The sequence below is a fragment of the Streptomyces sp. NBC_01334 genome, from assembly GCF_035983595.1.
GTDB classification, from domain to species: domain Bacteria; phylum Actinomycetota; class Actinomycetes; order Streptomycetales; family Streptomycetaceae; genus Streptomyces; species Streptomyces coriariae.
Map to the genome: position 1 here is coordinate 4,351,841 of NZ_CP130718.1, position 55,460 is coordinate 4,407,300.

Consider the following 55,460-nt stretch of genomic DNA (forward strand, 5'->3'; position numbering starts at 1 on the left):
GTCGGGTACGTCTTCTCGGCCGGGCGGAGTTGTCCAGTCTCAGGGTCTCGATAGCGGACCTGCCAACGGCCGGACGGGAGTTGACGAACCGACCCGAAGCTTCGGCGCTGCTTCTTCTGGTTGGCCATCAGGCGACCCTCCGCAGTGAGCCACGCCGGTGGCCGATCGGCTGCACCGTGTTGGCGGCGACGAAGGCGCTCAGGGCGCTCTCCGGGATGCGGACGTGCCTACCGACCTTGACGAACGTGATGCGTCGCTCGGCGATGAGGCGGCGCGGGAAACGCTCCGAGGTGCCAAGGAATTCGGCCACCTGCGCCACGGTGAGGTAGCGGTCAGCCACGGGTGGGTTCTCCTTCCGTTCCGGGGTTGGCGGGGGCTGGCGGCGAGTGGACCTTGTAGCGGCTGATGCCGAGACGCTCGGCGACCTGGTCCACGGTGAGCACGGCCGTCGTCATGCAGGCAGCAGCCCTTCTTGTTTGGCGCGTTGGGAGTGGGCGATGTCGTGGCGGACCTGGGCGGCCAGGAGCTCTTCGCCTGGGCGGTAGCCGCTGCTGAGGTAGGTCCACGAGGAGGCGGTGACGAGGGTGGTGTTCTCGTCGTCCACGGGCAGGCCGGCGCGGATGCGGGCGGCTTCGGCCTGGGCGGTGCGCCAGGCGCGGCGTACGTGGCGGAGTGCGCCGAGGGTGGTCGAGTAAGCGCGCGATTTGCTGGAGAAGTGGCCGCGGAAGCCGAGCATGTGGGCCCACTTCCAGAGCTTGAGTTCGGCGAACTCGGGGAGATGGCCGAGCGCCCAGGCGGTACGGATCATCTGGCGGGCGTGCTGCTGCACGGGGAGGTCCGTGAGGGGTTCGGCCTGGCCGGTGCCGTCGCAGTCGGCGCACAGGTCGCGGAAGTCGCCGGGGCCACGTACGTAGCCGCGTCCGGCGCAGGGGCGGCAGACCAGGGTGCGGTCCACGGTGCCCGCGCCCTCGGCATTCTTGGTGGCGTACTTGGCGACGTATCCGGCGACCTTGGCGTCCGTGAGCTCGCCGTCCCCCAAGGCGAAGATCTGATCCACCTTGAAGCGGTCGCCCCACCGGATGACGCGTTCGCCGACCGCGTCCGACTCGACAGTGAGCCGTGCGCGCTCGACTGCCAGGCCGACGGCGACACGGAGAGCGTCGAAGGTGGCCCAGACCGGGGGCGAGGTGGTGTGGCCGTCGGGACCGTCGAAGCGGACCACCGCATGAAAGTGGACCAGGCCGCGTTGCTGGTACTCGGCCACTTTGGCGAAGGAGACGCGGAGGGCCGCGTTGAGTGCCTTCTGTGTCATGCCGAGGTGCTCGGCGAGGGCACGGCGCAGGTAGGTGGTGAAGCGTGCCCAGAGGGCCCCGGCGTGGGCGTTCCACAGAACGGCGCCGGTGTAGTCGTAGCCTGCCGGGCGGAGGGGGGTGCCCAGTTCGGGAGCGTCCTGGGGGTGGCTCTCGCCGCACACGCAAGGGCGGGGCTTGCCCGCGTCGGTCGTGGGGCGGTTGTGGACGGGGCCGAAGGACGGGGCGGTGAGGGTGACGAAGGCGCGGGGGTGGTCGCGGACGGCTTCGGCGACGTTCTTGCCGCCGGACAGTCCGGCCTTGATCAGGTGGTAGGTGTCGGCGGCGTAGAGGCGGGAGCAGGCCGGGCAGCGGGAGGCGCGGCGGTTGCCGCAAGTGGTGAGAAGGCGGCCGGTGGGCTCGTCTTCGGAGCGGTAGGAGCGGACCACCTGCTTGGTGGTCTGGTCGGTGGTGACGGTCCAGCCGTGCAGGTTGACTGGGCTGGTGCAGCCTCGAAGGTCGCGAACCTGCTCCGTCACGCGGTCGAAGTTGTCGGTGTTGGCCAGTTCGACCAGGTCCCGCAGGCCGGGACTGATGACGTGGCGCAGGTCGAGGGGGCGGCGCATGTGTGGCGGGGTGTCCCTTCTGGCGCGAGGGTGGGGAGCCTGCGGGCAGCAGCGATTCAGTGCGCTCGGGCTGCTGCCCGCAGGCATGGCAGGTCGGCCCCAGGGGTGGGCAGTGGTGGGAAGTGCCGGAGAGGCCGGCGGAAGGTGTGGCCCTACAGAGCGGCGTGCAGCGCGGTGGCCATGGGCAGGCCGATTCCGAGTCGCGTCTTGAGCTGGGCCGCCGTGATTGGTTCGCCGTGCTCGGTGTGGTGGGACGTCGCGATGGAGCGTGCTTCGGTCAGCAGGGGCTCAGGCACCTTGACCGCAGGCGAAGCGGGAGCCGGGGCAGCCGGGGCGATGTGAGGAGCGACGGGTGCCGGGGCCGGAAGGGTGAGCGGCGCCGCAGGGCGGATGGCGTCGGAAGCCGTCTCAGGCACCGACTCGATCTCGTCCGGCACGGAAGCCGGTACGGCGGGGCGCGCAACGGTGTGGAAGGCGCGCAGGAGCTGCGGGCCGACGGAGCCCCAGCCGAGGAGGAGCAGTGGGGCCACCGCGTCAACGGCGGCGCGGCCGTAGTGTCCGGCGACGATCGGTTCGGCGACGTTGAGGGCGAGGGTCAGCAGCCCGGAGAAGTGCATGAGGCGCGTGGCAGCCGTCATCTGGTCGGCGGGCAGGCCGCGCAGGGAGAGGTAGCGCAGGGCGACCAGGAGGCCGACCACGGACAGGTCCACCATCGGGGCGATGAGCGGTGCGATCGGGCCGGGGACGCCCAGGCGCAGGGCGAGCGACCAGACGTTGCCGAAGGAGAAGACGAACGCCAGCGCGGCAATGACGATCATGACGGCGGTGATGGTGCGCTGAGTGATCCGGTCCTCTGTCATGGGTGTTCACCTCCTCTCCTGGGGTGTCGGGAACGTGCGAGCGCGGTGGGTCAGGCTGCTCAGGCGTCGAGCTTGGTGAGGTCCACGTCCGTCAGGCGAAGGCCGAGGAAGGCTTCCAGGAGGACGTTCGGGTCAGCGGTGAGACTTGCCGTCTCTTCGGCGACGCGAGCCGCTTCCGCGTCGGGCACGTAGGGCGTACGGATGCGGGTGAAGCCGGGTTGCGACTGGTGGTTCATCGACGCGACGCCGACGTAAGTGGGGTCCTGGAGGTTGATGGGGTTGGCGTCCGGCCATTCCCGGATCTCGTCGCCGAGTGCGGCCACAGCGGCTTCGGCGGTCTTCTGGGCGAAGCTCAGGCCGACGGGGCACACGTCGCGGATGAAGGTGGGGATCGCGTCACCGGTGGACTTCTGAGTGGTGAGGATGACGAGCAGTCCCACGGACCGGCCCTTCTTCACCAGGTCTTCCACGAGCCGGGCGTTCTCGGCGGCGAGCGCGGCCAGTTTCTTCGTCTGCTGGTCGCTGCCCTTGTGGTCGCGGAAGTAGGTGTGGGCTTCGTCGACGATCAGCACGACCAGGGGCCAATGCTCGGATGGGCCGACGTCCCACATCGATTTCACCCCGAGCATCTGGCGCACCGAAGCCGACCGGGCGCGGCGGAGCTCCACCAGGTGCCGGAACAGCTTGTTGGCCTCTTCCAGGTCATCGCCTACGAAGGCGAACATGCGTTGGACCCAGTCGGCGTAGTCGCCTTCGTACGCAGCCGACACCTTGCCGTCCGCGCAGGCGAACTGCACCGCAGGCGACGGTGCCCAGTCGGAGAGAAGCCGGTTGATCAGGCTGGTCTTGCCGAAGCCGGGGAGGCCGGCCACCGTGACGCCGGGTACTTGCGTGAGGTTCACCGAGACGGGCTGCGCGTACTCGTCCAGGCCCAGATCCCACCGGGCTGTCTCCTCCGGTGGCTCACCGGTGGGGTGGTGCTCGGTGGGGAACTTCAGCGGATCCAGTCGCACACCCCGGATGAGGACCTGCCCAGGCTTGTCCTGGGTGACCGCCACTCGTGTGCACCGCCAGGCGTCCGCGAGGTGCGGGCCCGCCTTCTGGAACTGCTGGAGTCCAACACCAGGCAGGCACTGGGCCCGCGCGATCACTCCGTACGCGTCGTGCTTCACCCTCAGGGAGGGGATGAGGACGCGCGGCTTGATGGGCTTGCCGTTCGTGTTCGCCAGCGACGCCAGCGCGGTCGGGGTCTTGTCCGTGGCCGACAGCTTGAGCATCGGTGCGAGTCGCTTCCAGCCCCAACGCACGCGTATGGCCTGCCGTATGGACTGCCGGGTCATGGCATCGGCGCGAACGTAGCGGACCACCCACCAGACCGCCCATCCGACGAGCACGGCGAGCGGCAGGGCGACGACGAGCGGGACCTGACCAAAGATCCCTTCCGCCGGGGCGTTCGGGTCCTTCATGTGTGGCTCTCCAACGGGTTGTAGAGGAAGGCCGCAAGGGCCGATTCGAGGGCCGCCCGATCCGCCGACGCCTCGAGGCGGGGATAGCCGTAGCCGACGAGCACGGCCGCCACCGAGTTCACGAGCGATTCGGTGAAGCGGGCATCCGGCCCGGCGTGAGGCAGCGGGTAGCTGCGCTCAGCGCCGGACCGGGAGGTGGTGACGCTCACGCCGCCTCAGCGGCCGGGGCCGCCAGGTCCAGGCGAGCCGCGCGGTAGGCGATGCCGTCCGAGAGCGAGCCGTTGAAGATCCGCGCCCACGGGGTGGCGAACAGTTCCACCGGCATGACCGGGACACCCGGTCGGAGGCCGTTGGGCAGTCCGGTCTCCGGAACGGTGATCTTCAGAGCTTCGGCACGGTCCTCCTCCATGAAGAAGAGGGTGATCGTGTAGAGCTTCGCGCCGGTCTCACGGTCGGTGGCGAACTGCGTCTTCTCCTGGTCCGCGTACTTCGGCACCGGCAGGGTGCCGACCATGAACGAGGAGGTGGGGAGCAGGCCAACACGGATGCGTGCCATGGGAGTTGATTCCTTTCGGTTGCGCTCCACCAGGTCGGTGGGGCGTGATCACCATTGAACCTAGCTGACCTAGCAGTGTCAAGTGAATCGCGTGAGCTAGGTATCAGCTGACATAGGCCACCTATGTCAGTGGGGTGTGCTAGGGGTGCTAGAAATCGCTACTCTTGGGCCATGAGCCCCGCGCCAGAGAGCAAGCAGGACCGTCGGCCGCCGTATCAGCACGCTGCCGACGAGCTTCGGCGCGACATCTTGCAGGGGCGGATCAAGCCGGGCGAGCAGATGCCGTCCATTCGCGAACTGCAAGAACGCTTCGGCGTGGCCAACATGACCGCGAGGTCCGCACTGAACGTCCTGCGCGATGAGGGCTTGATCTACACGATCCACGGACGTGGCAGCTTCGTCGCAGACCACAGCGCCGGCGGGGAGCTCTCGGCGAACTACACCGCTCCAGCTTGGTACTTGGCGAACCAGGACGAGAAGCCCGGCCAGGCAGGGCAGGGGGAGGGCGGGCCCGACGCCACCGAAGCGGCCGAAGACGCCGGGACCACCCTTGCTGAAGTACTCACCGCACTACGTGACGAGATCCGTGTTCTCAGCGCTGATCATCAGGAACTGCGACGTGAGGTCGAGGAGCTGAAGGCAGCTCAGCAGCCGAAGCCGTAGTCCTGATCTGGGCCACTTCCTCTCGCAGCTCCCTGGTCTCCCTGCTCAGGCGGACGACCATGGCCCGCATCTCCTCGATCAGCGCGACTACCTGATCCGTGTCCCCGACGTGAATGCTGGTCGACCCCATTTCGTTGTCCGGTATGTGCTCGGTCATCGCTCCCCGCTTGCTGCCGTGCCGCCGTTCCGTGCCGCACTTGCTCGAACCGCCGGGACTTGCGCACGGCATCCGCGTCTCTCCCAGGTCGATCGACTACTGCGCTGCGGTGCTGTTCAGAGTTTCTTTACTGGATCAAGGCGGCCCGCCTACGGCGGTCCGCGCGCGCTGGCGGCCGGGGGCCGCCGCCGCTCTATGTCTCCGCCACCGCTGCGCCGGCCCCCGGCCACTCAGCGCGCAGCACCGCCAAGGCAGACAGCCAGGCCGGGAAGGAACTGGCCCAGCCCGAGCACCAGGACCAGGACCACGACCAGGTCCAGGCCGAGCCCGAGCAAGCACGCCCCCGCCGTCCGGATGGCCGCCGTTTCGAAACCGGGAAGCGTGGCTGATACCGGTACGGGGTTGCTGGAGACACACGTGACGGGTGCTCGTTCGGCGCACGCGTCGCCGTGGCTGACTTTCGGTGGCGCAGGTCAGAACCGCACTGCCTATGGGTGGACTTCCATCGTTCCCTCCTCCAACTCGACGACAGACGAAAGGGGTTGTAGCCGGGCCTGAATCCGGGCACGCCGACCGCCCCGGTACCATCGGCACCGGGGTCCTGATCAGGGCTTCCACGACCGGACCACCCGGAATGCTGTCGAGGCTGAGGGGTGGTCCGGTCTCTTGCTGTTGTCGTCCGCGTATGTGCGACGCGAGACGGGTTGGGGCTTCGAGGTCAGATCAGGGCTTTGCCCACCTCGTAGATGGTGGGCCGGTCCCCCGGCGAGTGGCTGAGCATCGCGTCGACCAGTTCGCCCAGCTCACCGGGCACCTTCACGGGCCGACGTCGACCGTTGGCCACTGCCTCTCGCTGCACAGGGCGCGGAGCGTCGTCCGGGTACTCGACCGCCCGCCAGCCCGTGGCGGAGATGAGCAGCGAGGCCCCGAGTGCGTAGACGTCGGCTTCCTGCGTCGGCTCCGCTTCTCCGGTGTCCAGCACGCTCCGGGCGATCTCCGGTGCTTCGTAGTGGACGAGGCAGCCGCGGAACGGGAAGTCGTACCCCTTGGGTACCTGTCCGCCCCGGGCCAAGGCGAGGTCGATGAGGTGTGTTCGTTCCGGTCCGATGATGAAGTGGGCGGGTTGCACGTCACCGTGTGCCCAGCCTCTTACGTGGAGATCGGCCAGGGCTTCGACGCATCTCAGCGCCACGCTGGTGTGCGGCTTGATGGACGAGCCCGGCTTACGGCAGGGCTCCCACAGCCCGTAAAGGTCCGGCCCTTCATGCCACGGCTGGAAGTTCCACGTCCCGTGTTCCCATTCACCGTACGCGATCTCGGCGAAGCCGAGGCGATGCAGGACGGCGCCCTCACGTGCGGGCGCGAGGGCGGTCCAGGGCTGGGCAGGCCACTCGGCCGTGGCTTCGATCGGATAGCCGAGCTTCACGGCGTAGCGGCCCCGATGGCTCTCCACTTCCCAGACCGAGGAGCCCCGGCGGTTGATGACCAGGCGCTGCGTCGTGGGCATGAGCGCGTCGAGCACCACGATCGGCAGTTCAGGGGTTGGGCCGGACAAGGATTCGTCTCCCTTCGGGCGAGCGCGGCCGACCCCGAGTCGAGGCCGGCCGCGTCGCTGTTGTCGTGAACTACGCCTGACCGTACGGTCGGCCGCAGTCGGAGTCGCACTGCGCGAGGTTCGCGCCGTCCACGGTCCACAGGTCATCGAAGACCACGAACCCGGCCGCCTTCATGGCGCGAGCCGAGGCGGCGACCTTCTCCGGATCACGTGCCCCACCACCGGGCTTCGGGTTGTGGTGCAGGAAGCGGCCCGCGTGCCGCTCGCACAGCTCGGCGTACTCCTTCGTGTGCAGGATCAGCGCGTGAAGACCGAGGTCGACGTCGTCGGACGGGACCATGGAGACGGTGGCCGTAGCCGCCGTGACCAGGAAGGCGACCGCCTGGTCCGCGATCCGCCCAGCGCGCTCGGGGGACTGCCCGTCGTGGACCACCACGAAGCGGACAAGGCTCTCGAACAGCTCTTCACCAGCGACCGCGCGACCGGTCCTCTGGTCGTTCGTCGTTGCCGTCATGTGCCATCTCCTGAGGTGAGGTGAGGTGGTGTGTGTGGCCTTGCCTGCCCCGGACGCCGAGCTCGGCGCATGGACGATCGGGAGGCGGGATTGGAGGCCGGCCCCGAACGGGGACGGGGAGCCGGGCGATCGGCACCCGTTCGGGGCGGCCGGTCTACTGGCCGGCGCCGAGGGCCATGCCGATCACCAGACCGCACGAACCGCTCATGCAGAAGGTGAACAGGAACCCGGCGTACCTGCCGATGGCGCGCTTCACAGCGGGACCTGACTGTTGCCGTTCCGCACGGCCAGGCGTGCGCTCAGTTCCTCGCGCGCACTCGGTGCCACCACGTTGCCCGGCATGGCATCCCACTCCCTGCCGCCACGGACCGGCCGCATCTGCACGCGGCCACCGACCTCGCCCATGACGACACCGATATGCCCGGTGACACTGTCTTTCGCCAGTTCACCGATGGCTGGTCTGGTCTGCTGATTGCTCGCCATGCACACGAGCATCGCGAGCCGGATACCCCTGCCAAAAGGTCAGGCTGATTACCCAACTTGGGTAACATCGCGGCAAGTAGAGAATCCGCGACGTTGCGTAGCCCTCGCAGTGTGGGAGCTTGCCCAATGCCCGACGCCGACCGGCCGCAGGAGCTGCCTGCCCGGCTGCTCACCGATCCCGAGATGATCAATGCGTGCCGGGTACGGGACTTCGGCAGAGTCTTCCGGCTTGTGAAGGCCAGAGCGGGCATCTACCCGTCGATGATCGCGAGGCGATGCGAGCTGACGCCGAGCCGCGTCGGCGAAGTGATCGCGGGCCGCCGCCAACTCCTCCACATGGACGTTGTCGAGCGCATCGCAGACGGCCTGCGCATCCCGGGGCACATGCTTGGTCTCGCCCGGCGCTCATGGGAGACACCGCAAGCTCTCGTCGTCACCGAGCGCGAGGCACCCCAAGTGCCAGAGCCGCGACTGCCGACCCCCGCGTCTCTACCGGGGCCCGACGTCGACAGCATCCTTGCTCTGACTACACGAACCAACCTCAGCGCAGCGACACTCGCAGCCTTCCGATCCTCCATCGAGGACTACTGGCGACGAGACGACCAGCACGGCGGGGAGGCTCTCAGGCCGGCCGTCGTCGGTCAGCTTCGCTACGTGGTCGGACTCCTGAAGGAAACTCGACCCCCGGCCATCCAGAACGGCCTGTACGGAATCGCAGCCGAGCTCGCACGCCTCACCGGCTGGACCTACTTCGACGCCCGCCAGTACAACCAGGCACGCGCCTACTTCACCGAGGCACTGCAACTCGCCAAGGCCATCGACGACCGCCAGTTCATGGCCAACGTCCTCGCCTGCATGAGCTTGCAGGCGACCTACCAGGACAAGCCCGCGGACTCCCTGGCACTCGTGACCGCCGCCCAGGACCAGGCCCGCTCATCCATCGACACCACCCCGCGCGTTCTGTCGATGCTGTCCATGCGGGAAGCCTTCGCTCACGCCACGCTCGGCAGCCAGACGTCCACTCACCGGGCGCTCACGGAAGCACACCGGCAGTTCGAGCAGATCCAAGCGAGCGACCCGGACCCGTCGTGGGTGGCCTACTTCGACGAACCGAAGCTCATCGTGGACACTGGCATTGCTCACGGCCGGCTGGGCGAGGCAGCGACAGCTGAACCGTTGATCGCGGACGCCTTACGCAGGGAAGCCCACACCAACCAGCGCGGCCGCGCGTTTCACGCGTTCTGGCTGGCCCGCACGCAGCTGGACCAAGGCAAGCTAGACCAGGCCTGCCACACCGCCACGCAAGCACTGGAGCCCGCATCGGCGGTGGCTTCAGAGCGCGTCTCAGGCCACCTTAGGGAGTTCTACGACCAGTTGGCCCCACACAGGCAGGAGCCCGTAGCCCTGGCCTTCGAGGCGCGGCTACGGGAGCTCCTGCCACCGGTCAGCGGATCGCTTCGTCCATGAGCACGTACAAGAGGCCGACGAGGGATCCGCTGCTGACAATCTCGCGGCGGTCGATCATCCCGCGTATCTCGCTGAGAGGGATCCACTCGATGCGGTCGGACTCGTTCTTCTCCGTGGGCGGACCGTCGTAAGTAGCCCCGTCCGCGCGGAAGACGTGGTGCTGCGAGTCCGTGATGCCGTTGGCCGGCTCGGCGTAGATCAAGGGCTTGATGGGACCAGGACGCCAGCCGGTCTCCTCCAACACCTCTCGAGCCGCTGCCTCCTCAGGAGTCTCGCCCTCCTCGACCAGGCCCATGGGCAACTCCCAGGCCCAGGAGTCCGTGATGAAGCGGTGCCGCCACATCATCAGCACCTCCTGGCGGTCGTTGACCACGGCGGCCACGGCCAAGTGCCGCAGGCGAACGACGTGGTACTCCCACCTGCGCCCGTCAGGCTGTTGGACGTCGACCAGACACAGATTCACCCAAGGGTTGGTGTAGATCTGTCGCTCACCGTGGGTCTTCCACTCCATACCTGCGGCCCCTCTCGATCGGACTCCAGGATCTCAGACCGATCCGAAGGCGGACGCAAGTTCGCCTCTTTCACGTCAGCCTGACGAGATGCCCCTGTGTACACGGCTTCGGAGGCCCCTTGCTACCCATGCAGCACAGCAGGTCACGGACCTATCGATAGTGGATCGGGTGTGCCGAGTCCACAGATAGTCCACGGCCTGCTACGTGCCAGCTTGACTGATCATCAGGGTCCCGCCGCGAGTTGCTGCTTCCCGTCCTGGTCAGACAGCGCGGCCCATGACCCTCGACCTCAACGTCCCTGCTGAGATAGCTCACACTTCGACGTTGGCCACAGCGGTTGATGGCGCCTGCGGCGATCGAAGTTGCACCAATCAGATCGTTTGCCCCTAGGGCTCCACCTGTGCCACTTAGCATGAACTGCACCAGGGTGCACTTTGTGGGCTGTTGCCCTCCCAGTCACCTCACACTCTGCCCAGAGCGTTCCGGAGTAGCTGTTGACCGACCTCGCGGGGAGCCCCCCTCCTGTAGACGACGGTGGGCATGACGCCATCAAGGGGTTCGCCTACCAGTTCGATAAAACGCTCCTTGAGATCTTCCAAAACCCGAGGCAGCGACTTGAGATCGAGGGCGCGCAAGATCTTAGTGGCGAGCACTATCACATGCAGATCAAGAACCGATCCGGAAAGTTCTATCCGTCGGTGATTGGTAAGGCAGTCCGCAGAATGTTTCTGCAATTCATGAGCAATCGTGATGCCGCCTATATCCTTCATTGTCACTTCGCAGACCAACCCTCGGGGACTTCACGCCTGCTCACCCCAGACGAATTGAATGGCTTGCTCTCTGGCCAGTTTGATGATGTCGAGCAAGATCTAAAATTGCAGTTCTCGAAATCCTTCTGCATCAATTTTGCAGAAGACTACGAAACGCAATTCCGGAACGTATTGCATTGCATTGCTTCAGGCCTTGGCGCCAAGGATTCAGTAGAAGCACTCTCCTACCATGCGATTCTTCATGCATACTTGAGAAATCTGGTATTGACCGAGCCGTCGGGCCGTCGTTGGGTAGCGCTGAACGACCTGAGGAAGGCCGTGACAGATGCCCGGAGCGCTATCTTCGCATCCACGTATGTTCTTTATTGTGGGTACGAGAAGTACCTCAAAATGGTGCGGAAGCAGTACCTCCCGCGCAAGGTCAATGTTCCTAATCTTGAGAGAATTTTCTCTTTTGAATGTACGGGTGACACGAGGCCTGAGGATATTGCAGAAGCGGTGCTAACTATTTGTGACAGATACCGCATTGCAGAGAGTTCGCCTGCTCCCTATTTCACGTTCCGCGGCGAGTTTGATGAGAGCTCGATTAAGGCCAATCTGTGGGAAGCCGGCGCGTACTTTAATGACGGCCGCGGGTACCATGGAGGGGCCTTCAAAATGGAAATCCTTACCAACCCTCCCTTCGGTGCCGCCCGCCTTAAGTTGGTGGAACAAGATAAGCTCCATGATTTGATGACAGAAGTAAAAGTAAAGGAATTTCACGACTTCTTCCTTACGGGGAAACGTGATTCCCCAGTGGCGGTGCCGCGACCGCATCATGTCTTTTTGCAGTCCCATGGCGACCTGATGGAAGTATTCCGGTGAGGAGCGCTCCTTGTCTAGTGCTGAAGTAATTGCTGTTTACCCCAACCGCATTAAGGTCGCAGTGCATGATATCGGCGAACTTGCCGATGGCGATCCGGTAGAGGTCGGCTCGTACCTGAAAATCTATGACAGCATGCAGGGCGCCATTATGGCGATCATCGAGAATTATTCTATCGAGCTTCGCCCGAGCAAGGAGGCAGATGAAGAACGGCAAAAGGTGTACATCATTGAGGCAGTGCCGCTCGGATTCGTCGACGGCGATGGTCGTTTCTCTAGAGGTGGTGGGGGAATCGCCATCCCTCCCAAGAAGGTCTCAGTAGCCGTTAAAGATGAAGTCCAGCGTATCTACGACACAATCGATATGGAGAGAAGGTTCCACTTCGCCCAGCTGGCGCAAGATATCTCTGTTGACGTTCCAGTTGACGGCGATAAATTCTTCAGCCGGCACATCGCCGTCGTGGGATCCACAGGTTCCGGCAAGTCTCATGCGATTGCCAGAATCATCCAGACCGCGACCCAGATCCGCGATGAATCGTATGGCGAGTACAGCTTGAATAACGCCCATGTCGTGATCTTTGACATTCATTCTGAATATAAAACGGCATTTCCTGCGGCTAACCATCTATCCGTCGAGTCCTTGATCCTTCCCTATTGGCTGCTCAACGCGGAGGAACTTCAGGATCTCTTCATCGAGAGCAATGAAGAGCAGTCGCACAATCAAATCGCGATTCTGAAAAAGACCATCACGGAAAATAAACGTAAGCACTTCTCGGGTGCGGAAGAAAAGCGGGACCTAGTTCACTACGAGTCACCCATCTTTTTCGAGGTGCAAGAGGTGCTTAACGCAATTAAGGCGAAAAATGAGGAACGCATCTCCACGCCGGGTAAGAGTGTGGATCGGGCAGGTCCGCTCTTTGGCAAACTCGATAATTTCATCACACGGCTCGAGAACCGCGTTCTAGATAGAAGACTTGATTTTCTATTGGGCCATCGGGCCAAAAACGTGGACCTCGAATCGATCCTTCGCCAGTTCACGGGCTACAATCCTAATTCTCTCGCGAACGTGACAGTGATTGATCTAAGCGGCGTCCCGTTTGAGGTCCTGAGTATCACTGTATCGCTGGTGTCCCGACTGCTGTTTGACTACTCGTACTACTTCAAAAAGAACAGCATCTCTTCCTCCGTGGAAACGCCACTTTTGCTCGTATATGAAGAGGCTCACAAGTACGTCCCAAAGAGCGGTCTAGCTAAGTTCAGTTCCTCGAGGAACTCGATCGAGCGGATCGCGAAAGAGGGAAGGAAGTATGGGATCACGGCTGCAATTGTGAGCCAGAGGCCCGCAGAGATTTCGGAAACAATCTTCTCCCAGTGCAGCAACTTCCTTGCCATGCGACTTACGAATCCTGAAGATCAGAACTATGTCAAGCGTCTCCTGCCGGACTCCCTCGGCCCCCTGACTGATTCTCTTCCTGTGCTCAGTTCAGGGGAGGCCCTGTTGCTTGGGGACGCTGCGGTCATGCCATCTAGAGTCGTTCTGGAGCAGGCTCTTCCTGCCCCTTCGTCAAGTGACGTTAGGTATATGGCGGAGTGGATTAGACCCTGGCATGAGGTGCAGTTCGTGCAGGTAGTTGAGGATTGGCAAAAATGACCAGGCGCAGGCCGACGCCACCTAAGTCATAAGCGTGTGTGCATGCAGCGAAAGTCGATACCGATTGATGGAAGGTCCATAAGGAAGATGACTAACCCAGAGGAGCCCGCAGGCTTCGGCGCTCTTGCCGAATGGTGGGAACAGCAGCAGGAGGAGCGTGCGCTGAAGCAGCGAAAGCACCAAGAACATCTACGTTCGCCACAGTATCAAGGGCAACTGAAGCGGCTAGATCGATTGACCGAGGCTGCAATCAATCTCGTTTACATGTCGCACGTGGGTATTAGTAGAATGCCTAACGCAACGGACACGTATCTCGTCTATTCGGGAACAGACGATGCGCTGGAATGCATCGTGGCAATACGGGCACTGGTCGCTCAGGGTGTCCATAATGTGGCGCGGCGAGAATGTAGGTACCTTCTTGAACAAGCAGTAAAGTTTCTCTACGTTGATCAACAATGTCCCAGTCTAAATGTGACCAGGGAGCAGCGGATCGAATTCCTGAAGAAGGAAGTTCCACGGTCGAGTATTCAACCGATTTTCGATGTCGCTCCCCTGTTGCCGTCAGACGAGGTTAGGGGATTTCAAGAAGAGGTGAAGGGTAGATGGTCTTCGCTTTCCGGGATTGTGCATCCGTCCAAAGAGCAAATAGACGAGCGAGCGGCACGGGCCCGCAGAGGGGCCTTTAGCGGATTCGAAACTGCCAAAGATCTCACTACTATGAACAACCAGCTTGCATCGGTCTACGATTGCCTAGGCGTGATGTGGTTGACTGCCGCTGGCCCCAGTACTGCTGGTGATCTAATCTTGGAGCTCGATCGGGAGGAATGGATCTTTCATAAGTCCAAGTGGCTCCAGAAGCTCAGCCGCCAGTATGACTACAAACTGGAGCGTCAAACTAGTACGCGGAAGAATGAATAGGCGATTGAGGATTCGGAGATCTAGGCGTTTAAGCAGTCTGCACTGAACCCTTTAGGCATTCCTTACGCATCAGGGGCCACCTATGAGCGATCCAGTCTGCCTCGTCGCCCGCGTGGATCAACCAAGCTGTTTGTCGGCCTGGTCAGGGCTTTCCGCTTCCGTCATCGTCCAAAGCCGCTCGTGCCTGATCGATGAACAGCGGTAGCTGACCAGAGAAACGCTTCGTGAGCTCCCTGCAACCATGCTCCAGACTGGAGCTGACGTCGCCTTCCGCGAATGAATTGGCACTGATCGATAGCTTTCGGCAACACTCTTCGATCTCGGAGGCGGCCTGAGCCACCTTGGCAGGGCCAGCTAGAACGACATCGAGCCACGCCTTTCTGACGTCGTCAGAAAGTGTCCTGCAGTGTCGGGCGTGATCAGCCGCTGATGGTTCCTCCAGCGGCTCGCCCGCATTCGCCGTGGCGATTAGAAGTGGAAGCATTGCCATATACCACTCTGCAGTACTAGCAGCATCGATGAACTGCTTGTAAATCTCCTGGCGGGGCTCCCTGCGTTGCCGGCGATGCTCAGCGCGGGCCGTGATCTTTGCCTGTTCTCGCGAAGCCCACCCCGTCGCCAACGCAGCTCCCGTCGTTGCTAGCGCTCCTGCGCCGGCACCAAGTACCGCTGCTAGCCCAGCATCCATGGGAACGACGATAGCTGTGTGTCCGTAGCGTATGAGGTGGGTGCAGTTTCCTTGGCCAAGTCAAGCCCATGGGTGCGCCGTCCACAGGTTACGGCCAGCTTGCAGCTTTGGGATCAAGGTTTGTGAACTCCCGTCACAGCGACGGAGACGGGCACTGACTTCACTCGTTGGTCTGTACCCACAGTCGTGGAGGATTCTTGCCCTCCTTCAGGAAGGCATCAACCAGACGCATGTCCGACGCGAAGCCCACTGAGGCATTGTCTGCCAGAAGATCCAACTGGTCAGGACTCCACTCGTCCACACCACCACCCAGCAGTACGAACCGTTGGTTGGGTGCGTAGCGAGCGCGTGCCAATTGCTGAACCAGCACTAGGGCATGCTCGGCGGCTTGCTTGCTGCTCGCAGCCTGAACGAGCACCTCACGCCTCGGAGCGTTTACCCGAGCCGTGGGGCGTACTTCTCCCCCTCGTGGCAGCCGCACCGACGGACGCTTTTGATACTCAAGGCGTGCAGAGCTGAGAAAGGCGTAGAGCGACCTCTCCAGCGGGCTTTCACGCCCTCCCTGAGCGAGCCACTTCAAACTGTCCGACGACAGCACCGCGCCTGCGATGTCGGCCACTAGGGCCGCTACGCATTGCACGGAGCGCCGTCCCGTAATGCGCCCGTGGATCTCCTTTAGGTGATAGCCGTCAAGGATCTCTGCCCAGGCTTTGGCTGCTCGTCCGCTCCCAAGATCGACACCGGCGTCAATCAGCCGCATCGCAGCGACGCCGGCATCACTCGCAAGGACTTCCTGGCCGGAGACGCGCAGCAGCACGGTGACTCCATCACCGTCGCTGAAGAAGAGGCCACCTGTGAGCGCAACAGTCCCTGGCTTCCCTCCCGGGGCTATGGTCCATCCTGGGAGCTGCTCGCGCACGGCGGAGGGCAGCAGGTCGTCCCTGATCACGGGTACTCCTCCAGTTCCTCTAGCGGCAGCACGTCGGGCGGTGCAGGTGGGCTACTCCAGGAGTACCCGGTACCGATCGCGATGTTGCACTCGCCCATGAAGTCCAGCAGAACCCGACGGTACTCCGCATCCAGAACAGCGAGCGATGCATCTGCGGGCACGGCTGGATCGTGGCGTATGTCTGTGGGTGCGTAGACGTCCTTGTTGCCTCGGGCCTCGCTCCAACGATGCTTATGCGTGCGACAGAGATAGTCCTCACCCAAGCGGTCCCGGTGCGTCCCGCGGACATCGAGTCGCCGTATGTTCGTGCCGCTTGGCAGGTGCCGCAAGATGAGTGTGTACTCCCAAGCCAAGTCGACCTTGATTCGGAAGATGAGATCGAAACGTTCCGACAGATCACTCCGGACCGGAACGTTGCCCTCTAGCTGCGACGCTCGGCCGTCTTTGCGAACGCTCTTGGACTTCCAGCGTATTGGGACGTTGAGCAGCGCATTCACGGTCGCACTCAAGATCTTTTCCGCTACGTCATCTGTGCAATCGCCCGCCCCCATCATGCGGGGATCATAGGATGTTTGCGTCGGTAAGGGAATGGATCCGGAGAGTCACGCGCGAACCTGGCTACCGCAACGCACCTGCTCACATCGCTGCGTCGGGCCAATCAGCCACATGCCAGTTCTGACCGGAACCGCCGAAAGCCAGCCACAGCGGCGGGCGCGTCATACGAGCACCCGTCACGTGTGCCTCCAGCAACCCCGTGATACGCCGCGGCTCGCGCCCACTCCGGCGGAGACGTTACCTCCGAATCCCCAGCCGTCCGCTTTGGTATTGCGCGCTGAGCGGTTGGGAGCCGTCGCAGCGGTGCCGAAGGCATGGAGCAGCGGCGGCCCCAGGCCGCCAGCGTGCGCGGGCCGCCGCAGGCGGACCGCCTTGAATCAGCGGAGAAAGTCGTAACTCACAGGAGTGCTCCGGGATTTAGGCAGCCGCGACGGCGGTCATCACTGGACAAAGGCGACGCCGGCTGGGCTCCGAGCCGTCTGCTTGGCGCGTGCCACAGTCGCGCCAGATGCAGGGGTCAGCCGCGGCTAACAGGGGTGAGTGGCAGGCACCATCGTGCCGACTGGCTTGGCCGGGGCATCCGCAGGTCACGTGCCTTACTACCCAGCCTCTCTCCTAAAGCGGGTGTCGCAGGTTCGAATCCTGCCGGGGGCACCAGTTCAGAAGGGGGCCTCCTCCGAAATTGCGGAGGAGGCCCCCTTCTGACATCCAGATCTGACATCACCGGCGACGGTCGCTGACGACCGGGGCACCTCTTCCGCAGCAGCCGATCCATGTGGCTCATGGCCTCGCGCTGCGTGTCCTGCACAACGGGCGTGTAGACGTCCATGGTGATGCTGATCTGCGGTGTTCGCGGATGAGTTGCACTGCTCGTTCCAGCCCAAGAGGTTCGAGTCCGTGCATCCGCATGCGCTGAAGACGGCGCTTGAAGACTCCGGCAGGCCGGCCTGAGGCTTGTGCCCGATCTCCCACCCAGTAGGTGGCGCCGCTGTGGAGGGTGGCCAGTGACGAGGCCGCGATCACGTTGCCCGCTCGCTGGAGAACAGAGGCCCGTCGTCCGCCGTGCCGAACTCCTTCCCGTGCTCGCGGAGCAGCCGCACCAGCGGCACCCCGCAGAAGTGTCCACGCCACGGCAGCATTTCGCCCGTTCGGCTGTCACCCGCCGCCGTCCGGGGGGTTCGCGCCTGGGTCGCCTTTCCGCTGCCCGGCAACGATGCGGTCGGTCAGGTGGATGACGCTCAGGAAGAGGTAGAAGACCCACTCCAGGTAGAGGCCAGGGTCATACTCCGTCCGCTGGTCGGCCTTCTGGTGCCGGATGCCGTAGCTGTTGGCGATGTGGAACAGCGAGCCCGCGTCCTTGCCGAGCAGATGGTCGGAGACCAGGCCACGACGCCGCTCCAGAATCCCCGCCAGCGCGATGACGGCGTGCCTGCGGTCCAAGTCTCCAGCGCCCCGCGCCTGGAACTGCCGCACCGCATGACGGATTTCCTCCTCGTCCGCGGAGTGGACCGCGGGGCCGGTCACAGAGGCGTCGACAAGGGCGCCGAGGCCGGGCGGGGCCACCGTCCGGAGCCTGCCGTTCCCGGCCAGCTCCAGGCCGAGCTCGCTCTTCCCGAGCACCGTGTTGATCCTGGCGCGGTAGAGCTGCGCGCCGCGCTCCGCATCGAACCCGCTGAAGTGGAGACCGCAGTCCGCGTAGTCGTGCCGGTACGACCGGGTGGGGCGGCGGACGTGGTCGGCGAGGAACTCGATCACGTCCGCCAGGTCGTCCACGGAGTAGGAAGCGTGCCGGGTAGCGATCGGCCAGAGCCCGGTACGCCCCAGCACCTGGTGCATCAGGGCGGCCGGGTCCGTGCCTAGCTCGCCCTCCAGATACCGGTCCACGCAGTTCTGGCCGAACGCCCACACCAGGTAGCCCGACCGCTCCAGCTCCGTCACGGTTTCGGCGACCGCCGCAGCAGTTCCCCGCAGCCCGAACGGGCGCACCTCACCGCGGCCCCGCCGCGACCAGTAGGCCGGGCGCGGCGGCCACTCGTCACCCGTGACGACGGCCTCCCGCAGGTCGGTCAACCACCGCGTATACGCGTCGGCGGACGGGGTCCCGTCGGACCAGACAGCCGCGGCCATCACCGCCGTCCACTCCTGGAGCGCGCCCTCGCCTCCGAAGGCCTCGCCCAGGAAGTGGGTGACCTCCTGGGCCAGGAGGTCCAGGGCCTCGGCGGACAGACCGTCACGGGCGGTGGCATCGATCAGCCGGGTGAGTTCCGCCACGACCAGGTCGGTCGGCCACCACAGCGGGGTGTCACCTTTTCCGGAGAAGGGGAGTGGCACGGTAGTCAGCTTTCTCGGAGGCTCCCCGGGGGGCGGCGAGGAGGCCGCCCCCCGGAAGGTCAGATCAGGCGCAACGCCATGTCGACGACGCGTACGACGATGTCGACGATCCTCAGCCACATCGGTAGCGGATCCGTGCCGGGTGGTCGCCCGCCGTCGGGCGTGCCGTCGCGGGGCTGAGGGACGCCTCCGGCGAGCGCGTCGCCGCCGCTGCGGCCCTTGGCCGCGAGGGAGGCGTTCGCGCGGGCCGCCTGCCTGTGCTTCTTCCGGCTCATGTCGATTCTCCACTTCCGCCGGACACCTTCCGGCTCCCGTCCAGACTGGGCGAGGGAATCGGGGAACGCGACGGGCCGCCGGGTCCAACTCGGGGAAAGCCACCGGGAATTCCCCGGACCGGTCAGCCGGGCTCGGCAGGATCCCCCGTCAACCGCAAAAGAAGATGGTTGGGGTTGCCCTGGTCGCGTGCCACCCGCCACGTCGTCCCGACGACCGCCTGGTGGCAAAGGTCGCTGGTCTTGTGGCCGAGGCCTTTGTATCCGTCGGCGACCACCCTCAGCCCGGCGGTCACCACCTGGATGGGGATCCCGTCGCTGAGCGCGGCGTCCCGCAACTGCCCCCGCTCGCCCGCGAGATCCAGCACCGATCGCAGCGCCTTCACCACCGCCGCCTCGTCCGTCGGCTCAATCGGCGGCAGCACCAGGGCAGCTTCCCGCATGACCGACATCAGCGTCGGCGCCGAGTCCGACCTGTAGTCGCTCCCGGCGTCCGCGCCGCCCGGTGTCTTCTCCCGGACCGCGCCGGCGGCGCCGAGGGACCGCACCAGGATGCGGTCGGGTTCGACGAACTGGTAGCTGGGGCCGGCCAGTTGCTGCAAGAGCCTCTTCAGCGGAGCCCCGTAGTCACCGGCCGTGAAACCGGGCTGAAGACCGCGCAGGACGGCAGCGAGCTCCGCCATCTGCACTTCCTTCCGGCCGTCCTCGCGCAGCCCGGCCACCGCCCGCGCCACCAGGCGGCGGAGCTCCGACCGGTCCAGCGTGAAGGTGATCACCCGATCCACGGCCGGGCCGGCCTGCGCCTGTCCCGCCGTACAGGCGATCAGTGCCCGGCCGGCCCGGTGCAGGGTGTCGGCGACGGACAGCGCCACGCCCGGCTCAGCGACGACGGCGACCGTCCGCAGGTCCTCCCGGCCGACCGCGGCCTCGACGATCTCCGCGGTCAGAGCGTTGGCCCTGGTCAGTGGCGAATCGTGGGGGATGTGCCGGATGACGAATCCATGCTGCCCGAAGTCCTCGGCGATACCCCTCGCCCGGGTGTCCGAGCAGTCGGCCACGACGAGCCGGTCCGCCACACCGTACGACATGCACTGTTCCTCGGCCGCGGCCTCGATCCGCGTGAGCACGACAGCGGCGCTCTGCTCATGCGGAGCCACGTCGAACAGGTGGTGGGCGTCGACGAAGACTCCGAGATCGAATCGTCCCATCAGTTCTCCCCCAGGACCGGTCGCCGGTCGTCGCTCTCCTCGGGCGGCGGGGCCACCTGGAGCCCGGCGACCAGCCGGTTGAGTTCACTGTGGCCCAGCAAAGGCGGAGCGGCAGTCAACAGGGTCAGCAGCCGGTGGCCGACCGTGCGGACCCCGTCGTCCACGTCGCCGGACGCGGGTGATGAGAAGGCGCACTCGTCGTCCTCGTCCTCCTCCTCGAAGTCCTCGAATTCCGCGAAGTCTTCGGAACCTTCGCGGCCCTCGTAACCTACCCAGTCCTCGTCCGCTGCCTCTTCCTCTCCCCTTCCTCCTTCTCTTTCCTCGTCGTCCGAGTCGCCGTCCTCCGCCCGCCTTCCGAGGATGTCGTCGATGGCGGAACCCGCCTCCGCCGGAGCGGCCACGGGGTCGGAGATCAGTCCTTCAGCCTGGGCCATCTGCATGATCCGGCCCAACGTCTCCAGGAAGATGGCGGGTTGCACCACCACCGGATTGTGCGCGGACCCGGGGAAGGCCAGCCGCACCCCCGACGTGACGCCCCCGCACGCCACCACGATGTCGGCACGCCCCCGGGCTTCGACGAGTTGCTGCACACCGAAGTCCCCCAGGTGCACGGCGATTCTGCGTCGGAGCCCCGGGTCCAGGGGGGTGGAGACGGTGAACATGCCGTACCGAGCGTCCTCCTCCACGGTGAGCCCGAACGCCCTCAGCAGAGCCGCGAGATCACGGGGCGCACTGTCGACGTTGTCGGGGGAGAGGTTGTCCAGCACGTCCGCGAAACGGTAGTTGCTGTAGCCGGGCACACGGAACTTGGTGAACGCGGGCATCAGCCGCAGTCCGCGCCTGCGGCTCTGCTCCTGCACGTCCAGCATCTTCCTGATCTCGGTGCGTTCCTTCTCACTCAGGAAGAACTCCCGGAACAGCTGGGCCTCTCTGAAGTCCCGCGCCTTGCGGGGTCGGCGCAGGAAGCGGTCGACGACGTCGGCGAGATGGTCGATGCCCTTGGCGGTGACCGCCGGCAGGTACCGGACGAGCCGCACGATGCGCTCCCGGTGCGTGGTCGGCAGCGGCAGTCTCGCCAGCGGGCTGAGGACACTCGGAACGCCCAGTTCCACGGCCTCCGCCATCGATTCGAAGCGCCGGAAGACCGTCCCCTGGGGGCGTACCCCGGACAGCTCGCGGGCGGCGTCGAAGAGATAGCTGGCGTTCTCCCCCAGGTTCCGCACGTCCGCCGCGTGCACGGCGACGACCTCCCGGGGGCCCTTGGCCCAGCCGGCGGACACCCGGGTGTTGGCCTCGACGGCGCTGGTGATCCGGCTGAGCGGGCAGCCTGTCATCCAGAGCAGCATGACGCAGGCCCGCAAGAGCGCAGTGATCGCGTCCAAGCCGGGATTCTCGACCGACCCCGTCAGCAGGCGCCGGAGCTGGTCGGCGACCACGCCGGTGCCGATCGGATCCCGCTCGTCGAGGTGGTCGGTGAACTCCTTGTTGGCGAGGTGGCCGGCCTTCCTGTCACGTTCTTCGGCGTCGGCGGTGCCCAGCACGGCGGCCAGCCGCAGCACCCGCTGGCACTGCGCCCGTTCCCGCTCATCGTCCCCGGTGGCGGGGACCACGGACAGCCAGCTCATGGTGTCCCGGACGTGCTGCGAGCGGGCCGCGATCCACAGCAGGGTCAGATCCCCGGCCCCGAGCGCCGCCTCCGCCACCAGCTGCTCCACGACCCGGGCGTCCGCAAAGGGCAGCCCCGAGGTGCTGACCGCCCGTCCGAGCCCGGTGACCACCCAGTGGGCGGACTCCGGGTCCCCGGCCCGTCCGGGAGAGACGCCGATCAGCCGTTCGCTCACGAGTATCTCGCGCACGGCCGCCCGGTCGGGGGCCGCGCTTCCACTGACGGCGCCCAGTGAGGCCCGGTGCAGCGCGTCCAGCCTTTCGCCGAGGGCCACTTCGGTGAAGGGGTGCCGCTGCTGGACCGCCCAGTGCAGCAGTTCGGCGGCGAACGCCTGCTCGTCCACCTGCGAGGCGATCGTCGCGCCCGTCGAGGTGTAGTCGACGTAATGCCGGTAGACGGCGGTCACGTCGGACAGCGCGCGCAGCGCGCGGTCGACCGCGGTCTCCTCCTCGTCCTTCGGCGTCACATGGCTGGCCAGACCGTTCAGATCCGCCTCCTGGAAGTCGACGGCGCTCTTCACCAGGGGGGTGTGCGGGATCACCAGATAGCCGTAGCCGCGCGGGCGCGGTCCTGTGCCCAGGCCGAGACGGCCGGCGCGGCCGAGCCGCTGTGCCACCGTGTCCTGGTTGAGGACCTGGCTGGTGCGTCCACCGGTCGGCGTGGTCAGCGAGCCGACCACCACCGCGTCGGCCGGCAGGTTGATGCCCAGTTTGAGCGTGTCGGTGGCGAACAGCAGGCGGATCAGGCCGTCTCGGAACGCCTTCTCCACGACGCTGCGCAGCCCTTGTTCGAGGCGGGCCGAGTGGTAGCCAACGCCCGTGCGCACCGAGTTCTCGACGGAGTCGCGCACTGTGGTTTGCGGGAATCGGAAGAAGGCGGTGTGCCGCTCGCGCACGTCCTTCTCGTCGAGCGTGCCGAACCGGCCGGCGAAGAGGCTGACCTCGGGACTCACCGGTCCGATGTCCGGATCGCGGCTCAGCAGCACCTGAGCCACCTCGGCGAGTACCTGGGCGTGCTGCCGGGAGCCGACGAAGCACAGCACGCTGCGGACGTCACGGCTGTCGTCCTTCAGCAGCTTCACCGCCACGGCGAGCGCCCGTTCGTAGGCGGGGGCACGGTCGAGCTGGGCCTCGAGCACCGAGTCCTTGCGCCACTGCCGCAGGACCACCCCCAAGTTCTCGAAGCGCTCCTCCAGCCGACCGTCCTCGGCGTGACGCTCGCAGACCCGGCGGTCGTCTCGGACGACCATGTTGAGCGGCACGGGCCGGCGCGTCACCCGGACGACGTGGTCCGGGCTGATGTCCAGCCACCTCCGCACGTCCTCGGCCGCCGCCTCCGTCAGGGTCGCGGACAGGCCCAGGATCGGCATCTGGTAGGACGCGCGGATCGCGGTCAGCAGCATCTCCAGCCGGGGCCCGCGGTCCGGGTCCGCCAGGTTCTGCAACTCGTCGACGACGATCAGGTCGCAGCCGTCCAGCGTCATGCCGCCTGCCATCAGCCCGGCCAACTTCTCAGGGATGATGACGGCCACGTCGTACTCGCCCCGAAGCAGCATCTCGTCGTAGTGGGGGTAGTCACGGGAACCGGGGACGATGCGCCACTCGTACTTCGTGCCGTCGAGGAACTCCTTCCACTCCTCGACGGCCTGGCTGACCAGAGCCTTGGTCGGCATCAGCACGATGGCGCGGCCGTGACGCCGGTGCGCCCGGGTGATCGCGTGGCACACGGCGATCCGCCCGATCCGGCTCTTGCCGCTGGATGTGGGGCCCAGCAGGAGCATCGACCGCTGGGTGGCGATGCACTCCAGCAGCCGGGGCAGGGCCGCGGCCATCAGGTCGGTCTGGCCGTTCTCATCGATGCCGAGGTTCTCCAGCACGGCCGTTGAGTACTGGGCGCGCCGCTCGGCGAGCTCCCGGGAGGCTTCGCCGACCTTCTCGGCGATCGAGGCCGGCAGGAGCCGCGACAGCAGATCGGTCCCCTCGGAAACCCGGTCGCGGGCGTAAGGGCGAAGTGCGTCGTCCAGCCGTTCCGCAATCAGGCGCAGTCCTGGCGCGGCCAGCGGTGGGAAGGCTTCGGGGGCGTCCAGACCCTCCGCCCACATGCGTTCCCTGATGGTCCGCTCAGGCTGGCGCAGCGTGTGTCCGCCGGGGATGGCCGCCTGCCATCTGCGGGCCGCCTCCTTCCACGACCGGCGGGCCTCGATCGCCCAGAACCAGGCGCAGATCGCCTCACGGGACTTGACCCGAGTGCGGTTCGAGGTGCTGGAGAACGCCTGGTCGTCCGTCTCGTCGTACAGGTTGGTCAGGACCGGCCGGATGACAGAGTCGAGGAGGAACCTGCCCCGTTCCCCGGAGGACGGCTCCAACAGGTGCGGCGATATCAGGTCCTGGTAGACCCGCAGATGCGCGTCGCCGAGCATCTCGTGGACGTCCTCGTCTCGGCCCCAGTTCTCGGCCGCCGCGCTCATCAGCTGCGCGTAGCAGCTCCAGCGGCGCACCCAGTCCGCCCCCTCGGCGTACCGCTCCCGGGCCGACTTGGCCACGCCCTCGCCCCTGCCCAGGGGGAGGTCCGCCCAGTCCGGGTTCAGGAACCACACCTCGTCACCCACAGGCTCCCCCGATCCCATGGAGCGCCCCCGCCCCGGTGGCGAGGCAGCGGCTCCCCTGTTCCGCTCCCTGCCAGCCTGGCACAACTCGACCAACACCACCCGAATTTCGCGCGATACGGAACGCGTGACGGCGGGGCGGCGACTGTGCCGCGGGGCCGTTCGGCGGGGTGGAGGCGTCCGCCGGGGCGGTGTGCCAGTTGGTGGCGACCGGCTCGTCGACGGTGATGATGCCGACCGGCAGGGAGACGGGCTCCGGGTCATCGTCACCCTTTTGATGAATGCGGCCGGTTGTCAGTGTGGTGCGTACCTGGTCGGCTCAGACGGGCAGGTGATCCAGGCGGACGGCACTTCGGTCTGGTGGCGGACGTGGAGGACACCCTTGTCCAGGTCGAGGTCCGACCAGCGAAGACCGACGATCTCAGCTCCGCCGTACGAGGCATCCACGGCGTAGCCGAACGCGCCCGATGCCCTGCTCAAGGTGACCTTCAAGGCTCTGCGCAGGGTCAGCCTCGCCCCCGAGGCGCTCACCCGGATCACCCGCGCCGCTCCCGTCCTGCTCCAGATGGAGCACAGCCGCAACAGCTGAACGAACGTGAGACGACCGAAGTTGTCGGCGGGCTGACTGATGCTCATCACCGCGGCTGTTCGGTCAGGAGGGTGCCTTCGAGTGCCCTCGGGTGCCTTCGGGTGCCCTCGGGTGCCTTCGGGTGCCTTCGGGTGCCTCGATGATCTCCATTGCTCCGAGGGCGACGTCACCTGCTCCGAGGGCGACGTCACCTTCATGACCCGGCCCCAGGCGCTCGCTCGGTCCCCGTTGCAGCGATCACCAAATCGGTGCCCCGTCGGTGCCCGATCGAGGCGGAAACCACGGGGAACCACGGTGGCGAGCGGACACCGCTCAGCGCGGTGAGCCACCGCGATCGGGCTCGGCGGGGAGAGTGGGGCGGCGCGAAGCGCGCTGCGGTGTGCCTGGAGGGCGGCGCCTCACCGAGCAGCTCGGCACGATCACTCACCTCGGACGGAATGGCGAAGGCACCTTCCGCCTCACCGAACCGAGGCGGAACCTCAACGCAGATTTGAGTCCCCGCCGGAAGGCCGGCGGGGACTCATGGTGCGCCAAAGGCGGTCGTGAGGTGTGCGGTCAGCTGCAGACCGCGTAGACCGTAATGGTGGTGAGGGCACCCGCCGTCGCGGTCACGGTCCAGTGGTCTCCGTTCGGGTAGGTCTGTCCGAGAACGGTGGCGAGGCCAACGGCAGACAGTCCGCCAGAGATGGGAGAGGTGCCGGCCGGGCAGGCCGGGGAGTCGTAGGACGCGTTGACGCCCACCAGGACGGTGTAGTCCTGGGAGACGATCTGCGCATCCAGCGGTCCGGCGGGGCCGGTGGCACCCGTAGCACCGGTTGCGCCCGTCGCGCCAGTAGCGCCCGTGGCACCGGTGGCACCGGTGGCACCCGTGGCACCCGTGGCACCGTCGACACCAGCAGCACCCGTGGCACCCGTCGCGCCCGTGGCACCGTCGACACCAGCAGCACCCGTGGCACCCGTCGCGCCCGTCGCGCCGTCGACACCCGCAGCACCCGTGGCACCCGTCGCGCCCGTCGCGCCGTCGACACCCGCAGCACCCGTGGCACCCGTGGCACCCGTGGCACCCGTGGCACCGGTAGCACCGTCGACACCCGCAGCGCCGGTGGCACCCGTGGCACCGTCGACACCGTCAGCGCCGGTCGGGCCGGTCGGGCCTGTCGCACCGTCGACACCAGCAGCACCCGTGGCACCCGTGGCGCCTGTCGCACCGTCGACACCAGCAGCACCCGTGGCACCCGTGGCGCCTGTCGCACCGTCGACACCAGCAGCACCGGTGGCACCCGTGGCACCGTCGACGCCGTCAGCGCCGGTGGCACCCGTCGCGCCGGTGGCACCCGTGGCACCGGTGGCACCCGTCGCGCCCGTGGCACCGTCGACGCCGTCAGCACCGGTGGCACCCGTCGCGCCCGTGGCACCGTCGACACCAGCAGCACCCGTGGCACCCGTGGCGCCATCGACACCGTCAGCGCCGGTCGGGCCGGTCGGGCCTGTTGCACCGTCAGCACCCGTGGCGCCGGTCGCACCCGTCGGTCCCGTCGGCCCCGTGGGGCCGGTCTGGCCCTTGTGGCCGTGGTCGCCCTTGTGGCCGTGGTCGCCCTTCTGGCCGTGGTCGCCCTTCTGGCCCTGGTTGCCCTTCTGGCCGTGGTCGCCGTAGTGGCCCTGGTCGGTGCAGTGGCCGTCTCGGCATGCGTCGCCACCCGGGCTGGTGGCAGAGGTGATGTTGGCGACCGTCTTCGCGTGATCCATCGCGAGAGCCGGGCTGGCCATACCCGTGAGTACGAGAGCGAGGGACGCAAGGCTGCTGCCCGCAATCCAGCTGCTCCGCCTGGGAAGCGGTCCGAGTGAGGAACTTGTCCTGGGGTCAGGACTCATGCGGTCTCTCCTGATTTCGCGGAGTCGATTAGTCACGCCGCCCCGGCAGGGGCGACATCCGCATCATTACCTTGCGCGACGATTTGTGCACTTTGTGTGAAGCCGTCGCTCTGGCCAGGCCACTCACGCTCCTATCGCCATGTCCATGGCATGACCTGGCCGACTTCGACGCGCCCGGCCAGATCCGTGACACCTATTGGGCGCATTCCCTCCGCGAGGCAAGGGTGGCAGCCGGTCCGCCGGCACCCGCCCGCTTCCTGCCACCCGACCCGGCCCGCTCACCATAAGAATCGGAATTGCGCCGACAACCTTTGATCCGAAATATCCAAGGCGATTACGGCGACTTCCTACCGCGCGATTCAGGCTTTTATCGTCACGCCCGATCGGAATCCCGAAGGCAGGGCCAGAAAATGAAGCCGACCATCTGCCTCCGGGTGATCGCAAAGAGCGAATCGGCCGTAACTGACGATGCGTCACCTCGCTGCTCGACATCGTCGACGCCTGGATCATCTCTGGCGCAGGCTCGGCGGGCGGCACCCAGGATCTGGTTCGAAAAGTCTTGGACGGCGTCCCCGTCGAGCTGCACGACGACCTCCGGGTCGAATTCGGGGCCAATCGCACGCTCGACATCGAACGCGCCCGCAGAAAAGCCGACCATCTGCTTCTGATGCAATCCGACATGACCATTCGACAGGAAATGCCATGGCCTGTGCCGTCCTGTGCGTCTGCTTGATCCCACAGGCCGGCAGTCGCGCCTACCGGTTCAAGGGTCTCGTCCGCGGCAATGTGCACCGGCACCACGAAGGCGTGACACACGAGCGCCTGACCGGTCGACGCTCCCGTCGTGGCTGACTGTCGTCGCCTGAAGGCGGACGGGTCAGATCTCAGGTGGCGGCCTTCACCCGAGCGCGGCAGAGCTGGGCCGTACGAGACCGCGCACCAGTGGCCACTCGACGCAATCGTCAGGCACCGGTTCGGCGTCGCCCTGCCCGGTCTCCGTGGACGTGGCACGCCGCAGCCTCCGGTGGAACCCGAGCGACCCGAGTCGCCGCCCGTCGGCGCACGACGGGTCCACCGCGACGGGGGCCGCGGCCGCTTCCCGCCACGGCGCCGCCGCAGTCGTACGACTCACCACGGTTACCGGCCCGTTGCGGCAGCGGCACCGCGTGCGGGCCCCTGACCACGGCCACTCACGGAACCCCTGCCGCGAGGCTCCGCCACCGTCGGCGGCGTCATGTCCAGGCACGTGCGGGACTCCGGCCGGGCAGGCTTCCGCGGAGTTGAACCGGCGTGCGCGGACTGCCTCGTCCGAGTGTCTTGGGCCTTCGCCTCCAGGTCCGTGCAGCGCCTCGGACATGCGCGCATAACCGCGCTTTTGCACCGTCCGCATCCTGGGACAGGCCGACTTCGGACCGTCCGTCACCCGGCACGAGGACTATGCTGCCGTACAGACGTCCCAGACCCCGGCGGCATGCTGTTGCTGAACGCAGATGACTGCGGGCTGCGGACTCCTGGTCTGTCACCCCGCGCATCCCTGGAGGGAACCGGGTGGACCCCATGTCCTGCTCTGCAGGCTGTCGGACCGGCCGTAGCGCTGCCTCCACCGAACGTACGCCCCTGTCGGCAGCGCGCCCGGGGCCGGGACTCCGGCACCACCGCGCCCACTGCCGGATGGTCTTCCGAACCGAGGCGTCATGCTCCTTCCCCAGCTGCCCCACCTCCCCCAACTCACCGTGTACCGCCATGACCGCAGGAAGCGGACGCTGATCACCCTGTCCGGTGAGATCGATTTCGACTCCGCGCCGTTGCTGTGCGCTTCCCTGGAGCAGTGCCTGCGCGAGGGTGTCCACACCATCGACGTCGACCTCACCTCCGTCCGCTTCTGCGACTGCAGCGGCCTCAACGCCTTCCTCCGCGCCGCGCAACGCACCACCCTGGTCGGCGGGATCATGCGGTTGCACCATCCGCCGCCGATGCTGGCCCGGCTGCTCGACCTCACCGGCTGCGGCTTCCTCCTGCTCGGCCCTCCGTCCGGCCCGCTGCCGTCCCATCCCGGATGCGCTCCGGCCGTGCCCGCCCCGGCCGCGCCGCACGGGTCGGTCCCGACGGCGCCTGTTCTCTCGGGCGATGTGCGATGACGGTCGGCCCTCGGCAGCGGCGGTCCCGGAAGCCTGCGGGCGGCGGGCCGTCCACCATGGTCCCGGTGCGATTACGTCGGTCTCCCGTACGCGACGACGGCTCCTGTCGGCCCGGCTCCCCGCGGCTCGGCACCGACGGATCATTGCCTTGCGGCATCAGACAACTCACCTTGTCCGGCCGGGGCTTCGCGCTCGCTGACCTCTCGGTCCGGCCGCACCCACAGGGTCGCTTCCCCGCTCCTCCCACGCGGGAACGGCTGTCGACCGACGACCAGGCGTCACTCGACGCCACCACGGTGGACCGGGCCGGTCGTTCGACTTCGGCTGCGTTCCTCTCCCCGGGGTGGCTGTATCTCGGGGACGTAAGCGGGGCGAGGCCGAAGGGCCGCCTTGTCACGATGCCCGGGGGCGGTGGCCCGAATGGGCTCTGACAGCCGGTCGGCCCGCATCCGGGTGCTGGTGGCCGAGCAGGCCGCCCGACGTGGTGCCCAGGTCGGTGTGGTGGACGTGTGCACCGCGGCCGTGGCCGCGCTCCCGGTCGGAGGGGCCGGGCTGTCGGCGATGTCCCGGACCGCGCCGAGCCACCCGCTGTGCAGCACCGACGACATCAGCGCGCGACTGGAAGAGCTCCAGCTCACACTGGGTGAGGGGCCTTGCGTGGAGGCCTTCGCACGCGGCTCGGCCGTCCTGACACCCGATCTGCTCACCGTCGAACTACAGGATCACTGGGCCGTGTTCGCCGACGCGGCCCTGGAGGCCGGAGCCCGCGCGGTCTTCGCGCTCCCCCTCCAGATGGGCGCGATCAGCCCGGGAGTCCTCGACCTGTACGCCGATGTCCCGACCGTGCTCGACACGGAGGAACTGGCCGACGCGTTGGCGTTCGCCGATCTGGCGACCCTCCTCCTGCTCGACGCAAGGATCGACGCGACGGGCGCACCGACGGGCGCAGCGACCGACGGACCGGTGCCGGACCGCGGCTTCGAGGACCTGGGCGGGTACCGGGCGGAGATCGACCAGGCCAGCGGGATGCTCACGGCCCAGCTCGGAATCGGCATCGACGAGGCCTTCGTCCTGCTCCGCGCCCACGCCTATGCGCGGGGACGCCGGCTCGCCGACGTGGCCGCCGACGTGGTGGCCCGCCGGCTTCGTTTCCCACCGGACGCGGAGCCGGATCAGACCGAGGAGGCAACCTGACGTATCGGTGCCGGCCGAGGAACGTGTCGTACTTCCCGCCCTTCCGGGCAGGGACTGGTCTCAATCGAGGGTGCCCACGATGGATCAACAGCTTCTGGCCAAAACCTTCGTCGAGCTGGCCGACAATCTGGTCGCCGACTTCGACCTCATCGACTTCCTGCGCCTGCTGACCGACCGCTGCGTCGGCATGCTCGACGCGAGCGCCGCCGGGGTGCTCCTCGCCGACCAGGACGGCAAACTCCGCGTCATGGCCGCCTCCGACGAACAGGTGCGGCTGCTGGAACTCTTCCAGCTCCAGAACGACGAGGGCCCCTGTCTCCAGTGCTTCCACACCGGCGTACCGGTGATCATCCACGACCTGACCCTGGAGGTCGATCGCTGGCCACGCTTCGTCACGGCGGCCCACCGCAGTGGGTTCGGGGCCGTCCAGGCCCTGCCCATGCGCCTGCGGGACGAGACCGTGGGCGCCCTGAACCTGTTCCGCGCCGCGCCCGGCCCCTTCGAACCGACCGCCACACTCGTCGCCCAGGCGCTGGCCGACGTCGCCACCATCAGCCTGCTGCAACAACGCACCGCCCACCGCAGCACCGTGCTCAACGAGCAGCTGCACACGGCGCTGAACAGCCGGGTGCTGATCGAACAGGCCAAGGGGAAACTCGCCGAACGCCAGGGCATCGACATGGAGCGGGCATTCAGCGCGCTGCGCGGCTACGCCCGCGCCCACAACCGGCGCCTGGCCGATGTGGCCCGCGCCTTCATCGACGACTCCGAACCCCTCGCCGGTCTGGGGGCCTGACCCACGCGCCGACGCGGGCCCGCTGCCGCTCCGCGCCGTCCTCGCTCGGACGGCGGTACGGTTCCGTGGACATGACGGGGATCGCTCGCGGGGCCGGTCTGTTTCAGCGGGCCGGGCGCCGGGTGGAGCGCCAGATGGAGCGGGCCACCAGGTAGAGCAGATCGACGACGAGAAGTATGACGCCGGCGGAAGCCAGATAGAGCATGCCGTCGACGCTCACGCCGATGGCGACCAGAGCGATTGCGGCGATGAGCAGGGTCAGGAAGAGGACCATGACGGCATGCCTCCTGGGGAAGGAACCGTGCGGTGGCGGCCGCTGCCCCCGTGGGGTTTCGGCCTTGAGGATCTCAGGCGGTCCGTCGGGCGCGGTGGCGGGCTTCCCGGAGTCGGACCTTCGACGGGAGACGGTCCAGGCCTGCGGAGTCTCGTGCGTGTGCGAGCGTTTCCCGGCTCAGCTGTCCCAGAGTCCGCGCCGGCTCCGCGTAGGGCTCCAGCATCAGCCGCACGCGCGCGGTGGGAGCGGTGCGTCGACCCGTCAGCCGGATCCGAGCCCGCGAGACCCCGTTCATGGCTCGCGCCTCTTCCTCGATGGCGTCCTCCAGCGTCCGGCCGTCTAGCCGGACCGCCGCGCCGTCCTCGCTGTGGACGAGGACCCTGTCCAGGCGATGTCCGCGCTGCGCGAGGAGCCACCACAACAGCAGGACCAGCAGCACGGCGAGCACCGCGATCACGGTCGGCCACCACCAGCCCTCGTCCCGCCACCGGGTACGTCCCTCGACGCCCAACAGCACATCGTCCGGCCCGAGGAAGGGCCACCAGCCCGGCATGACGAAACCCCAGCGGCGCTGGAGATCCAGCCCTCCCACCAGCACGCCGCCGCCCAGGGCGAACAGTCCGAGGCCGAGAAGCCCCAGCAGCACCCGGTTCACCGTCCTGAGCATCAGGATCACCTCAGCCCTTCTTCGGGCGCCGGACGCGCACGGTCAGCGCGGGTTGCCGGGCGAGACCCAAGGACGTCACGGCTTCCCCCAGCGTGGCGGCCAGATCCTCGCGGACCTCCTCGAGCCCGCGGAAATGGGCCTCTGCCAGGACTTTGACCTTCCGGCGGCCGACAGCGATCCGGGCCGACCGGACACCGGGCACCCGCATCGCCCAGTCGCGCAGCACCAGGGCGGCCGCGCGGCGGTCGAGCCCGGCTCGGACATCCTCGGCACCGGGGGCGACGGTGGGCTGCCGCATGGGCAGCAGCCCACGCAGACCCGGCGTCACCGCCAGCAGAAAGAGCCACAGGCCGAGTGCCATGGCCACCGCGGCCCCGACGATCACCCAGATGTCGTCCAGCGGCCGTGTGGCCAGTTCCTCGGCGAGCTGCCGCCGCCATCTCATCGCCGGCCCGCCTGCCCGCACGGAGACCACGTCGTACAGGAGCAATCCGACGGCCGCGGCGGACAGCAGGGCCACCAGGGCCGCGGGAATCCGGCGCGCCGACCAGAAGCGGCGCGCCGGCCGGCCCGATGGGATCGCCGCCGTCGCGCCCGTGCCCGGGGTGTCATCGGCGGACGGAGCCGCCTGTCCGGGATCGACGGGAAGGTCGCTGTCGCTGTCACCGGTCGACTGCCGCCAGGTGTGTGCGCTCATCTCACCCTCTCCTGGTCCGTGTGCCGTCCATGCGCCGCGTGCAGCCTCTCGACCGACACGACGAGGTCGGACACGTCCATGCCGACCCATGTCCTGAGCCGTTCGGTGACCTCCCGGCGCACCGCGGCGCACTGCGCCCCGATGTCGGACGGATAGCCGAGCTCGACGGCGATGCGCAGCCGCGCCTCGCCGAGCGCCGCCTGCCGTCGAGCGGCGGACTCGGCGTCTCGTCCTGCCGTGTTCCGCCCCGGTGTCCGCCGCACAGATGTGTTCACGCGTGGCGTCCGGCGGCCCGGCGGTACGCGGCCGGCCGACTCGGTGAACCCGCTCAGCGCCTCGCGCGCCACACGGGAGGCGATCTTCGCAACGACCCGGTCGGCGACGGTGATCGCACCGCGCTCCTCGCGGGGAACGGCCGGACGCCGATCTGCTTCACCGGTCACTGCCGCCAGTCCCCCCGAGTCCGTCGCCGGTCGTCACGGATCCGCTCCTGGCGGTCCCGGCGGCGGACGAAGTCGCCCGGTTCGAGATCGCCTTCCGTGAACCGCCCGACCACCAGACCGACGACACCCAGCCCCAGCACCAGCAGGAAAGCCCAGAAGTTACCGAAATACGCCGCGAAACCCAGCGCCATTCCGGCCATCAAGCCCACCACGGCCCTGCTCATCACGCGCTCCTTCACTCAAGCGGGCTGCTCCGCGCGCGCCCCGGCTACTGGATCCGCTGCCGCTCTTCCCCTTCGTCCTCCTCGTCGGCCGGCAGCTTCACGTCGCTGACCGAGATGTTGACTTCCACCACTTCCCGACCCGCCATCCGCTCCACCGCGGAGATCACGTTCTCCCGCACCTCGGCGGCCACGTCCGTGATCGAGACGCCGTAGTCGACGACGATCTCCAGGTCGATGGCCGCCTGTAGCTCACCGACCTCGACACTGACCCCCCGCGTGGCGGACTTGCCACTGCCGGCGCCGGGCACCCGCTCCCGCACGGATCCCATCGAGCGGGCGAGTCCACTGCCCAGGGCATGGACGCCGAGCACGTCCCGTGCCGCCATTCCGGCGATCTTCTCCACCACCACGTCGGCGATGGTCGTCCGGCCACGAGAACCGGGCGCACCACCAGGCTTTACGCCGGTGTTCTCAGTCATCGGGACATTCCTCCCTCACGACGCTCACATGGCACTCACCATTGAAATTGTAGTCGTTTTAGAATGGTTTGCCCGGATAAGGAGCATGAACTGGAGTGGTCCAACAGGTGGCCCGAGCGTCCCTGCCTGGAGTCCCGCCGCACACGCCGGGCGCAGTACGACGGGAGCCGGGCGCAGTACGACGGGAAGAGAACCGCGGCCATGGGAGCAAGGGGGTGAGCGACTGGTGGAAACCGAGGCATGGACACATGCAGCAGGGCACCTGCTCGACCTCGGGCGGCTGCTCCCGCTCGGCTGGCCGGACGACGGGACATGGATCACCGAGCAAGCGGCCGTCCTGGTTCTCGGGCGCGCGGCCGCCGAGATTCCCGGTGTTCGGCTGGAGTCCCTGCGCGTCGGGTCGGCACCGCTCGAGCCCGTGTCCGAGCCGGCCGTCCGTCCGCCGGCCGGCGCCCTGCCGCCCGGCCCGCTCAGGATCGAAGCCGCCTTCACCGCATCCCTCGGCCGGCCAGTGCCCGAAACCGCCACCCGGTTGAGGAGCGCGCTGCTCAGCGCGGCCGCTGAACGGCTCGGCCTGGCCACCGTGACAGCCGACCTGCACGTCACGGATCTCCAGGAGGTCTCGGAGACGGAAGCAGTCAGGTCGCGAACCTCGACGACGGCCATGAAGCCCCCGCCGGAAGCCGCAGCCGCGCGAAGCTCGCCCCCTGCCACCGGAACAGGATCCATGCGAGGGCGCGTCGGAGAACTGGCGGACGTCGCGACGGCTGTTCCGGGGGTTGCCCGCCTCACCGCCGTGCTGGGAAGCCGTCCGGTCAGGCTGGAGGACCATGACGATCCACCCGGCCGGCACATCGAGGTCCACCTCGCGGTCGCCCCAGGACACCATCCCCTGGGAGTCGCGCGCGCCGTCCGGGCCGCCGTGGCCGACGCCGCCGCCCTTGACGCCCCGGGCCCGATCACCGCGGCCGTCCTCATCACGGAGACCGCGGCCTAGCCGGCCAGGTGTCGACGACGCCTCGACGCGTTCGACGTGATCCGCCCCCGTTGGAACGAAAGGGAGACATGATGCCGCTCTATCTGTCGAGATTCAGCTACACGCCGGAGACCTGGGCGCGGCTGATCGACCACCCGGAGGACCGCGCACGGGCCGCTCAGTCGTACATCGAGTCCGTCGGCGGGAAGCTCCACGGTTTCTGGTACGCCTTCGGCACGCACGACGGCTACAACCTCTGGGAGGCTCCGGACAACGTGTCCATGGCCGCGGTTGCGCTGGCCATCAGCGGAGGCGGCGCGCTCAGCTCGTTCGAGACGACGGTTCTCCTGACCGTCGATGAGACGCTGAAGGCCCTGCGCGCAGCCGAGCAAGTCCGATACCGGCCTCCTGGCGCGTAGCGGCGGACCAGCCACGGCGACCGGGGCGGCAACAGCGCTCCGGTACGGCACACGAGCACAGGCCCTCGACGACGGACCGTCCGGCGTCACCCAGGGCTGCCGGCGGGACCGGCGCAAACCCTGGATGCCTTTCGCTTCCCCGGCCGAGACAGTCGCCATGGTCGGCGTGGGACGCGGACCGCCCCGGCGTCATGAGGCGTCGGGGCGGGGCGCTCCGGTCGGATCCTGGCGTCCGAAGGCCGCCGGGCGGGTGGGGTGGGGCAGGTGGGTCAGGCGGCCCAGTAGGGGCCGGTCGCGGTGCGGTGGAGGAGCGTGACCGGGCTGGCGTCGGCCGTGTGCACGCGGAGCTGGAACCGCAGGTGCTTGCCGGCCGGGACGGTGCCCGACAGGGCGAACTGGTGGCCACCGCCGCCGTGGCGGGTGACGGTCTGGTAGGCCGACGGATGCTTGCCCGAAGTGTCCGTCAGGTAGAAGCGGCCCTCCACGAGCGCGTCGTCCGGGGCCTTCTCCTCGAGTGAGACGTGCACCAGGGTGTTGTGCAGGCGTGGCCCGGAGTGGACGACCGGGTCCGCGAACGCCAGGCCGACCCACTCGCCGGAGGGCAGTTCCACATCGGTGACGTTCGATTCGTTCAGCATCGAGGGGTTGGGCACGGTGTCCTCCTGGCTCGGGTCGGTCGGGGTGGGGATCGGTGTGTCGGTACCGGGGGCCTTGCGCAGCCGGGTCGCGACCCTGGCGCGGAAGTCGGCCATGGTGAAGCCGCGCGGGTCGGTCTTCGTGTTCGTCCACTCCTTGTGGCCGATCACGGACGCGGCCGACCAGCCGTGCGCCCGGCACAGCGCGGCCGAGGCGCGGACCATGGCCTCCAACTGGACGGCCGGCCAAGGGTCCTTGCCGTCGCCGAGGTTGACGCACTCGAAGCCGTAGAAGTGGACGTTGCCGTCCGTGTCGTTCTCGTTCGGCGCGGGTAGCCCCTTCTCGGCGACGACCGCCTTCAGCACGTCGCCGTCGCCCCTGCCGGCGTGGTTGGCGCGGCCCCAGCCGACGAGGTGCACGACGCCCCGTTTGTCGATGACGCCGTGACACAGCGGTCCGGGGAGACCGGCGTATCCGTCGCGGCATATCGCCACGGAGGCGGCCGTCCCGGATGTCACGGTGTGGTGGACGACCACCCCCGCGACCGGGCCCCACGCGCCGTGTCCTGCGCGGTTGTGGGTGCGCCAGCCGCCGACCTCGACGACGGTGACGCCCTCGGCTCTGAGGGCGGCGAGAACCCTGGCTGCGGTGAGGGGAGTTGCCATGGTGGTTCCTTTCGGAGAAGCCGTGCCTATCTGGGTGCCCCGTCAATCACTTCGCCACCGTCGAACTTGCCGCCGCAGCAACGGAGTCCGACGTTCGCGGCGGGGCAATTCATCCCGCTCCCGGCCCACCCGCCGCACAGGGGAAAGGTGCGGCGTATCCGTCGGCATCGGGCCATGACGTCATCGAGGACAACGACGTGCAAGCCGGACGGTGGAATGCGGGATCGCGCGGTCGTTCGCGCAGGTCGGCGTCTAGGGTCGTCCGGTGACGAGTAGCAGTGTGCGGCGCTCCCCCGTCCTCGACGGCGGCCGTCCGACGAAGGTGTCCGACGACTGGCAGGGCCGGCTGCGCCTGTTCGGATATGCCGGGCGACCCCGGACCGGCGTCCGGGAACTTCTGGTGCCGCCCTTTCCGGGGCCGTCGACCCGCTGGGCGGAGCTCATACGCCTCGGTCCGGCCGGGGCGTACCGCGCCGCGAAGGTGATGGACTGGCTGGGGCCGGTGCTCGTCGCCGTGCTGGCCGGGGTGATCCGGTTCCGGCGTCTCGGGCAGCCGCGGGACCTCGTCTTCGACGAGACCTACTACGCCAAGGACGCCTGGGCGCTGCTGCGGCTCGGCTACGAGGGCACCTGGCCGGACCGCAAGGTCACCGACCCGCAGATCCTCGCGGACCCGTCGGTGATCCCGCTCTCCGACACCGGGGCGTTCGTCGCGCATCCGCCGACGGGCAAGTGGGTGATCGCCCTCGGCGAGTGGATGTTCGGCCTCACCCCGTTCGGCTGGCGCTTCATGACCGCGGTCCTGGGCACGCTGTCGGTGCTGATGCTGTGCCGCATCGGACGCCGGCTGTTCCGGTCGACGGCGCTGGGCTGTCTGGCCGGGACGCTGATGGCGCTGGACGGTCTGCATGTGGTGATGAGCCGGTCCGCGCTGCTGGACCTCGTCGTCATGTTCTTCGTGCTGGCGGCGTTCGGCTGTCTGCTGCTCGACCGGGACCACGCGCGGGCCCGGCTCGCGGCGGCCCTCCCGGTGGACGGGGACGGCCACGCGCGCCCGGACCGGGTCACCGGCGACCGGGCCGGGACAGGACCGCGTCCGTGGCGGCTCGCGGCCGGCGTCTCCCTGGGGCTGGCGGCCTCGACCAAGTGGAACGGCCTGTACTTCCTCGCCTTCTTCGTGGTCCTCACCCTGCTGTGGGACGTCGGCTCGCGCCGCGTGGCCGGGGCGGGGCGCCCGTACCGGGCGGTGCTGCGCAAGGATCTCGGCTGGTCCCTGCTGTCCGTCGTGCCGGTCGCCGTCGTGACCTATCTGGTGACGTGGACCGGCTGGTTCCGGTCCGACGGCGGTTACGGGCGGCACTGGGCGGACGGCCGCGGCGGCACCTGGTCGTGGATACCGGCCCCGCTCCGCAGCCTGTGGCACTACGAGTACGGCGTCTATCAGTTCAACGTGGGGCTGCACACCTGGCACCGGTACGAGTCGAACCCCTGGAGCTGGTTGGTCCTCGGCCGCCCGGTGCTGTTCGACTACCGGTCGCCGAAGGCCGGTCAGGACGGGTGCCACGCCGCGGCCGACTGCTCGCAGGCCGTCCTCGCGCTGGGCACACCGCTGCTGTGGTGGTCGGCGTGCTGCGCACTCGTGTATCTGCTCCACCGGTGGGCGCTGCGCCGCGACTGGCGCGCGGGCGCCGTCCTGTGCGCGGTGGCGGCCGGCTATCTGCCCTGGTTCCTGTACCAGGACCGCACGGTCTTCTCCTTCTACGCGGTCGCCTTCGTGCCGTACCTGTGCCTGGCCGTGGCGATGACGCTGGGCGCGCTCCTGGGCCCGCCGGGCGCGGACGACAGACGCCGGACGCTGGGCGCGGTCGTCGCGGGCGGGCTCGTGCTGCTCATCGCCTGGAACTTCATCTATTTCTGGCCCGTGTACACGGGCCAGGCGATCCCGGTCGGCGACTGGCGGTCACGGATGTGGCTGGACACGTGGATCTAGCCGGGCGGACGCACCCCGACGGCCGAACGCGATCACTGCGGTCTCCACGGTCTCCCCGTTCACCGCGATCACCGCGATCACCGCGATGAACACCATGGCCGACGACGACCACGCCGACCGCGTCGAACTGCGGTCGGCTCGGTCATCGTCGGTCGTGGCCCGGCTCCGACGGATCCGGGCCGTGGCTACTTGAGTTCGGCGTCGGTGTAGTAGCCACCCGCGACCAGGACGTACTCGTAGTTGGTCTTGTCGACGGTCGTCGGCTGCAGCAGGTAGGCGGGCACGGCCTTGACCCCGTTGTCGTAGGCCCTTCTGTTGTTCACCTTCGGCGTCTTGTCGTTGAGTATGTCGTCGGCCATCTCGGCGGCGACACCGGCGAGTTGACGGAGGTCCTTGTAGACGGTCTGCGACTGCTCACCCGCGATGATCGACTTCACCGAGGCAAGTTCGGCGTCCTGCCCGGTGACGATCGGCAGAGGCTTGTTGCCGGAGCCGTAGCCGTCCGCCTTCAGCGCGTTCAGGACGCCGATGGAGATGCCGTCGTACGGCGACAGGACCGCGTCGACCTTCCTGCTCCCGTACGCGTCGGAAAGGATGCCGTCCATGCGCTTCTGCGCGGTGGGCCCGTCCCAGCGCAGGGTGGTGACCTCCTTGAGCGCGGTCTGGCCGGACCGGACCACCAACTGCTTGGTGTCCAGGTACGGCTGGAGGAGGTGCATCGCGCCGTCGAAGAAGAACTTGGTGTTGTTGTCGTCGGGGGAGCCGGCGAACAGCTCGATGTTGAACGGGCCCGCGCCGTCCTCCAGGCCGAGCTTGTCGATGATGTAGCGGGCCTGGAACCGGCCGACCTGCTCGTTGTCGAAGGACACGTAGTAGTCGACGTTCTCGGTACCGAGGATGAGCCGGTCGTAGGAGATCACCGGGATGTCCGCGTCGGCGGCCTGCTGGAGCACGCCGTTCAGCGACTTGTTGTCGATGGCCGCGATGATCAGCGCGTCGACGCCCTGCTTGATCAGGGCCTCGATCTGTGAGACCTGCGTCTTCGGGTCGTCCTGGCCGTACACCAGCTTGGTCCGGTAGCCGTCGGCCTTCAGGTCGTCGACGACGCTCTTGCCGTCGGTGAGCCAGCGCTCGGAGGCCTGCGTCGGCATGGCGATGCCGACAGTGTCGCCCGTGCCGCTGCCCTCGGAGCTGCCCCCGATGTTGCTGCCGCAGGCGGACAGCGTGAGGGCGAGAGAGACGGCTCCGGCGGTGGCGGCGAGGGCGGCTCTTCGGTTGCGCATGGTGATCGTTCCTCGTTCTTCTCGTCGTTGAGAGGATGGGGGGTGTCAGAAGGCTGTGGGGAACCGGTGGAGCGGGCCGGGCGGCCGACGAGCGGGGGGGCGATCCGGGGTGGGACACGCCGTGTCCGCTTCCGTGCGGGCCGGTGCGGGGTCGGGTGTCGACCCCTCAGGGGGCGCCGTGCGGGTGGGTCTCGGGCGCTCCGTACCGACCGGACGCGCGGTGGAGCGGTCGGCCCCGCGGCGCGGATCCGCGCGGCGGTCTTCTGGATCCGCGTGCGGCCGCGAGGCCGTCAGGGGCCTGGCGCGCCTGTTCATGGACGGTGAACAGGCGGAGGGTCACGCTGAACCGACTGACGATCGGATCGCCCGGCGCGTCGCTCGGGCCGACGCTCGAGCGCCTCGGTGTCCGGTGGATCGTCGATCGGTGCGGCGGTACGGCCCTGTAAGCAGGCCTCGCCGAATCCCGTGATCGCGTCACCGGGGCGCACCTGTACATACGCCGGGCGGCGCCGGGGCGCGCCTGCCACGTATGTACTGATTTCAGTGGCGCGCAGGGCACTTGCCTTTCAGCCGTTCGAAATATCGTCACGTGGTCGGAATGGTGGCGTGACAATAAGAGGGGGTGTGCGGGGTGTCAACGCTACGAACAGAAACGGTTCCGGAAAGTGGTGGAGATCGCTTTCTGTCCGCGTCGACGCCTTCGGCGCGGCGCCGGAGAATCCCCTCGGACTTCCGCATTTCTCCTGGTCAGCGCCTTGGCCCGACCCGGCCGGGCCATACCGGTGAGCGCTACGACCCTTGCTGTGAATACGCCATGAAAAACGTGCCCGGAGCCGGCGAGGTCCGTCCCCCGTGGTGTTCAGCGCAGCGTGAGGGGGGTCTCGCAGGCGACCCGGGTCAGCTTCTCGGGGTTGCGGACGTAGTAGATGCCGGTGATCCGGGCGTCCTCGACGCGGACCGCCATGACGCCGTCGTTCTCGCCGTCGAGCCGGACGAGGAGTGCGGGATGGCCGTTGACCAGGGCGAGTTCGCCGGTGAGGGTGGCATCGATCCTGCCGGCGCCGCCGATGATGAAGCGGGCCACCTTGTCGGCACCGACGACGGGCCGTCGCGCGGCCTGTTTGACGCCGCCGCCGTCGCTCAGCAGGACCACCTCGGGCGCGAGCACGTCGAGGAGGCCCTGGAGGTCCCCGGTGTCGAGCGCGCGCCGGAACGACTCCAGCACCGCCCGGGTCTCGCGCGGGGAGACCACCTCGCGCGGACGGCGGGCGTCGACGTGCTTACGGGCGCGGTGCGCGATCTGGCGGACGGCCGCGGGGCTCTTGTCGACAGCGGCCGCGATCTCCTCGTAACCGACGTCGAAGGCCTCGCGCAGCACGAAGACGGCGCGCTCCGTCGGCGACAGGGTCTCGAGGACGAGCATCAGCGCCATCGACACGCTCTCGGCGAGCTCGGCGTCCTGGGCCACGTCCGAGGTGGTGAGCAGTGGCTCGGGCAGCCAGGGGCCGATGTAGGCCTCCTTGCGGCGCGTCATGGTGCGCAGCCGGTTGAGCGCCTGACGGGTCGTGATCCGGACCAGGTAGGCGCGCCGGTCGCGCACCTGTGCCAGGTCGACGTCGATCCAGCGCAGCCAGGTCTCCTGGAGGACGTCCTCGGCGTCCGCCGCCGATCCGAGCATCTCGTACGCGACCGTGAAGAGGAGGTTGCGGTGGGCGACGAACGTGTCGGTCGCCGGATCAGCGGTGTCGTCGCCCATGGCTCGGCCCTTTCCTCTTCCTCGCGGTCGGCCCTGGCTGCCGACGGTCCGCAGGCGTGCGTGCACACCGAGGTCCATTCTTCCCCGTGCGGACGCGCCTGCCTCGCTGGGGCGTGTCCGACCACGCGCGTCGGATCGGCGCGCGGCGTCCGGTGCGGTGCATCCCAAGGCGGAGGATCGCCCGCGTACCGGATGTACCCGGGTGATCCGACAACGCGGCGAGGTGCCGTGCCGGGCGCCGCGCGCCCGGCGGGAGTTGCCGGACGCGTCCTAGGCCGCCCGGCCGGCGGTGTCGGGGGCCTCACCCTGCTTCGCCCGGAGCAGTGCCCCGCGCTTGCCGTCCTTGCTCCACCAGGTGCGCACGCCGGGCTTGCGCGCCTCGTACGCCAGTTGCCAGACGGTGCTCCTGCACACGATCTCCTTGACCCTCCCGCCCAGACGGCCGCCGAGGTACAGGCTGATCGCCATGTCGTTCCTGCGGGCGAACTGGAAGACGCCGGTGCGCCGTCCGAGGCTCAGGCACTGGCCGGCGAACCCCACGTCGAGGGGCGTGGGCAGCTCGTCGGCGATGCGGCTGAGCACCGTCTCGGCGGCCTGCGGGCCGAGTTGGACCGCGGACTGGCAGCCCTGCCGGAACGGCAGGTCCGACGGTGCCGCGGAGTCCCCGGCCGCGACGATGCGCGGGTCGTCCACGCTGGTCAGGGTCTCGTCGGTGCGCAGGCGGCCCAGGGCGTCGGTGCTCAGTCCGCTGCGCGCGGCCAGGTCCGGCACCCCGAACCCGGCGGTCCAGACGGTCACCTCGCTCGGCAGCTCGCGGCCGTCGACGAGCCGCACGGCCTCGCGGGTCACCTCCGTCACCCAGCTGTCGGGGCCGTCGAGCACGGTCACGCCGAGCTTGGCCAGCCGCCCGGCGACCGCGCGGCGGCCCCGAGGGTGCAGATACGGGCCGAGCACGCCACCGCAGATCAGGGTCACGGTGCGGCCCGCCTCCGCCAGTTCGGCGGCGGTCTCGATGCCGGCCGGGCCGGCGCCGACCACCGACACCGCGGCCGAGGCGGGCGCGGCGGCGATGACCGGCCGCAGCCGCTCGGCCTCCTCCAGGTCGGCGAGCGGGTAGGCGTGCTCCGCCGCGCCGGGCACCTGCGGGTCGGCGCTGCCGCTGCCCACCGCGTAGATCAGGTGGTCGTAGTCGACCGTGCCGCCCGAGGCCAGCTCCACGTGGCGCCCGGCCGCGTCGATCCGGGTCACGGTGTCGACCGTCAGCCGGACGCGGTCGGCCAGGATCTTCGCGTAGTCGACGACCGCGTCGTCCGACCCGCCCACCAGTTGGTGCAGCCGGATCCGCTCGACGAAGGTGCGGCGGGGATTGATCAGCGTCACGGTCACGTCGTCGCGCTGCGTCAGGCGGTTGGCCGCCATGACGCCGGCGTATCCGCCGCCGATCACGACAACATCGGTGTTCTCGGCCATGTCGTCTCCTCCATGTTCGGTGGTTCGGCCTCAAGACACCGCGTCGCCGATCCCTGTGACAGCATGTGAGGCAGGTCACTCCACTTTGCCCGGAGAGGACCCTCAGAGCACCCGGAGGAGACCCGGCGAATGCCCGGAGGAGGTCCGGAGAAGACCGGAGCAGGCCCCGGAGCAGGCCCGGAGAAGGCCCGGGGGGATCCGGCTAGAGATCGCCCGCCCGGGTGCCCGCTCCCGGGGCGATCAGGCCGGTCTCGTAGGCCACGACGACGGCCTGGGCGCGGTCCCGCAGGCGGAGCTTGGCGAGGATCCGGGCCACGTGGGTCTTCACGGTGGCCTCGCTCAGCCGGAAGCGCGCGGCGAGTTCGGCGTTGCTCAGGCCGGTGCCGAGGGAGCGGAGGACCTCGAGTTCGCGAGGGGTGAGCACCGTCAGGTCGCGGTGCAGGGCGACCGAGGCCGCCGTCTCGCGGGCGACGAAGCGTTCGACCAGGCGCCGGGTGATGGCCGGCGCGAGCAGCGCGTCACCGGTGCGGGCGAGACGGACGGCGGCGACCAGGTGCTCGGGGGTGACGTCCTTGAGGAGGAAGCCGCTCGCCCCGGCGGTGAGAGCCGCGTACACGTAACGGTCGAGGTCGAAGGTGGTCAGCATGATGACGCGGGGCCGCTCGGGGGATTCGGCGCCGGAGAGGATCCGCCGGGTGGCCTCCAGGCCGTCGGTCCCCGGCATCCGGATGTCCATGAGGACCAGGTCGGGCCGGGTGCGGCGGACCGCGTCGACGGCCTCGTCCCCGTCGCAGGCCTCGGCGACGACGTCGATGCCGTCCGCCGCCAGGATCATGCCGAAGCCGGTGCGGACCAGCGCCTGATCGTCGGCGATCACCACGCGCGGCGGCTGTTCGGTCACGCGATCTCCTCCACGGGTATGACGGCGCGGACCTCGAAGCCGCCGGTGGGGCGCTCGCCCGCGTGGAGGGTTCCGCCGTAGACGGCGAGGCGTTCGCGCAGGCCGCTCAGTCCGCGGCCGCCACCGAGGCCGTCCGGTGCCGCGGACGTGCCGCCGGTGTCGGACACCTCGATGCGCACCGCGCCGGGGACGTGCTCGACGGCGATCCGCACCCGGCTGCCGACGGCATGGCGGACCGTGTTGGTCAGCGCCTCCTGCACCACGCGGTACGCGGCCAGGTCGGCGCCGGCGGCGAGCGGGGCCGGGGTGCCGGTGACGGTCAGCTCGACGGGCACGCCGGTCTCGCGGACCCGGTCGGTGAGGGCGGGCACCTGGGCGAGGCCCGGCTGCGGCGCCAGATCGGCCCCGGCGGCCGGATCGGAGGCGCCCCCGGCCCCCGCCACGTGCCCCGCCCCGTCGTCCCCGGCACCGGCCATGGTGAGCAGGCCCATGACGTGCCGCAGTTCGGCCATCGCCGTACGTCCGCCCGCCTCGACGGCCAGCAGCGCCTGGCGGGCCCGGTCGGGCGCGGTGTCCATCACCTTGCGGGCCGCGCCCGCCTGGATCACCATCACGCTCACATTGTGGGTGACGACATCGTGCAGTTCGCGCGCGATCCGGGAACGCTCGCGGTCGACGGCGAGCCGCGTGGCGGCCTCGTGCTCCTCCTCGAGGACGGTCAGCCGCTGCTTCCAGATGTGGACCGCGTTGGCTCCCAGTCCCACCCCGAGCAGCGCGAGGAACGGCACGAGACCGGGAGCGAACGACGGGAAGTTCTCGTCACGCAGTACGGCGAGCAGGGCGGCGCCGACCACCAGGCCGGCGAGCGCCCGCCGCCGGTACGGGCTGTACACGGCCGCGCTGTAGGCGGCGACCACACAGGACAGGAACGTGTACAGGGTCGGGTCGCCGCCGCTCAGGTACTGGTTGAACAGCAGGCTCGCGACGACCACCGCCCAGAACGCGGACAGCGGGAACCGGCGGCGCACCACCAGGGGCAACGCGGTCAGAGCGGCCAGCACCAGCTGCCAGGGCTCGACGGTTTCGGCGAACCGCACCATCCCCACGCCCACGTCCGGGAGCGGACCGACCTGCGGGAGACCGGGCGCGGGCACCCTCGGCGGCACCGGCACGAACACCGGCGGACCCGGCGCTGCGCCGTCGCCCTGCCGATAGGCGGCGCCCACCGTGCAGGCGGCGAGGACGAAGGCGAGGATCGCGTCGGCCGTCCACATCCACCGGGACGGTCGGGGCAGCGGGCTCCGGCGCAGCAGGGCCGCGGTCCCCGTCCGCCACCGCTCCACGATCTCCGCCCGCACAGCCCCGCCCGCCCCGCCCATGCGCACAGTGTGGCAACCCGCGTGGCCTCTCACATCCGCCCCGTTGCGGACGGCGGCGCGGGCGGCCTACATCCGCCGCGTACATCGCGGGGATGACATGCCCGGCGGGTCATCCCGGGGCTGCAGGCGGTCTCGCCGTCGCAGGCGACGACCCGGGCCGGGGTGCGCCCCTAGCTTCGGACCGAACCGTCGACCGCCGACCCTGGAGGCACCGTGGCAGCGACCGCGCCCGTCATCGACATGCGGGCTGTGAGCAGGACGTACGGGGAAGGGCCGCCTGCCCTCGCCGACGTGACGCTGAGCGTGGCCGCCGGGGAGGCGCTCGCCGTCCTCGGGCCGTCCGGCAGCGGCAAGTCCACGCTGCTCAACCTGATCGCGGGACTCGACCGGCCGAGCACGGGCAGCGTCACGGTGGACGGGCTGCGGGTGGACGAGCTGAGCGAGGCCGGGTCGGCGCGGTACCGGCGTACGAAGGTCGGCATGGTCTTCCAGTTCTTCAATCTGCTGGACGATCTGACGGTCACCGACAACGTGCTGCTGCCCGCCCAGTTGGCGGGGATGCCCCGGGCCGAGGCCCGCGCGCGGGCCGCCGGTCTGCTGGCGGACCTGCGCATCGACCGGCACGCGGACGCCTACCCCGGCAGGTTGTCCGGTGGGGAGCGGCAGCGCGTCGCGGTCGCCCGGGCCCTGATGAACCGTCCGGCCCTGCTGCTGGCCGACGAGCCCACCGGCGCGCTGGACACCGCCTCCGGCGCGGACGTCCGGGAACTGCTCGCCGAACTCAACGCGTCGGGGCAGACGATCGTCCTGGTCACCCACGATCTGAGCCTCGCCGCATCCTGCGCGACCCGGACCGTCGAGCTGGTCGACGGCCGTGTCGTCCGGGACACCCGGAACGCCAGGGGTGCGGCGGCGGTGGCCCGATGAGCGCCCTCGGCGGGGTGGTGCGCGCCGGGGTCGGGCGGCGGCGGGCGCAGACCGCCGTGATGATCATGACGACGCTCATGGCCGTCACCGCGTCGTTTCTTGCCGCCGGGCTGCTCGTCGCGTCCCGGGCGCCTTTCGACCACGCCTTCGTCCAGCAGCGCGGCGCCCACCTGACCGCGCGGTTCGACGGCACGAAGGTGACGGCCGCGGAACTCACGGCGACGGCCCGCGCGAAGGGCGTGACCGCCGCTGCCGGGCCCTTCCGGACCGTCGCGGTACGCGCGCGTACCGCCTCGTCCTCGGACATCCTCCCGGAAGGTGTCGATCTGCCGCCGGTGACCGTCGCCGGCCGGGCGGGCGCCGGGGGCGGTGTCGACCGGGTCGACCTCGTCTCCGGCAGCTGGCTCACCGGCCCCGGCCAGATCGTGGTGGCCAACGGCACGCTGCCCGTCGAACCGGGCGCGCGGCTGACGTTTCCCGACGCGCCGGGCAGCCCCACGCTGACCGTGGTCGGGGTCGCCCGGTCGGTGACCGGCACCGCGGACGCCTGGGTGACTCCCGCGCGGGCCGCGTCGCTGGCCGCGCCGGGCGGCACCCCCGAGTACGAGATGCTCTACCGCCTCGCTCGCGCGGGGACGGACGCCCAGGTGGCCGCCGGCCGGGCCGCGATCGACGCGGCGGTGCCGAAGGGCGCGCTGACCGGCTCGCAGTCCTATCTGACGGTCAAGCTGGAGGAGACCGCCAACGCGATGGCGTTCGTGCCGTTCCTGGCCGCCTTCGGTGTCCTCGGGCTGCTCCTGTCGGTCCTGGTCATCGGCATCGTCGTGAGCGGCGCGGTGGGTGCCGCGACCCGGCGCATCGGCATCCTCAAGTCCCTCGGCTTCACCCCCGCGCAGGTCGTACGGGCCTACGTCGGGCAGGCGCTGATTCCCGCGGCGGTCGGCTGCGCCCTGGGGCTGGTGGTGGGAAATCTGCTGGCCGTCCCCGTGCTCGCCGAGGTCGGCGAGGCCTTCGACGGTCCGTCGGCGTCGATCCCGCTGTGGATCGACGTGGCCGTGCCCGCCGCGGCCCTCGCCCTGGTCGCCTGCGCCGCTCTGGTGCCCGCGCTGCGCGCCGGACGGCTGCGCACCGTGACCGCGATCACCGCCGGACGTACGCCCGGCACCGGCCGGGGGCGCCTGGCCCGGCGGCTCACGGGGCGGCTGGCGGTGCCGCGGGCGGTCGGTCTCGGGCTGGCGGGCCCCTTCGCCCGGCCGGCGCGTTCGGCGACGATGGCCGCCGCGGTGGTCTTCGGCGCCGCCGCCGTCACCTTCGGGGTGGGGCTCGCCCTCACGCTCGGGGCCGTCCAGTCGGGCCGCATGCTGAACTCGGGCGGGTCGGTCGTCGTCGGGACGGGCGGCGGGCAGGCGCCGCCCGGCGCACAGGCGGTCCACGTGGGCGGCGGGCCCGAAGAGCCGAAGGCCGACCCGGCCGAGATCGCCGCCGCGCTCCGCGCACAGCAAGGGACCGGCCGCTTCTACGGCACGGCCCAGGCGGAGGTGAGCGCGTCCGGCATCACCGGCGCCACCGCCGTGGTGGCGTACCAGGGCGACGCCTCCTGGGCCGGCCCCCCGATGGTCTCGGGCGACTGGCTGGACGGGCCGGGCCAGGCCGTGGTCACCACCCGGTTCCTGAAGGCCGCCGGAATCCGGGTCGGCGACACGGTGACGCTGACGGAGCAGGGGCGGCACGTCCCGGTACGGATCGTCGGCGAGGCGTTCTTCACCGAGGGAGAGGGCATGGAGCTCCTGACCCCGATCTCGACCCTCACCGCGCTCGGGCTCGACGCGACGCCGGGCCAGTACATCGTGGAGACGAAGCCGGGCACGGATCTGGCGCGCTACCTGTCCGCGCTCAACGACAGGCTCGACCCGCTCGGCGCGGCCGCCCGGGCCGACACCTCCGACGACTCCAGCGTGATCGCCGCCATGGACGCGCTGATCGGGACGCTCACCCTCATGCTCGTCGTGGTCGCCGGCCTGGGCGTGCTCCACACGGTCGTCCTCGACACCCGCGACCGGGTCCACGACCTCGGCGTCCTGAAGGCCCTGGGCATGGCCCCGCGCCAGACCCTGACCATGGTCGTCACCTCGGTCGCCGCCATCGGCCTGCCGGCCGGCGCGCTGGCGGTCCCGGTCGGCGTGGCGCTGCACCACTACGTCACACCGCTCATGGGCGACGCCGTCGGCATGACCCTGCCGCCCTCGCACATCGCCGTCTACGACCCGACCGAGCTGGCCCTGCTCGCCCTGGGCGGGCTGGTCATCGCGGTGGCGGGTGCCCTGCTCCCGGCCGGCTGGGCCGCCAGGACGACCACCGCCACCGCCCTGCGCACCGAGTGACCGCGCCTACGTCGCCGCGCGTCCGCCCTCACCGCTCCGCCTGAACGCCCACTCCGCCCTCGGCTCCACCACGCACCGGAAGACCCGCCGGACGGGGGACGTGCACAGCAGGGTCACGGTCAGGGCGGCGACGAGGGTGACGGCGAGGGCGCCGAGCGGCTGGTGGATCCAGGGGTGGTCGTACCAGTGGGCGGGGCCGGCGGCCTGCTTGACGAAGCCGTGCAGGAGATAGCCGTAGAGCGTGGCCGCGCCCAGGGCGGTGAACCAGGTGTGGCGTCCCGGCACCCAGGCCAGGAAGCAGGCCACCAGGACGAGGGAGCAGCCGAAGGTGGCCAGGGTCATCACCGGGCCGTACCAGGCGGGCGCCCCCAGCTGTACGGCGCTGTCGTTGTGGAAGAACCAGGGGTGGACGCCGCGCGGGGCCGCCCAGTACGCCACGGCCAGGGCGGCCGCGAAGACCGGCACCGCGGCGACGCGTACCGCGCGGCGGCGCACCAGCCGGAAGTGCTCCGGCTTCAGCAGCAGGCCCAGGACGAAGTAGGGCAGGAACTGGAGGACCCGCTGGAGGTCGAGGTCCTTGCCGATGGCGGGCGAGAGGGTCGCGAGCATCGCGACGGCCAGCGCGAGCGGCAGCGGCCGGCGTACGAGGCGCCAGACGGGGTTCCCAGGCGTGGCCCACGGCGACCAGCAGGATCGCCAGGTACTTGGCGTTGTCGAAGAAGGCGTCCCGCTTCTTCGCGGGCGCGGCCTGTGGCGGCTCCGCGGGTGTCGGCCCGGCCTGCGTCGGCCGGGCCTGTGGAGGCTCGGCCTGTGTCACCCCCGCCTGCGTCGGCTCGGTGCCGCTCGAGGGCAGTGTGGCCTGCCCGATGCCCTCCTGGCGCAACCCGGACAGACCAGAACACCTCTCACACGACCGTGCCCCCTGCCCCAGGACCGCTGAGGGGAAGCGCCGACACCACTACCCGGGCCCTGCTTACCGGCTTTCGGCCGGATAAACCTCCCGACACGGCCGAACGGTCAGAGGCGCGTCGCGGCGTGCAGGATGAAAAGCATCGTGACGGCCGAGTTCGCCGACGGCATCGCCGACACGGCCGTTCCCGCCGCGGCGGCCCAGACCGCGAGACCCAGGGGCAGGAAGACGAAGACGCCCATGAGACGTCAGCCTTCCCCTGCGTCGGGGTCCTGGTCAGCGGCTGTTCCGTCGGCGTCGGCTTTGTCCTTGTCCTTCTCTTCGTCCTCGTCCTCGCCCTCGCCCTCGCCCTCGTCGCGGGGCTGTCCCAGGAGTTCGCGCAGCAGCCGTTCGTCATCGGGACCGAGTCCGGTGACGAAGCTGGCCAGCACGGCCTCGCGGTCCCGCTCGGCGTCCAGCACCCTGCGCATGCGGTGGGCGGCGAGACCGGCCTCGTCGGACGCGGGCAGCCAGGCGAACGACCGCCCGCCGCGCTCGCGGGTGACCGCGCCCTTGGCGAGCAGCCGGGTCAGGATCGTGATCACCGTCGTATAGGCGAGACCGCCGCCGAGGCGTTCCTGCACCCACCCGGCGGTGGCCGGACCGTCCGCCTCCCGCAGCGCCGACAGGACCAACGCCTCCAGCTCGCCCTGTCCGCGCCGCCGGGGACGCTGCCGGTGATCCGTCACGCCCCGTCTCCTCTCCGCCGCCGTCCGTTTCCCGGTCGGACATCGTATAGACGCCGCCCGCCGCGGCCGCCCCTCGTCGCCCGGGTGGACCTTGCCCTCCATACCCCTAGGGGGTATACAGAACGCATGGACCACGACCAGCACCACCCTCCGCACGGCGACCGGCACCACGATCACGCCTCCCCGGCGGCGAAGCACGGGCGCGTCTCCTGGGCCATGGCGATGAAGGCGACCCTGCACTGCCTCACCGGGTGCGCCATCGGCGAGATCCTCGGAATGGTCATCGGTACCGCCCTCGGCTGGGGCAATGTGCCGACCATGGTCGTCGCGATCGTTCTCGCGTTCCTGTTCGGCTACTCCTTCACCCTGTTCGCGGTGCGCCGGGCCGGCCTGGGTCTCAGGGCCGCGGTCAAGGTGGCGCTGGCCGCCGACACCGTGTCGATCGCCGTGATGGAACTGGTCGACAACGCCGTCGTCGCCCTCACCCCGGGCGCGATGGAGGCCCAGTTGTCGGACGGGCTGTTCTGGGCGGCCCTCCTGGGCGGCTTCGTGATCGCCTTCCTGATCACCACGCCCGTGAACAAGTGGATGATCGGCCGCGGCAAGGGCCACGCCGTCGCCCACGCCCAGCACGCCTGAGGCCCCTCGCCGCCTCCCTCGCCACTCCCCTCGTCCGTCCCCCGGCTTCGCTCACAGCCGGCCGAACGCCACCCCGCGCCAGATCCAACCCGCCGCCAGCACCGCCTCCCGCAGCGGATCCTTCATCTCCGCCGGGTCGAACCGGTACGTCTCCCGGAGGCGCCGACGGCCGTCGGGACCACGCTCGACCGCCCATTGGCGGGAGACCATGGTCACCTGGCCGCGGCCGAACTCCCGTGCCACGGCCAGCCGGGGAGGCTCGCCCACCCACGTGACCTCACGCAACTCGTCGACGCTGCGCACCTCGTGGGTCCCCGGCATCAGACGCATCCGTGTCTTGAGCGTCTGCCGCATCCGCACCCGGACGAAGTACGAGTGCCAGGAGGGCTCCCGGACCCGCCACTCCGCCACCAGATCGGCACGTTCCTCGGGCAGCGCGTTGCGTACGCGGTACGGAACCTCCGGGCCGTTGACCGCGAACAGCGCGGCCCGGACCTCCTCGGCGGAGCGCGGCACGAGACCGCTCTCGGGGTATCTGGTTCCGGTCAACTTGTCGAAAAATCCCATCCGATCAACCTAGGGCAACGGCGGACACGACCGTCCGGGCCGCCCGGACATCTCGTCCGGCCGAGGGTCGAACCGTCCCCACGCCCGCCGCTAGTCTTGCCCCTCATGGGGAAAACCGCAGGTGGGCAGATGGCGGTCGTGGCCGCGTTGGTGCGGTCGGCGTTCCTCGTGAACGCCGTGTACGCCGAGTCGAGCCGCGCCCACGGCATCACACCGCAGCAGGGCCAACTGCTGTGCGTGCTGATGCCGCAGCCGTACGGCATGAGCGAAGTCGGCGAGATGCTCGGGCTCGCCAAGTCCAGCCTGACGGGGCTGGTGGACCGGACGGTCCAGCGCGGACTGGTCCGGCGCGAGCCGGATCCGCGGGACGGGCGGGCGGTGCGCGTCGGACTCACCGAGGAAGGCCACCGGCTGGCGCACGGGTTCTACGAGGAGACGTGCCGCCGGCTCGAGAACCTGCCCTCGGGGCTGAACACGAGCGAACGCGACCGGCTCGCCGCGCTGCTCGCGCGCGTCGTCGTCGACAACAAGGTGCCCGAGGTCTTCACCGACCCCGACGCCTGAACCCGGCCTTCCCGCGCCTGAACCCGGCCTGCCCCGCACCTCAACCCCGGTCTGCCCCCGACGCCCGGCCCTGGTCCGACCCCGCCCCCACGGTCGTCCCGGTCACCCCTGCCGTCTCTCCCACCTGCTCGCTCACGCACTCACCCGCTCACCCGCTCACCCGGCCGAAGTGGTTCGTCTCGCGCTCCGTGTCGGCTCGTCCGGCGACCTTCAATGTCAGGGTCGCCGCGATCGACGTCAGCGCCATCACCGTCATCGCCGTTGCGGGTGAGGTGAGTTGGGCGACCGCTCCGGCCAGCGCCGCGCTGACCCCCTGCATTGTGAGCATCCCGGACGAGTGCAACCCCAGTGCGTGGCCGCTGAGTTCGGGCGGGGTGAGGGCCATCAGCCGCTCCTGCTGGACCAGGCTCGCGCCGAAGCCGACGGAGGCGAGGGCGGCGCAGGCCGCGGCGAGCGGAAGAGCGGGGCGCAGGGCGAAGAAGGCGTAGGGGGTGGCCAGCATCAGGAGGAGGGGAGTGGCCAGGCGGGGGCGCAGGGCCGGCGGGACGAGGCGGCCCACGGTCACGTCACCGACCAGCATGCCCAGCGCGCCGCACGCGAACAACGTGCCCGCCGCGTCGGGGTCGTAGGACACGAAGAGCGCCTCGCAGCCGACGACCAGCCCGTTGGGGAGCCACAGGCCCAGATAGGTGAGGCGACGGGGCCGGGAGGACCACAGCACCGCGTTCGTGCGTCGGGTCGCCGCGACCGAGGGACGGCCGGAGGCCCGCGGCGGGCGGACGGTCAGGCCGAGGCGGGCGACCACGGCGGCGGTCGTGTAGAGCAGGGCGGCGAGCAGCAGGACCGGGCGCGGGGAGAGCACGGTCACGAGCGCGCCACCGGCGGCGAAGCCGATGATCTGCATCAGTCCGCTCAGCATGTTGAAGAGCGAACGCCCCGGCAGATAGCCGTCCTTGGTGACAATCTCGTTCAGCAGGCCCCAGCGGACGCCTCCGCCGAGCGAGGCGATCAGCCCCTGGAGGAGCACGACCGCGAAGACACCCCACACCGGCAGCCCGGGCAGCGCCAGGACGGCCGTCGTGGCGGCGAAGGCGAGCGAGAGGCCGGTCAGCGCCGACCTCGGGGGCAGCCGGTCGGCTCCCGAGAGGAAGAAGGTCGCTCCCAGCACCTGCGCGAGCGACGGGCCGAACATGCTCACCGCCGACAGCAGCGGGGAGTCGGTGGCCCGGTAGACGAGCGTGCCGAGGGCGAGCCCGCTCACCGTCCCGGCGGCGGTCTGGGCGGCGGCGGACAGGAAGAGAGGCGTGAACTCGGGGGTGCGGAAGAGCTGTCGGTATGTGTGGCCGGTCATGGGCGGAGTCTGCGACGGGCCGTGGAGGGGTGGTTATTGTTTCGCGGGACCGCGAAACGTCGTCAGCCGTACGGGCACGGGATGGGGGCGCAAGGACATGGGCTGGTGGCAGGTGAACGCGGACACCCTGGCGCGCAGCCGGTTCGTGCTCTCGCCGCTCGCCGAGACCTTCGCGAGCCTGAAGCTGCTGCACGCGGGCGTGGGGACGCATCCCGGCGAGCGCGACTGGCTGCGCGACCGTCTCCCCGGCTACCGCGCCGTACTGGCGGCCGACCCGGTGACCGCGCAGCTGGTGCGGGCCGGGCTGGGGCGGAGCTGGGTCGCCGACTTCCTCACGCCCACCCCGAGGGACGGCGAGAGCTTCGAGGAGGGCGTGGCCCGGGTACGGTCGGCCGACCCGGCGCAGGCCCGCGCCCATCTGCGGATGTCCCTGGCCGGCCCGCTCCCCGCCGCCCTGGACCGGGACGACCTGCCGGACCGGGCGGCCGGGCTGCTGGAGTACGTGTGGGAGTCGGGCGTACGACCGCACTGGGAGCGGCGGCGGCGCGTCCTGGAGGCCGATGTCGGCGCGCGGACCGCGCAGGTCAGCCGGGGTGGCTGGGCCGCCGTACTGGACTCGCTGCGGCCGGGGACGCGGTGGCTCGGCGAGAGTCGGTTTCAGGTCAACCTGCACGAGTATCCGCCCCGCGAGATCTCCGGCGCCGAGCTGGTGTTCGTACCGGTCACCCCGAAGACGGGGTGGGTGGCGTGGGACGAGCGGGAGCGGTACGCCGTCGTCTACCCCTGCACGGGAGCGCTCGCCGAGGACCACCGGGACCGGGCCCGTGCCGTACCGGCCGCATTGGGCGCCCTGCTGGGGCCCGGCCGGGCCGCGGTGCTCGTCCTCCTCGCCGGCCCCCTGAGCACCACCCAGCTGGTCGCCCTGACCGGCCAGGGCCTCGGTTCGGTCGGCCGCCATCTGCGGGTGCTGCTGGAGGCCGGGCTGGTGGAGCGACGGCGGGCGGGGCGGTCGGTGCTGTATTCGCGGACCGCGGCGGGCGAGGTCCTGGCCCGTGCGGCCGCCGGGTAGGTCCTGGCCGTCCCGGCCGGAACCGGAAGCGGAGGACGGCCCCGGAAGGGGTGGGTTCACCGCCCGGGGCTAGCATCCGGAGCATGACTACTGACGCAGGTGCCTCTCCCCTCGACGTTCGGATCGATGCCCTCAAGGGCGGTTCCGCGGAGCTCTCCCAGTACGCGGGCAAGGCCGTGCTCGTGGTGAACGTGGCCTCCAAGTGCGGCCTGACCCCGCAGTACACGGGCCTGGAGAAGCTCCAGGAGCGGTACGCCGCCCAGGGCTTCACCGTGCTCGGCGTGCCCTGCAACCAGTTCCTCGGGCAGGAGCCCGGCACCGCCGAGGAGATCGCCGAGTTCTGCTCGGCCACCTACGGCGTGTCCTTCCCGCTGACCGAGAAGGTCGAGGTCAACGGCGCGGAGCGGCACCCGCTGTACGAGCGGCTCGTCGGGTTCGCGGACGCCGAGGGCCACGACGGCGACATCCGCTGGAACTTCGAGAAGTTCCTGATCGGGCGGGACGGGTCCGTCGTCGCCCGCTTCTCCCCGCAGACCGAGCCCGAGGCCGCCGAGGTCGTCGCGGCCATCGAGAGCCAGCTGGGCTAGGCGGTTCCCGCCCGAAGGAATCGTCCGGCTTGACCTTGCCCCTGGGGCAGGGCGGAGCCTCCTCGTCGCCGGGCGCGAAGGCCGCCCGGCGACGGAGGGCGAGACGGGGGTGCGTGATGGCCATCGCGGATGACGGCGTGCTGCTCACGATCGGCGCGTTCGCCGCGCGGGCCCGGCTCTCGGCCAAGGCGCTGCGGTTGTACGACCGGCTCGGGCTGCTCGCCCCGGCGCACATCGACGAGGCCAGCGGCTACCGCTACTACCGGG

The 55,460-nt window shown here is 69.2% G+C and carries 54 protein-coding genes and 3 pseudogenes (2 of these 57 running past the window's edge); 19 read left to right on the top strand and 38 right to left on the bottom strand.

Annotated elements, in window-relative coordinates; translation table 11 throughout:
* The 8 genes from OG736_RS19375 to OG736_RS19410 form a co-directional block, all read right to left on the bottom strand.
* Positions 1-128: the 5' end (the start) of a tyrosine-type recombinase/integrase gene (locus tag OG736_RS19375; protein WP_327183563.1), read on the bottom strand. Its footprint begins 1,006 nt before the window's first position; only the first 128 of its 1,134 coding nucleotides appear in the window; its start codon is at positions 126-128; its stop codon lies off the left edge, out of view.
* Positions 128-340 (bottom strand): helix-turn-helix domain-containing protein, encoded by a 213-nt coding sequence (locus tag OG736_RS19380; protein ID WP_327183564.1) that lies wholly within the window; start codon positions 338-340, stop codon positions 128-130. Before OG736_RS19380 ends, OG736_RS19375 begins: the two co-directional genes overlap by 1 nt.
* Positions 333-455 carry a helix-turn-helix domain-containing protein gene (locus tag OG736_RS19385; protein WP_327183565.1) on the bottom strand — a complete coding sequence of 41 codons (123 nt, stop codon included), beginning with the start codon at positions 453-455 and terminating at the stop codon, positions 333-335. The genes OG736_RS19380 and OG736_RS19385 overlap by 8 nt, the downstream gene beginning before the upstream one ends.
* Complete coding sequence (locus OG736_RS19390) at positions 452-1,915, bottom strand: replication initiator (RefSeq protein ID WP_327183566.1); 1,464 nt, start codon at positions 1,913-1,915, stop codon at positions 452-454. Before OG736_RS19390 ends, OG736_RS19385 begins: the two co-directional genes overlap by 4 nt.
* 152 nt (positions 1,916-2,067) lie before the next feature.
* Entirely contained in the window at positions 2,068-2,775 is a 708-nt protein-coding gene (locus OG736_RS19395) for a DUF2637 domain-containing protein (RefSeq protein WP_327183567.1), read from the bottom strand.
* 59 nt (positions 2,776-2,834) lie between these two features.
* Complete coding sequence (locus tag OG736_RS19400; protein WP_327183568.1) at positions 2,835-4,241, bottom strand: cell division protein FtsK; 1,407 nt, start codon at positions 4,239-4,241, stop codon at positions 2,835-2,837.
* Positions 4,238-4,450: a hypothetical protein gene (locus tag OG736_RS19405; RefSeq protein WP_327183569.1), complete on the bottom strand. Its 213-nt coding sequence runs from the start codon at positions 4,448-4,450 to the stop codon at positions 4,238-4,240. Before OG736_RS19405 ends, OG736_RS19400 begins: the two co-directional genes overlap by 4 nt.
* Positions 4,447-4,797, bottom strand: coding sequence for an SCO3933 family regulatory protein (locus OG736_RS19410; RefSeq protein ID WP_252556006.1), 351 nt, complete (start codon positions 4,795-4,797; stop codon positions 4,447-4,449). The genes OG736_RS19405 and OG736_RS19410 overlap by 4 nt, the downstream gene beginning before the upstream one ends.
* Before the next feature lie 171 nt (positions 4,798-4,968).
* Here OG736_RS19410 and OG736_RS19415 point away from each other — a divergent pair, with 171 nt between their 5' ends.
* A complete protein-coding gene (locus OG736_RS19415; RefSeq protein ID WP_327183570.1) occupies positions 4,969-5,460 on the top strand; it encodes a GntR family transcriptional regulator in 492 nt (163 codons plus the stop codon).
* Between the two features lie 875 nt (positions 5,461-6,335).
* Here the strand turns inward: OG736_RS19415 and OG736_RS19420 are convergent.
* From OG736_RS19420 to OG736_RS19430, 3 genes are all read right to left on the bottom strand, one after another.
* Positions 6,336-7,172: a protein kinase family protein gene (locus OG736_RS19420; protein WP_327183571.1), complete on the bottom strand. Its 837-nt coding sequence runs from the start codon at positions 7,170-7,172 to the stop codon at positions 6,336-6,338.
* Positions 7,173-7,242: 70 nt separating this feature from the next.
* Positions 7,243-7,686, bottom strand: coding sequence for a glycine-rich domain-containing protein (locus OG736_RS19425; protein ID WP_327183572.1), 444 nt, complete (start codon positions 7,684-7,686; stop codon positions 7,243-7,245).
* Between the two features lie 252 nt (positions 7,687-7,938).
* Positions 7,939-8,181 (bottom strand): hypothetical protein, encoded by a 243-nt coding sequence (locus tag OG736_RS19430; RefSeq protein WP_327183573.1) that lies wholly within the window; start codon positions 8,179-8,181, stop codon positions 7,939-7,941.
* A 114-nt stretch (positions 8,182-8,295) separates the two neighbouring features.
* Here OG736_RS19430 and OG736_RS19435 point away from each other — a divergent pair, with 114 nt between their 5' ends.
* Positions 8,296-9,636: a helix-turn-helix domain-containing protein gene (locus tag OG736_RS19435; RefSeq protein WP_327183574.1), complete on the top strand. Its 1,341-nt coding sequence runs from the start codon at positions 8,296-8,298 to the stop codon at positions 9,634-9,636.
* Here OG736_RS19435 and OG736_RS19440 read toward each other — a convergent pair.
* Entirely contained in the window at positions 9,614-10,147 is a 534-nt protein-coding gene (locus tag OG736_RS19440; protein ID WP_327183575.1) for an NUDIX hydrolase, read from the bottom strand. The two genes, OG736_RS19435 and OG736_RS19440, sit on opposite strands and share 23 nt — an antisense overlap.
* 495 nt (positions 10,148-10,642) lie before the next feature.
* Between OG736_RS19440 and OG736_RS19445 the strand changes: the two genes are divergently transcribed.
* The 3 genes from OG736_RS19445 (at position 10,643) to OG736_RS19455 (ending at position 14,348) form a co-directional block, all read left to right on the top strand.
* A complete protein-coding gene (locus OG736_RS19445) occupies positions 10,643-11,782 on the top strand; it encodes a hypothetical protein (protein WP_327183576.1) in 1,140 nt (379 codons plus the stop codon).
* Positions 11,783-11,792: 10 nt separating this feature from the next.
* Entirely contained in the window at positions 11,793-13,430 is a 1,638-nt protein-coding gene (locus tag OG736_RS19450; protein ID WP_327183577.1) for an ATP-binding protein, read from the top strand.
* Positions 13,431-13,517: 87 nt separating this feature from the next.
* On the top strand, positions 13,518-14,348 hold the full coding sequence (locus OG736_RS19455; protein ID WP_327183578.1) for a hypothetical protein: 831 nt from the start codon (positions 13,518-13,520) through the stop codon (positions 14,346-14,348).
* 848 nt (positions 14,349-15,196) lie between these two features.
* Here the strand turns inward: OG736_RS19455 and OG736_RS19460 are convergent.
* The 7 genes and pseudogenes from OG736_RS19460 to OG736_RS19485 form a co-directional block, all read right to left on the bottom strand.
* Positions 15,197-15,985: a hypothetical protein gene (locus OG736_RS19460; RefSeq protein ID WP_327183579.1), complete on the bottom strand. Its 789-nt coding sequence runs from the start codon at positions 15,983-15,985 to the stop codon at positions 15,197-15,199.
* Positions 15,982-16,539: a hypothetical protein gene (locus tag OG736_RS19465; RefSeq protein WP_327183580.1), complete on the bottom strand. Its 558-nt coding sequence runs from the start codon at positions 16,537-16,539 to the stop codon at positions 15,982-15,984. Before OG736_RS19465 ends, OG736_RS19460 begins: the two co-directional genes overlap by 4 nt.
* A 743-nt stretch (positions 16,540-17,282) precedes the next feature.
* Positions 17,283-17,444: pseudogene (locus tag OG736_RS47285) on the bottom strand (site-specific integrase); the annotation flags it as partial.
* 251 nt (positions 17,445-17,695) lie between these two features.
* Positions 17,696-18,871 carry a hypothetical protein gene (locus tag OG736_RS19470; RefSeq protein ID WP_327183581.1) on the bottom strand — a complete coding sequence of 392 codons (1,176 nt, stop codon included), beginning with the start codon at positions 18,869-18,871 and terminating at the stop codon, positions 17,696-17,698.
* Between the two features lie 59 nt (positions 18,872-18,930).
* A complete protein-coding gene (locus OG736_RS19475; RefSeq protein WP_327183582.1) occupies positions 18,931-19,146 on the bottom strand; it encodes a hypothetical protein in 216 nt (71 codons plus the stop codon).
* A gap of 122 nt (positions 19,147-19,268) precedes the next feature.
* Positions 19,269-20,351 (bottom strand): hypothetical protein, encoded by a 1,083-nt coding sequence (locus OG736_RS19480; RefSeq protein ID WP_327183583.1) that lies wholly within the window; start codon positions 20,349-20,351, stop codon positions 19,269-19,271.
* Positions 20,351-24,625, bottom strand: coding sequence for a DEAD/DEAH box helicase (locus tag OG736_RS19485; protein ID WP_327183584.1), 4,275 nt, complete (start codon positions 24,623-24,625; stop codon positions 20,351-20,353). Before OG736_RS19485 ends, OG736_RS19480 begins: the two co-directional genes overlap by 1 nt.
* 420 nt (positions 24,626-25,045) lie before the next feature.
* Between OG736_RS19485 and OG736_RS19490 the strand changes: the two are divergent.
* Positions 25,046-25,211 (top strand): annotated as a pseudogene (locus OG736_RS19490) (IS5/IS1182 family transposase); the annotation flags it as partial.
* A gap of 555 nt (positions 25,212-25,766) precedes the next feature.
* Here OG736_RS19490 and OG736_RS19495 read toward each other — a convergent pair.
* Positions 25,767-26,978 (bottom strand): hypothetical protein, encoded by a 1,212-nt coding sequence (locus tag OG736_RS19495; protein ID WP_327183585.1) that lies wholly within the window; start codon positions 26,976-26,978, stop codon positions 25,767-25,769.
* 478 nt (positions 26,979-27,456) lie between these two features.
* Positions 27,457-27,756: a hypothetical protein gene (locus OG736_RS19500; protein WP_327183586.1), complete on the bottom strand. Its 300-nt coding sequence runs from the start codon at positions 27,754-27,756 to the stop codon at positions 27,457-27,459.
* A 1,021-nt stretch (positions 27,757-28,777) separates the two neighbouring features.
* On the opposite strand from OG736_RS19500, the gene OG736_RS19505 reads away from it, so the two are divergent.
* The 3 genes from OG736_RS19505 (at position 28,778) to OG736_RS19515 (ending at position 31,211) form a co-directional block, all read left to right on the top strand.
* Positions 28,778-29,221, top strand: a complete 444-nt coding sequence (locus OG736_RS19505; RefSeq protein WP_327183587.1) for an STAS domain-containing protein — start codon at positions 28,778-28,780, stop codon at positions 29,219-29,221.
* Between the two features lie 420 nt (positions 29,222-29,641).
* A complete protein-coding gene (locus OG736_RS19510; RefSeq protein ID WP_327183588.1) occupies positions 29,642-30,415 on the top strand; it encodes an ANTAR domain-containing protein in 774 nt (257 codons plus the stop codon).
* Positions 30,416-30,494: 79 nt separating this feature from the next.
* Positions 30,495-31,211, top strand: coding sequence for a GAF and ANTAR domain-containing protein (locus OG736_RS19515; protein ID WP_327183589.1), 717 nt, complete (start codon positions 30,495-30,497; stop codon positions 31,209-31,211).
* A 103-nt stretch (positions 31,212-31,314) separates the two neighbouring features.
* On the opposite strand, the gene OG736_RS19520 is transcribed toward OG736_RS19515, so the two are convergent.
* The 6 genes from OG736_RS19520 to OG736_RS19545 form a co-directional block, all read right to left on the bottom strand.
* Positions 31,315-31,485 (bottom strand): hypothetical protein, encoded by a 171-nt coding sequence (locus OG736_RS19520; RefSeq protein WP_327183590.1) that lies wholly within the window; start codon positions 31,483-31,485, stop codon positions 31,315-31,317.
* A 73-nt stretch (positions 31,486-31,558) separates the two neighbouring features.
* On the bottom strand, positions 31,559-32,152 hold the full coding sequence (amaP, locus tag OG736_RS19525) for an alkaline shock response membrane anchor protein AmaP (RefSeq protein WP_327183591.1): 594 nt from the start codon (positions 32,150-32,152) through the stop codon (positions 31,559-31,561).
* Positions 32,153-32,162: 10 nt separating this feature from the next.
* A complete protein-coding gene (locus tag OG736_RS19530; RefSeq protein ID WP_327183592.1) occupies positions 32,163-32,849 on the bottom strand; it encodes a DUF6286 domain-containing protein in 687 nt (228 codons plus the stop codon).
* Positions 32,846-33,292: an Asp23/Gls24 family envelope stress response protein gene (locus tag OG736_RS19535; protein ID WP_327183593.1), complete on the bottom strand. Its 447-nt coding sequence runs from the start codon at positions 33,290-33,292 to the stop codon at positions 32,846-32,848. Before OG736_RS19535 ends, OG736_RS19530 begins: the two co-directional genes overlap by 4 nt.
* Positions 33,289-33,516: a hypothetical protein gene (locus tag OG736_RS19540; protein WP_310433611.1), complete on the bottom strand. Its 228-nt coding sequence runs from the start codon at positions 33,514-33,516 to the stop codon at positions 33,289-33,291. Before OG736_RS19540 ends, OG736_RS19535 begins: the two co-directional genes overlap by 4 nt.
* 44 nt (positions 33,517-33,560) lie before the next feature.
* The gene (locus OG736_RS19545) at positions 33,561-33,995 is read right to left on the bottom strand and encodes an Asp23/Gls24 family envelope stress response protein (protein WP_327183594.1); all 435 of its coding nucleotides are present in this window, start codon (positions 33,993-33,995) and stop codon (positions 33,561-33,563) included.
* Positions 33,996-34,221: 226 nt separating this feature from the next.
* On the opposite strand from OG736_RS19545, the gene OG736_RS19550 reads away from it, so the two are divergent.
* The gene (locus tag OG736_RS19550) at positions 34,222-34,992 is read left to right on the top strand and encodes a hypothetical protein (protein WP_327183595.1); all 771 of its coding nucleotides are present in this window, start codon (positions 34,222-34,224) and stop codon (positions 34,990-34,992) included.
* A gap of 71 nt (positions 34,993-35,063) precedes the next feature.
* Positions 35,064-35,390: a GYD domain-containing protein gene (locus OG736_RS19555; protein WP_327187649.1), complete on the top strand. Its 327-nt coding sequence runs from the start codon at positions 35,064-35,066 to the stop codon at positions 35,388-35,390.
* Between the two features lie 269 nt (positions 35,391-35,659).
* Here the strand turns inward: OG736_RS19555 and OG736_RS19560 are convergent, their stop codons facing one another.
* A complete protein-coding gene (locus tag OG736_RS19560; protein WP_327183596.1) occupies positions 35,660-36,691 on the bottom strand; it encodes an N-acetylmuramoyl-L-alanine amidase in 1,032 nt (343 codons plus the stop codon).
* 265 nt (positions 36,692-36,956) lie between these two features.
* Here OG736_RS19560 and OG736_RS19565 point away from each other — a divergent pair, with 265 nt between their 5' ends.
* Positions 36,957-38,681, top strand: coding sequence for a dolichyl-phosphate-mannose--protein mannosyltransferase (locus tag OG736_RS19565; protein ID WP_442817052.1), 1,725 nt, complete (start codon positions 36,957-36,959; stop codon positions 38,679-38,681).
* Positions 38,682-38,866: 185 nt separating this feature from the next.
* Here the strand turns inward: OG736_RS19565 and chvE are convergent, their stop codons facing one another.
* From chvE to OG736_RS19590, 5 genes are all read right to left on the bottom strand, one after another.
* Entirely contained in the window at positions 38,867-39,964 is a 1,098-nt protein-coding gene (chvE, locus tag OG736_RS19570) for a multiple monosaccharide ABC transporter substrate-binding protein (protein WP_327181478.1), read from the bottom strand.
* An 859-nt stretch (positions 39,965-40,823) separates the two neighbouring features.
* Positions 40,824-41,720 carry an RNA polymerase sigma-70 factor gene (locus OG736_RS19575; protein ID WP_327183598.1) on the bottom strand — a complete coding sequence of 299 codons (897 nt, stop codon included), beginning with the start codon at positions 41,718-41,720 and terminating at the stop codon, positions 40,824-40,826.
* Positions 41,721-41,990: 270 nt separating this feature from the next.
* A complete protein-coding gene (locus OG736_RS19580; RefSeq protein ID WP_327183599.1) occupies positions 41,991-43,190 on the bottom strand; it encodes an NAD(P)/FAD-dependent oxidoreductase in 1,200 nt (399 codons plus the stop codon).
* 202 nt (positions 43,191-43,392) lie between these two features.
* On the bottom strand, positions 43,393-44,091 hold the full coding sequence (locus OG736_RS19585; protein WP_327183600.1) for a response regulator: 699 nt from the start codon (positions 44,089-44,091) through the stop codon (positions 43,393-43,395).
* Positions 44,088-45,470: a sensor histidine kinase gene (locus OG736_RS19590; RefSeq protein WP_327183601.1), complete on the bottom strand. Its 1,383-nt coding sequence runs from the start codon at positions 45,468-45,470 to the stop codon at positions 44,088-44,090. Before OG736_RS19590 ends, OG736_RS19585 begins: the two co-directional genes overlap by 4 nt.
* Positions 45,471-45,710: 240 nt before the next feature.
* Between OG736_RS19590 and OG736_RS19595 the strand changes: the two genes are divergently transcribed.
* Both OG736_RS19595 and OG736_RS19600 read left to right on the top strand, forming a co-directional pair.
* Positions 45,711-46,397 carry an ABC transporter ATP-binding protein gene (locus OG736_RS19595; protein ID WP_327187651.1) on the top strand — a complete coding sequence of 229 codons (687 nt, stop codon included), beginning with the start codon at positions 45,711-45,713 and terminating at the stop codon, positions 46,395-46,397.
* On the top strand, positions 46,394-48,778 hold the full coding sequence (locus OG736_RS19600) for an ABC transporter permease (RefSeq protein ID WP_327183602.1): 2,385 nt from the start codon (positions 46,394-46,396) through the stop codon (positions 48,776-48,778). Before OG736_RS19595 ends, OG736_RS19600 begins: the two co-directional genes overlap by 4 nt.
* Positions 48,779-48,784: 6 nt before the next feature.
* On the opposite strand, the pseudogene OG736_RS19605 reads toward OG736_RS19600, so the two are convergent.
* The 3 genes and pseudogenes from OG736_RS19605 to OG736_RS19615 form a co-directional block, all read right to left on the bottom strand.
* Positions 48,785-49,631: pseudogene (locus tag OG736_RS19605) on the bottom strand (acyltransferase family protein).
* A gap of 164 nt (positions 49,632-49,795) precedes the next feature.
* Positions 49,796-49,930 carry a hypothetical protein gene (locus tag OG736_RS19610; protein WP_442817053.1) on the bottom strand — a complete coding sequence of 45 codons (135 nt, stop codon included), beginning with the start codon at positions 49,928-49,930 and terminating at the stop codon, positions 49,796-49,798.
* A gap of 6 nt (positions 49,931-49,936) precedes the next feature.
* Positions 49,937-50,416, bottom strand: coding sequence for a BlaI/MecI/CopY family transcriptional regulator (locus OG736_RS19615; RefSeq protein ID WP_327183603.1), 480 nt, complete (start codon positions 50,414-50,416; stop codon positions 49,937-49,939).
* Positions 50,417-50,542: 126 nt separating this feature from the next.
* Here OG736_RS19615 and OG736_RS19620 point away from each other — a divergent pair, with 126 nt between their 5' ends.
* Positions 50,543-51,055, top strand: a complete 513-nt coding sequence (locus OG736_RS19620) for a DUF4396 domain-containing protein (RefSeq protein WP_327183604.1) — start codon at positions 50,543-50,545, stop codon at positions 51,053-51,055.
* Positions 51,056-51,106: 51 nt separating this feature from the next.
* Here the strand turns inward: OG736_RS19620 and OG736_RS19625 are convergent, their stop codons facing one another.
* A complete protein-coding gene (locus OG736_RS19625) occupies positions 51,107-51,622 on the bottom strand; it encodes a hypothetical protein (RefSeq protein ID WP_327183605.1) in 516 nt (171 codons plus the stop codon).
* 129 nt (positions 51,623-51,751) lie between these two features.
* Here OG736_RS19625 and OG736_RS19630 point away from each other — a divergent pair, with 129 nt between their 5' ends.
* Positions 51,752-52,186 carry a MarR family winged helix-turn-helix transcriptional regulator gene (locus OG736_RS19630; protein WP_327187652.1) on the top strand — a complete coding sequence of 145 codons (435 nt, stop codon included), beginning with the start codon at positions 51,752-51,754 and terminating at the stop codon, positions 52,184-52,186.
* A 148-nt stretch (positions 52,187-52,334) separates the two neighbouring features.
* Here OG736_RS19630 and OG736_RS19635 read toward each other — a convergent pair whose 3' ends face one another.
* Entirely contained in the window at positions 52,335-53,537 is a 1,203-nt protein-coding gene (locus tag OG736_RS19635; RefSeq protein ID WP_327183606.1) for an MFS transporter, read from the bottom strand.
* A 97-nt stretch (positions 53,538-53,634) separates the two neighbouring features.
* Here OG736_RS19635 and OG736_RS19640 point away from each other — a divergent pair, with 97 nt between their 5' ends.
* From OG736_RS19640 to OG736_RS19650, 3 genes are all read left to right on the top strand, one after another.
* On the top strand, positions 53,635-54,606 hold the full coding sequence (locus tag OG736_RS19640) for an ArsR family transcriptional regulator (protein WP_327183607.1): 972 nt from the start codon (positions 53,635-53,637) through the stop codon (positions 54,604-54,606).
* Positions 54,607-54,689: 83 nt separating this feature from the next.
* Entirely contained in the window at positions 54,690-55,193 is a 504-nt protein-coding gene (locus OG736_RS19645; protein WP_327183608.1) for a glutathione peroxidase, read from the top strand.
* Between the two features lie 116 nt (positions 55,194-55,309).
* On the top strand, positions 55,310-55,460 hold the beginning of the coding sequence (locus OG736_RS19650; protein WP_327183609.1) for a MerR family transcriptional regulator. 731 nt of this gene lie beyond the right edge of the window; only the first 151 of its 882 coding nucleotides appear in the window; its start codon is at positions 55,310-55,312; its stop codon lies beyond the right edge, outside the window.

Excerpts from the sequence above, each read along its gene's own strand:
- OG736_RS19385 (WP_327183565.1), bottom strand. The coding sequence starts at position 455 with ATGACGACGGCCGTGCTCACCGTGGACCAGGTCGCCGAGCGTCTCGGC.
- OG736_RS19390 (WP_327183566.1), bottom strand. The coding sequence starts at position 1,915 with ATGCGCCGCCCCCTCGACCTGCGCCACGTCATCAGTCCCGGCCTGCGG.
- OG736_RS19395 (WP_327183567.1), bottom strand. The coding sequence starts at position 2,775 with ATGACAGAGGACCGGATCACTCAGCGCACCATCACCGCCGTCATGATC.
- OG736_RS19400 (WP_327183568.1), bottom strand. The coding sequence starts at position 4,241 with ATGAAGGACCCGAACGCCCCGGCGGAAGGGATCTTTGGTCAGGTCCCG.
- OG736_RS19410 (WP_252556006.1), bottom strand. The coding sequence starts at position 4,797 with ATGGCACGCATCCGTGTTGGCCTGCTCCCCACCTCCTCGTTCATGGTC.
- OG736_RS19415 (WP_327183570.1), top strand. The coding sequence starts at position 4,969 with ATGAGCCCCGCGCCAGAGAGCAAGCAGGACCGTCGGCCGCCGTATCAG.
- OG736_RS19425 (WP_327183572.1), bottom strand. The coding sequence starts at position 7,686 with ATGACGGCAACGACGAACGACCAGAGGACCGGTCGCGCGGTCGCTGGT.
- OG736_RS19430 (WP_327183573.1), bottom strand. The coding sequence starts at position 8,181 with ATGCTCGTGTGCATGGCGAGCAATCAGCAGACCAGACCAGCCATCGGT.
- OG736_RS19435 (WP_327183574.1), top strand. The coding sequence starts at position 8,296 with ATGCCCGACGCCGACCGGCCGCAGGAGCTGCCTGCCCGGCTGCTCACC.
- OG736_RS19440 (WP_327183575.1), bottom strand. The coding sequence starts at position 10,147 with ATGGAGTGGAAGACCCACGGTGAGCGACAGATCTACACCAACCCTTGG.
- OG736_RS19455 (WP_327183578.1), top strand. The coding sequence starts at position 13,518 with ATGACTAACCCAGAGGAGCCCGCAGGCTTCGGCGCTCTTGCCGAATGG.
- OG736_RS19465 (WP_327183580.1), bottom strand. The coding sequence starts at position 16,539 with ATGATGGGGGCGGGCGATTGCACAGATGACGTAGCGGAAAAGATCTTG.
- OG736_RS19475 (WP_327183582.1), bottom strand. The coding sequence starts at position 19,146 with ATGAGCCGGAAGAAGCACAGGCAGGCGGCCCGCGCGAACGCCTCCCTC.
- OG736_RS19480 (WP_327183583.1), bottom strand. The coding sequence starts at position 20,351 with ATGGGACGATTCGATCTCGGAGTCTTCGTCGACGCCCACCACCTGTTC.
- OG736_RS19495 (WP_327183585.1), bottom strand. The coding sequence starts at position 26,978 with ATGGCCAGCCCGGCTCTCGCGATGGATCACGCGAAGACGGTCGCCAAC.
- OG736_RS19505 (WP_327183587.1), top strand. The coding sequence starts at position 28,778 with ATGCTCCTTCCCCAGCTGCCCCACCTCCCCCAACTCACCGTGTACCGC.
- OG736_RS19510 (WP_327183588.1), top strand. The coding sequence starts at position 29,642 with ATGGGCTCTGACAGCCGGTCGGCCCGCATCCGGGTGCTGGTGGCCGAG.
- OG736_RS19515 (WP_327183589.1), top strand. The coding sequence starts at position 30,495 with ATGGATCAACAGCTTCTGGCCAAAACCTTCGTCGAGCTGGCCGACAAT.
- OG736_RS19520 (WP_327183590.1), bottom strand. The coding sequence starts at position 31,485 with ATGGTCCTCTTCCTGACCCTGCTCATCGCCGCAATCGCTCTGGTCGCC.
- amaP (WP_327183591.1), bottom strand. The coding sequence starts at position 32,152 with ATGCTCAGGACGGTGAACCGGGTGCTGCTGGGGCTTCTCGGCCTCGGA.
- OG736_RS19530 (WP_327183592.1), bottom strand. The coding sequence starts at position 32,849 with ATGAGCGCACACACCTGGCGGCAGTCGACCGGTGACAGCGACAGCGAC.
- OG736_RS19540 (WP_310433611.1), bottom strand. The coding sequence starts at position 33,516 with ATGAGCAGGGCCGTGGTGGGCTTGATGGCCGGAATGGCGCTGGGTTTC.
- OG736_RS19545 (WP_327183594.1), bottom strand. The coding sequence starts at position 33,995 with ATGACTGAGAACACCGGCGTAAAGCCTGGTGGTGCGCCCGGTTCTCGT.
- OG736_RS19555 (WP_327187649.1), top strand. The coding sequence starts at position 35,064 with ATGCCGCTCTATCTGTCGAGATTCAGCTACACGCCGGAGACCTGGGCG.
- OG736_RS19560 (WP_327183596.1), bottom strand. The coding sequence starts at position 36,691 with ATGGCAACTCCCCTCACCGCAGCCAGGGTTCTCGCCGCCCTCAGAGCC.
- chvE (WP_327181478.1), bottom strand. The coding sequence starts at position 39,964 with ATGCGCAACCGAAGAGCCGCCCTCGCCGCCACCGCCGGAGCCGTCTCT.
- OG736_RS19575 (WP_327183598.1), bottom strand. The coding sequence starts at position 41,720 with ATGGGCGACGACACCGCTGATCCGGCGACCGACACGTTCGTCGCCCAC.
- OG736_RS19580 (WP_327183599.1), bottom strand. The coding sequence starts at position 43,190 with ATGGCCGAGAACACCGATGTTGTCGTGATCGGCGGCGGATACGCCGGC.
- OG736_RS19590 (WP_327183601.1), bottom strand. The coding sequence starts at position 45,470 with ATGGGCGGGGCGGGCGGGGCTGTGCGGGCGGAGATCGTGGAGCGGTGG.
- OG736_RS19595 (WP_327187651.1), top strand. The coding sequence starts at position 45,711 with ATGCGGGCTGTGAGCAGGACGTACGGGGAAGGGCCGCCTGCCCTCGCC.
- OG736_RS19600 (WP_327183602.1), top strand. The coding sequence starts at position 46,394 with ATGAGCGCCCTCGGCGGGGTGGTGCGCGCCGGGGTCGGGCGGCGGCGG.
- OG736_RS19610 (WP_442817053.1), bottom strand. The coding sequence starts at position 49,930 with ATGGGCGTCTTCGTCTTCCTGCCCCTGGGTCTCGCGGTCTGGGCCGCC.
- OG736_RS19620 (WP_327183604.1), top strand. The coding sequence starts at position 50,543 with ATGGACCACGACCAGCACCACCCTCCGCACGGCGACCGGCACCACGAT.
- OG736_RS19625 (WP_327183605.1), bottom strand. The coding sequence starts at position 51,622 with ATGGGATTTTTCGACAAGTTGACCGGAACCAGATACCCCGAGAGCGGT.
- OG736_RS19630 (WP_327187652.1), top strand. The coding sequence starts at position 51,752 with ATGGCGGTCGTGGCCGCGTTGGTGCGGTCGGCGTTCCTCGTGAACGCC.
- OG736_RS19635 (WP_327183606.1), bottom strand. The coding sequence starts at position 53,537 with ATGACCGGCCACACATACCGACAGCTCTTCCGCACCCCCGAGTTCACG.
- OG736_RS19640 (WP_327183607.1), top strand. The coding sequence starts at position 53,635 with ATGGGCTGGTGGCAGGTGAACGCGGACACCCTGGCGCGCAGCCGGTTC.
- OG736_RS19645 (WP_327183608.1), top strand. The coding sequence starts at position 54,690 with ATGACTACTGACGCAGGTGCCTCTCCCCTCGACGTTCGGATCGATGCC.